Annotated in this window: 50 protein-coding genes and 1 riboswitch (2 of these 51 running past the window's edge); of the genes, 37 read left to right on the plus strand and 13 right to left on the minus strand. The window is 48.3% G+C overall.

What is annotated here, in order from left to right:
- Both C7R94_RS06830 and C7R94_RS06835 read left to right on the plus strand, forming a co-directional pair.
- Positions 1 to 48, plus strand: partial view of an ABC transporter substrate-binding protein gene (locus C7R94_RS06830; RefSeq protein ID WP_106779351.1) — the end only. Its footprint begins 1,281 nt before the window's first position; the window shows 48 of its 1,329 coding nt (coding positions 1,282-1,329); its start codon lies beyond the left edge, outside the window; the stop codon is at positions 46 to 48.
- Positions 49 to 77: 29 nt separating this feature from the next.
- Positions 78 to 797: a glycerophosphodiester phosphodiesterase gene (locus tag C7R94_RS06835; RefSeq protein ID WP_106779353.1), complete on the plus strand. Its 720-nt coding sequence runs from the start codon at positions 78 to 80 to the stop codon at positions 795 to 797.
- 62 nt (positions 798 to 859) lie between these two features.
- Here the strand turns inward: C7R94_RS06835 and C7R94_RS06840 are convergent, their stop codons facing one another.
- Positions 860 to 2,848, minus strand: coding sequence for a methyl-accepting chemotaxis protein (locus tag C7R94_RS06840; RefSeq protein ID WP_047069915.1), 1,989 nt, complete (start codon positions 2,846 to 2,848; stop codon positions 860 to 862).
- Between the two features lie 80 nt (positions 2,849 to 2,928).
- On the minus strand, positions 2,929 to 4,647 hold the full coding sequence (gene ggt / locus C7R94_RS06845) for a gamma-glutamyltransferase (protein WP_106779356.1): 1,719 nt from the start codon (positions 4,645 to 4,647) through the stop codon (positions 2,929 to 2,931).
- Between the two features lie 181 nt (positions 4,648 to 4,828).
- A riboswitch (cyclic di-GMP riboswitch) is annotated at positions 4,829 to 4,917 on the minus strand.
- 246 nt (positions 4,918 to 5,163) lie between these two features.
- On the opposite strand from ggt, the gene C7R94_RS06850 reads away from it, so the two are divergent.
- From C7R94_RS06850 to C7R94_RS06890, 9 genes are all read left to right on the plus strand, one after another.
- Complete coding sequence (locus C7R94_RS06850; RefSeq protein ID WP_106779358.1) at positions 5,164 to 5,781, plus strand: SET domain-containing protein; 618 nt, start codon at positions 5,164 to 5,166, stop codon at positions 5,779 to 5,781.
- 79 nt (positions 5,782 to 5,860) lie between these two features.
- A complete protein-coding gene (locus tag C7R94_RS06855) occupies positions 5,861 to 7,528 on the plus strand; it encodes a glutamine--tRNA ligase/YqeY domain fusion protein (RefSeq protein ID WP_106779361.1) in 1,668 nt (555 codons plus the stop codon).
- A gap of 120 nt (positions 7,529 to 7,648) precedes the next feature.
- Positions 7,649 to 8,986 (plus strand): APC family permease, encoded by a 1,338-nt coding sequence (locus tag C7R94_RS06860; RefSeq protein ID WP_106779363.1) that lies wholly within the window; start codon positions 7,649 to 7,651, stop codon positions 8,984 to 8,986.
- 260 nt (positions 8,987 to 9,246) lie between these two features.
- The gene (locus tag C7R94_RS06865; protein WP_233220491.1) at positions 9,247 to 9,624 is read left to right on the plus strand and encodes a hypothetical protein; all 378 of its coding nucleotides are present in this window, start codon (positions 9,247 to 9,249) and stop codon (positions 9,622 to 9,624) included.
- Between the two features lie 27 nt (positions 9,625 to 9,651).
- Entirely contained in the window at positions 9,652 to 10,257 is a 606-nt protein-coding gene (locus C7R94_RS06870) for a QueT transporter family protein (protein ID WP_106779365.1), read from the plus strand.
- A complete protein-coding gene (locus tag C7R94_RS06875; protein ID WP_106779367.1) occupies positions 10,254 to 11,096 on the plus strand; it encodes an energy-coupling factor ABC transporter ATP-binding protein in 843 nt (280 codons plus the stop codon). The genes C7R94_RS06870 and C7R94_RS06875 overlap by 4 nt, the downstream gene beginning before the upstream one ends.
- Positions 11,093 to 11,908 (plus strand): energy-coupling factor ABC transporter ATP-binding protein, encoded by an 816-nt coding sequence (locus C7R94_RS06880; RefSeq protein WP_106779370.1) that lies wholly within the window; start codon positions 11,093 to 11,095, stop codon positions 11,906 to 11,908. Before C7R94_RS06875 ends, C7R94_RS06880 begins: the two co-directional genes overlap by 4 nt.
- Before the next feature lies 1 nt (position 11,909).
- On the plus strand, positions 11,910 to 12,698 hold the full coding sequence (locus C7R94_RS06885; protein ID WP_106779372.1) for an energy-coupling factor transporter transmembrane component T: 789 nt from the start codon (positions 11,910 to 11,912) through the stop codon (positions 12,696 to 12,698).
- A 16-nt stretch (positions 12,699 to 12,714) separates the two neighbouring features.
- Entirely contained in the window at positions 12,715 to 13,563 is an 849-nt protein-coding gene (locus C7R94_RS06890) for an alpha/beta fold hydrolase (protein WP_106779374.1), read from the plus strand.
- Positions 13,564 to 13,603: 40 nt separating this feature from the next.
- On the opposite strand, the gene C7R94_RS06895 is transcribed toward C7R94_RS06890, so the two are convergent.
- Entirely contained in the window at positions 13,604 to 14,299 is a 696-nt protein-coding gene (locus C7R94_RS06895) for a hypothetical protein (protein ID WP_106779377.1), read from the minus strand.
- Positions 14,300 to 14,446: 147 nt separating this feature from the next.
- Between C7R94_RS06895 and C7R94_RS06900 the strand changes: the two genes are divergently transcribed.
- The 4 genes from C7R94_RS06900 to C7R94_RS06915 all read left to right on the plus strand — a co-directional run bounded on the left by C7R94_RS06900 (position 14,447) and on the right by C7R94_RS06915 (position 19,843).
- Positions 14,447 to 15,199 (plus strand): gluconate 2-dehydrogenase subunit 3 family protein, encoded by a 753-nt coding sequence (locus C7R94_RS06900; RefSeq protein WP_106779380.1) that lies wholly within the window; start codon positions 14,447 to 14,449, stop codon positions 15,197 to 15,199.
- 15 nt (positions 15,200 to 15,214) lie between these two features.
- Positions 15,215 to 16,936 carry a GMC family oxidoreductase gene (locus C7R94_RS06905; protein WP_106779383.1) on the plus strand — a complete coding sequence of 574 codons (1,722 nt, stop codon included), beginning with the start codon at positions 15,215 to 15,217 and terminating at the stop codon, positions 16,934 to 16,936.
- Positions 16,937 to 17,156: 220 nt separating this feature from the next.
- Entirely contained in the window at positions 17,157 to 18,362 is a 1,206-nt protein-coding gene (locus tag C7R94_RS06910) for a trans-sulfuration enzyme family protein (protein WP_106779385.1), read from the plus strand.
- 26 nt (positions 18,363 to 18,388) lie between these two features.
- The gene (locus C7R94_RS06915) at positions 18,389 to 19,843 is read left to right on the plus strand and encodes a sigma-54 interaction domain-containing protein (protein ID WP_106779387.1); all 1,455 of its coding nucleotides are present in this window, start codon (positions 18,389 to 18,391) and stop codon (positions 19,841 to 19,843) included.
- 65 nt (positions 19,844 to 19,908) lie between these two features.
- Here C7R94_RS06915 and C7R94_RS06920 read toward each other — a convergent pair whose 3' ends face one another.
- The gene (locus C7R94_RS06920) at positions 19,909 to 20,232 is read right to left on the minus strand and encodes an antibiotic biosynthesis monooxygenase family protein (protein ID WP_106779390.1); all 324 of its coding nucleotides are present in this window, start codon (positions 20,230 to 20,232) and stop codon (positions 19,909 to 19,911) included.
- 171 nt (positions 20,233 to 20,403) lie between these two features.
- Here C7R94_RS06920 and C7R94_RS30950 point away from each other — a divergent pair, with 171 nt between their 5' ends.
- Complete coding sequence (locus tag C7R94_RS30950; protein WP_106779392.1) at positions 20,404 to 20,772, plus strand: DUF6713 family protein; 369 nt, start codon at positions 20,404 to 20,406, stop codon at positions 20,770 to 20,772.
- A 126-nt stretch (positions 20,773 to 20,898) separates the two neighbouring features.
- Here C7R94_RS30950 and C7R94_RS06930 read toward each other — a convergent pair whose 3' ends face one another.
- A complete protein-coding gene (locus C7R94_RS06930) occupies positions 20,899 to 21,801 on the minus strand; it encodes an arylamine N-acetyltransferase (protein WP_106779394.1) in 903 nt (300 codons plus the stop codon).
- Between the two features lie 203 nt (positions 21,802 to 22,004).
- Positions 22,005 to 22,520 (minus strand): stalk domain-containing protein, encoded by a 516-nt coding sequence (locus C7R94_RS06935; protein ID WP_015893706.1) that lies wholly within the window; start codon positions 22,518 to 22,520, stop codon positions 22,005 to 22,007.
- Positions 22,521 to 22,743: 223 nt separating this feature from the next.
- On the opposite strand from C7R94_RS06935, the gene C7R94_RS06940 reads away from it, so the two are divergent.
- A complete protein-coding gene (locus C7R94_RS06940; protein WP_106779396.1) occupies positions 22,744 to 23,433 on the plus strand; it encodes a uracil-DNA glycosylase in 690 nt (229 codons plus the stop codon).
- Positions 23,434 to 23,511: 78 nt separating this feature from the next.
- Here the strand turns inward: C7R94_RS06940 and C7R94_RS06945 are convergent, their stop codons facing one another.
- Together C7R94_RS06945 and C7R94_RS06950 are read right to left on the minus strand one after the other, a co-directional pair.
- Positions 23,512 to 24,153, minus strand: a complete 642-nt coding sequence (locus tag C7R94_RS06945) for a thiamine diphosphokinase (protein ID WP_106779398.1) — start codon at positions 24,151 to 24,153, stop codon at positions 23,512 to 23,514.
- Between the two features lie 34 nt (positions 24,154 to 24,187).
- Entirely contained in the window at positions 24,188 to 24,598 is a 411-nt protein-coding gene (locus tag C7R94_RS06950; protein WP_106779401.1) for a 2Fe-2S iron-sulfur cluster binding domain-containing protein, read from the minus strand.
- A gap of 142 nt (positions 24,599 to 24,740) precedes the next feature.
- Between C7R94_RS06950 and C7R94_RS06955 the strand changes: the two genes are divergently transcribed.
- A complete protein-coding gene (locus C7R94_RS06955) occupies positions 24,741 to 25,649 on the plus strand; it encodes a GNAT family N-acetyltransferase (RefSeq protein WP_106779403.1) in 909 nt (302 codons plus the stop codon).
- Positions 25,650 to 25,665: 16 nt separating this feature from the next.
- Here the strand turns inward: C7R94_RS06955 and C7R94_RS06960 are convergent, their stop codons facing one another.
- The gene (locus tag C7R94_RS06960) at positions 25,666 to 26,472 is read right to left on the minus strand and encodes an Fpg/Nei family DNA glycosylase (protein ID WP_106779405.1); all 807 of its coding nucleotides are present in this window, start codon (positions 26,470 to 26,472) and stop codon (positions 25,666 to 25,668) included.
- Positions 26,473 to 26,677: 205 nt separating this feature from the next.
- Between C7R94_RS06960 and C7R94_RS06965 the strand changes: the two genes are divergently transcribed.
- Complete coding sequence (locus C7R94_RS06965; RefSeq protein WP_106779407.1) at positions 26,678 to 27,835, plus strand: THUMP domain-containing class I SAM-dependent RNA methyltransferase; 1,158 nt, start codon at positions 26,678 to 26,680, stop codon at positions 27,833 to 27,835.
- Positions 27,836 to 27,877: 42 nt separating this feature from the next.
- Positions 27,878 to 30,613 carry a DUF4855 domain-containing protein gene (locus C7R94_RS06970; protein WP_106779410.1) on the plus strand — a complete coding sequence of 912 codons (2,736 nt, stop codon included), beginning with the start codon at positions 27,878 to 27,880 and terminating at the stop codon, positions 30,611 to 30,613.
- 52 nt (positions 30,614 to 30,665) lie between these two features.
- On the opposite strand, the gene C7R94_RS06975 is transcribed toward C7R94_RS06970, so the two are convergent.
- Entirely contained in the window at positions 30,666 to 31,313 is a 648-nt protein-coding gene (locus C7R94_RS06975; protein ID WP_106779412.1) for a hypothetical protein, read from the minus strand.
- A 79-nt stretch (positions 31,314 to 31,392) separates the two neighbouring features.
- On the minus strand, positions 31,393 to 32,640 hold the full coding sequence (locus tag C7R94_RS06980; RefSeq protein ID WP_106779415.1) for an MDR family MFS transporter: 1,248 nt from the start codon (positions 32,638 to 32,640) through the stop codon (positions 31,393 to 31,395).
- 567 nt (positions 32,641 to 33,207) lie between these two features.
- Between C7R94_RS06980 and C7R94_RS06985 the strand changes: the two genes are divergently transcribed.
- The 7 genes from C7R94_RS06985 (at position 33,208) to C7R94_RS07015 (ending at position 42,417) form a co-directional block, all read left to right on the plus strand.
- Positions 33,208 to 34,320: an aminopeptidase gene (locus tag C7R94_RS06985; RefSeq protein ID WP_106779417.1), complete on the plus strand. Its 1,113-nt coding sequence runs from the start codon at positions 33,208 to 33,210 to the stop codon at positions 34,318 to 34,320.
- A 549-nt stretch (positions 34,321 to 34,869) separates the two neighbouring features.
- Positions 34,870 to 35,802 carry an RluA family pseudouridine synthase gene (locus tag C7R94_RS06990; RefSeq protein WP_106779629.1) on the plus strand — a complete coding sequence of 311 codons (933 nt, stop codon included), beginning with the start codon at positions 34,870 to 34,872 and terminating at the stop codon, positions 35,800 to 35,802.
- A gap of 125 nt (positions 35,803 to 35,927) precedes the next feature.
- Positions 35,928 to 36,551 (plus strand): YhbD family protein, encoded by a 624-nt coding sequence (locus C7R94_RS06995; RefSeq protein WP_106779420.1) that lies wholly within the window; start codon positions 35,928 to 35,930, stop codon positions 36,549 to 36,551.
- Positions 36,552 to 36,565: 14 nt separating this feature from the next.
- Positions 36,566 to 37,294 carry a bactofilin family protein gene (locus C7R94_RS07000; RefSeq protein WP_106779422.1) on the plus strand — a complete coding sequence of 243 codons (729 nt, stop codon included), beginning with the start codon at positions 36,566 to 36,568 and terminating at the stop codon, positions 37,292 to 37,294.
- 125 nt (positions 37,295 to 37,419) lie between these two features.
- Positions 37,420 to 38,046: a TetR/AcrR family transcriptional regulator gene (locus tag C7R94_RS07005; RefSeq protein WP_106779425.1), complete on the plus strand. Its 627-nt coding sequence runs from the start codon at positions 37,420 to 37,422 to the stop codon at positions 38,044 to 38,046.
- A gap of 31 nt (positions 38,047 to 38,077) precedes the next feature.
- Positions 38,078 to 39,310: an efflux RND transporter periplasmic adaptor subunit gene (locus C7R94_RS07010; RefSeq protein ID WP_106779427.1), complete on the plus strand. Its 1,233-nt coding sequence runs from the start codon at positions 38,078 to 38,080 to the stop codon at positions 39,308 to 39,310.
- On the plus strand, positions 39,307 to 42,417 hold the full coding sequence (locus C7R94_RS07015) for an efflux RND transporter permease subunit (RefSeq protein ID WP_106779430.1): 3,111 nt from the start codon (positions 39,307 to 39,309) through the stop codon (positions 42,415 to 42,417). The genes C7R94_RS07010 and C7R94_RS07015 overlap by 4 nt, the downstream gene beginning before the upstream one ends.
- A 58-nt stretch (positions 42,418 to 42,475) precedes the next feature.
- Here C7R94_RS07015 and C7R94_RS07020 read toward each other — a convergent pair whose 3' ends face one another.
- A complete protein-coding gene (locus C7R94_RS07020) occupies positions 42,476 to 43,327 on the minus strand; it encodes a CPBP family intramembrane glutamic endopeptidase (protein WP_106779432.1) in 852 nt (283 codons plus the stop codon).
- 198 nt (positions 43,328 to 43,525) lie between these two features.
- On the opposite strand from C7R94_RS07020, the gene C7R94_RS07025 reads away from it, so the two are divergent.
- From C7R94_RS07025 to C7R94_RS07065, 9 genes are all read left to right on the plus strand, one after another.
- Positions 43,526 to 44,821 carry an HD domain-containing protein gene (locus C7R94_RS07025; protein WP_047069872.1) on the plus strand — a complete coding sequence of 432 codons (1,296 nt, stop codon included), beginning with the start codon at positions 43,526 to 43,528 and terminating at the stop codon, positions 44,819 to 44,821.
- Positions 44,814 to 45,344, plus strand: coding sequence for a YwgA family protein (locus tag C7R94_RS07030; RefSeq protein ID WP_088909799.1), 531 nt, complete (start codon positions 44,814 to 44,816; stop codon positions 45,342 to 45,344). The genes C7R94_RS07025 and C7R94_RS07030 overlap by 8 nt, the downstream gene beginning before the upstream one ends.
- 183 nt (positions 45,345 to 45,527) lie before the next feature.
- Positions 45,528 to 45,917 (plus strand): thioredoxin family protein, encoded by a 390-nt coding sequence (locus C7R94_RS07035; RefSeq protein ID WP_106779434.1) that lies wholly within the window; start codon positions 45,528 to 45,530, stop codon positions 45,915 to 45,917.
- A gap of 36 nt (positions 45,918 to 45,953) precedes the next feature.
- Entirely contained in the window at positions 45,954 to 46,838 is an 885-nt protein-coding gene (locus C7R94_RS07040; protein ID WP_106779436.1) for an S-layer homology domain-containing protein, read from the plus strand.
- A 147-nt stretch (positions 46,839 to 46,985) separates the two neighbouring features.
- Positions 46,986 to 50,849 (plus strand): ABC transporter permease, encoded by a 3,864-nt coding sequence (locus C7R94_RS07045; protein ID WP_233220492.1) that lies wholly within the window; start codon positions 46,986 to 46,988, stop codon positions 50,847 to 50,849.
- 66 nt (positions 50,850 to 50,915) lie between these two features.
- Entirely contained in the window at positions 50,916 to 53,702 is a 2,787-nt protein-coding gene (locus tag C7R94_RS07050) for a lipase/acyltransferase domain-containing protein (RefSeq protein WP_106779440.1), read from the plus strand.
- Between the two features lie 26 nt (positions 53,703 to 53,728).
- A complete protein-coding gene (locus tag C7R94_RS07055; RefSeq protein WP_047069863.1) occupies positions 53,729 to 54,061 on the plus strand; it encodes a hypothetical protein in 333 nt (110 codons plus the stop codon).
- An 83-nt stretch (positions 54,062 to 54,144) separates the two neighbouring features.
- A complete protein-coding gene (locus tag C7R94_RS07060; RefSeq protein WP_106779442.1) occupies positions 54,145 to 54,642 on the plus strand; it encodes a YwhD family protein in 498 nt (165 codons plus the stop codon).
- Between the two features lie 239 nt (positions 54,643 to 54,881).
- Positions 54,882 to 55,139, plus strand: a complete 258-nt coding sequence (locus tag C7R94_RS07065) for a hypothetical protein (protein WP_106779444.1) — start codon at positions 54,882 to 54,884, stop codon at positions 55,137 to 55,139.
- Positions 55,140 to 55,189: 50 nt separating this feature from the next.
- Here the strand turns inward: C7R94_RS07065 and C7R94_RS07070 are convergent, their stop codons facing one another.
- A complete protein-coding gene (locus tag C7R94_RS07070) occupies positions 55,190 to 57,241 on the minus strand; it encodes a transglycosylase domain-containing protein (protein WP_106779447.1) in 2,052 nt (683 codons plus the stop codon).
- Between the two features lie 196 nt (positions 57,242 to 57,437).
- On the opposite strand from C7R94_RS07070, the gene speE reads away from it, so the two are divergent.
- Positions 57,438 to 57,671: the beginning of a polyamine aminopropyltransferase gene (gene speE, locus C7R94_RS07075; RefSeq protein ID WP_088911020.1), read on the plus strand. The gene runs 600 nt beyond the window's last position; only the first 234 of its 834 coding nucleotides appear in the window; it begins with the start codon at positions 57,438 to 57,440; its stop codon lies beyond the right edge, outside the window.

Consider the following 57,671-nt stretch of genomic DNA (forward strand, 5'->3'; position numbering starts at 1 on the left):
GCGATGCAGGCGGCAACGGAAAAAGGCAGCAAGCTTTTGAAAAAATAATAGAAAGAAATGATAGAGGAGCTGGCGAAATGAACATTTGTATGGCACATCGCGGGTGGTCAGGCAAAGCCCCGGAGAATACAATGACAGCGATTCGACTGGCTTTGGCAGAGCCAGCTATCAAAGCAATGGAAATTGATGTTCAACTGACCCGTGACGGTGTTCCGGTGCTGATTCATGACTTTACGCTGGAACGCACGACCAATGGCCGCGGTCTGGTCATGGACCATACTTTGGCAGAGCTGCGTGAGCTGGATGCAGGGAGCTGGTTTGACGACAAGTTTGTGGGCGAGCGCATCCCTACACTGGAGGAAGTGTTGATCGCAGTAAAAGGTCGCTGCACGCTAAATATTGAGCTGAAAGCAACAAGTGACATGTATCCTGGTATCGCAGAAAAGGTGCTCGCGCTTGTAGAAAAGCATGGAATGAAGCAAGAGGTGTACCTGACTTCATTTGACCATGATTTGATCCGTCACGTTCGCACGCTCGATCAAGAAGTGCAGACAGGCCTGATTGTATATGGTCGCCCTGTACTCATGCTGGAACAGATGGAGGCAGCGGGTGCTACGATCCTCTCCATGGGATATCCGTTTCTGAATCGTGAGCTAACAGTAGCCGCGATTGAAAAAGGCTTCAAAGTCATTGCATGGACGCTAGATGATCCGAAGCATATCCGCGAAGTCATTTCGTGGCATCCTCAGGTTCAAATTTGCACCAACCATCCTGACCGGATGTGGGAGTTTGTATAAGCGCAAACAGGAAAGAGCCGCCGGGCAACATGCAAGGCGGCTTTCCTTTTTTGCTGTTTGGACTATATCTTGAATTTGCTTACATGAGATTGCAGTTCTTCGGCTATTCTTGCCAAAGAAGTAGCTGATGAACTGACTTCTTCCATAGCTGCCAGCTGTTCTTCTGTGGCGGCCGACACGCTTTGTGTTCCGTCAGCAGAATTCTCCGCTACTTCTTCAATGACACTGACCAATTCTACTACCTGTTTGGTGCCAAAAGACATTTGCTCAGAATAAGCCTTTACTTCTTGAATTTGGCTTGCTACTTGCGTGACAGCATCTTGGATCTGTTCGAAGGACTTGCCTGCATTGTTAACGACAGTAAGTCCAGTGGCGACCTCTTTGGTGCCCTGTTCCATCGAAAGGACAGCCTGGTTTGATTCGAGCTGAATCGTCGTAATCAACAGTTTGATCTGTTGCGCGGATTGCGCGGACTGCTCAGCCAATTTGCGCACTTCGTCTGCTACAACGGCGAATCCGCGCCCCTGTTCACCAGCTCTCGCCGCTTCAATCGCTGCGTTAAGCGCTAACAGATTTGTTTGTTCAGCAATGGCGGTGATGACTTGTACGATTTGTCCGATTTCCTGCGAGCTGTTTCCTAATCGTTTGACGATATCGGCAATGTTGCCGACAGTGTTCTCGATCGATTGCATCTGGCTGATAACGACCTGAAGGGCTTGATTGCCTTCCACTGCAATTTGGGAAGCGCCCAAAGCTGATTCGGCAGCTTGCTGTGCATTTGTGGCAACCTGTTGAGCTCCTGTCGATACACCTTGAATTGCGGTGACACTTTCCTCTACACTCTTCACTTGCTTTTCCGCACCGTAAGCTACTTCCTGAATCGTTATGGCGATTTGCTCGGTAGCCTTGCTCGTATGGTCGGCGTTGACTGACAATTCCTCTGCTGAAGAAGCGAGGTCTGAAGCTGTATCATTAACTTGTTGAATAATCGTTCGCAGGTTGAGCACCATTGTGTTTACTGATTGGGATAGCTGTCCAACCTCATCCTTGGTTCGAATTTGCAAGGGCTGTACAGTCAGTTCACCCTCGGAAATGCGGTTAGCCACAGAGGCAACTGCCGCAATAGGGCGTGAGATTTGTCGGGAAACAGCGTATGCGATTGCGGTCACGACAGCAACAACAACGATGACAATGATCCTAACCATGGTGGTAACGGATGAAACCGCAGACGTTATGGATTCGACAGGGATATGCAGATACAAACCAAAGTTGGTCTTGGGAATGGGGGAATAGGTGACAACGTATTCCTTGCCATTGTCCGAGTAGCTGTATGAGCCCTTTTCCGTTTTTCCTGATTTCAGGATTTCCATCAATGGTTGCGGCAGAGCGGATTCCTCAAGCGGCTTTCCGATCAGATCCTGGGTAGGATGGTACTGAATTTGATCCTTGTTATCAACGAGAATCGGATAACCATCGTTTCCAACTTTCAAATCCTTGAGAAATGTTGCTGTGAAGTCATCTACATTGACGAGCCCGGTCAAGACACCGAGCTTCTCATTGTTTTTCGTTTTTACAGGGGAAGCGACGATGATAGAGCGATTGCCGGTTGTCTTCGCAACAAGAACATCGGAGAAGCTGGGCTTGTCCTGCATACCGTCTTTGAAGAATTGGCGCTCGCCAAGATTGATTCCAACGCTTTTCGGGAACGTATCAGCCGTTACTTTTCCATCGCTTGCGATAAACGTATTTCCGTCATACAGTTTCATTTCCTCGGTAAACTTGCGGATAAATTCGTTTTTTGCCGCTGCATCATCGGATTGAATATCCGAGGTGCGGGCTAAAATCTGAATTTCTGTCATACGCCGGTCCAGATATTGATCCATAGCTATGGCTGTACTGGAAGTAAGGTCAACATAGGATGATTTTTGTTTATCAATCAGAATGGATGAAAAGCTGTTCGTGATAAACAAAGAAACGGCAGTAAGTGGAATGACAGCCACGACGAGAAACCAAAGGATCATTTTGTTCCTAAGCTTGTTGAACAAAAACATAGGTTTTTCCACTCCTAATCCGTGATTGCAAAATAGAAACAGGTAGACTGCTGAGATTTACTCAGCAGTCTGACAAAATATTAGTATCCCATTGCTGCGCCTTCACCGCGAGGGTCAGCACCGCCAAATTTTACATTGGTTTGCGGGTCAATCAGGATTGCGCCGGACTGTCCCATCGCGTCGGTATAGGCTGCTTCCAGCTTTTCGACTGGATGCCCACGTTTTATTAACTCGTCCAGGACTTCTTGAGGGATGCGGCTTTCCACCTTGAGATTGTTGGAAGCAGATCCCCAGTTGCGTCCATGCAGCCATCTTGGCGCTTCGATTGCGTCTTGCACGCTGAAACCAAAGTCGACGATACGCGTGACGAGAGCGGCTTGCGTTTGCGGCTGTCCTTCTCCCCCTTGTGTTCCGTAGAGAAGATAAGGCTTGTCCCCTTTAAAGAGCATAGCCGGGTTAATTGTGTGGAAGGTACGTTTTCCTGGTTCCAAATGATTGATGTGTTTGGGATCCAAAGAGAAATAGCTTCCGCGGTTTTGCAAAAGGACGCCTGTATCTTTCGCTACGATGCCGGAACCCCAGTCAAAATAGTGACTTTGAATGATGGACACGGCATTTCCATCTTTGTCGACGATCCCGAACCAGGTTGTATCGCCTTTTGGATCAAGTGGTTCTACAGATTTGGCGGCTTGCTTCATATCAATGCGCGCAGCTAAATCTTTCCCGTGCTGCTTGGACAACAGCTCATCCACAGGGATATCCACAAAGGCAGGGTCAGTTAGCCATTTGTCGCGGTCAGCAAAAGCTTGTTTGGTTGCTTCTACAATCGTGTGATAGTAATCGGGTGTTCCTTCACCCATGCTCTTGAGGTCAAAGTTATTCAAAACATTAAGAATAGAGAGTGATGCCATGCCTTGAGAGTTCGGTGGAACGTTATACGCTTTGTATCCTCGGTAGTCTACCGTAATTGGATCTGCCCAAGTGGAGGTGTGCTTCTCAAAATCTTTCAACGTGAGCAATCCGCCGTTGGCTTGCATGTCTGCTACGATTTTTTTAGCAACTTCTCCTTTATAAAAACCGTCAGCGCCTTTTTTTGCAATGATTCGCAAAGTATTGGCAAGGTCCTTTTGTTTGAGAATTTCCCCTGCTGCATAAGGATCGCCGTTGGGCTTCAGGAATGTTTTACGGAATCCATCAAAACGTTGAAGATTCTTCAAGTCATTGTCAGTTGGATCTGTCGCGTATTTCGTCCAATATACTTGGTTGGGAGAGACTGGATATCCGTTCTCGGCGTATCCAATGGCAGGCTCCAGCAGTCTGCTCCATTGAAGCTTGCTGTTTCCCATTTTTTTGTGTGCGTAGTTGTACGCCTCCCACCAGCCGGAGACCACACCAGGGACAGTGTTTGCTGATTCATAACCGCGGGACGGGATTTTTTCGTAGCCCTTGCCTTTGTAATAGTCGATGGTTGCCTTTTCGCCTGCGCGACCACTGCCGTTCAGCGCCTTCAGCTCTTTTGTTTTGGCATTGTAGATGAGCCAGAAGTTATCTCCGCCAATGGTTGTGTAATGGGGATAGACAACAGCTAAGGTGGAAGCGGCTGTAATAGCAGCATCTACTGCATTTCCACCGTCTTCCAAAGTCTTCAGGGCCGCAGCCGTAGCCAGATAGTGAGGAGTCGTCACCATTGCGTTCGGTGACATCGATGTTGGACGGTTAGCAGCTTGTGCTCCAGAGAATGTTGATACCCCGATGACAGCAGTCAGCGCGACGGTCGAGAGTTTCTTCCAGAATGACATTCCTATGAAACCTCCTTCATGATGAATAATATAATGATTCATTAAACCGGCTATCCGCTGTTGCCTCACCTCCTTTAAAAGTTAAAAATACACAAACATACAAAAGTAGACAAAAATAGACATTGTGAGCGCAAAAAAAGACCAATGATATAGGATCATTGGTCTCGTCCTACATCAATACTTCGGTAGCTGGCAAGCGTGTCCGCTGTTGCGGAGGTAGCCCCTGTAGCTTTGCGTCGCCGGATTTCCCCGGGTATGCCGTTTCGATATCAATGGGTGAAGCATAAAATGACACAATACTGATTCTATCGTTGTGGGAAAATGTTCCTAAAACTCCGTTTGCCAATAATATAGACTATTTACCATTTGTGGTAAATAAGAAAAAATTTTTAATCCGGAAAAATAGCCAGGAATAGCATGGGGATGGTTGTTTTTCGCAGACATTCACACACCTCCTGGGGCAAAACTGCTTATGATGATAAAAAGGCACATTCGCCAAGGAGTGAAACAAAGACCATGATGCATCCCGATACAGAATTGCGCTATATCAACGATGAGATCGGGTACGGTGTGTTTGCGACAAGGTTTATCCCAAAAGGAACGATTGTATGGGCACAGGATGATTTGGACCAGGTATTGGACCCTGCGTTTGTGGAAAGACTTGACTCATTACGAAAACAGGACGTACAAAAATATTCGTTTAAGAACCAGCTCGGAAGGTACATTCTTTGTTGGGATAAGGCAAGGTACGTGAACCACAGCTTTCATGCGAATTGTGTGCCGACCATGTATGATATGGAATTGGCTGCACGGGATATTTTTCCGGGAGAAGAGCTGACAGATGATTATGGAACGTTAAATTTGGATGAACCTTTCGATTGTTTGCCCGAGTCCGACACGGACCGATCCCGCGTAATGCCCGATGACTTGCTTCGGTATTACCCGCGGTGGGATCGTATTGCAGCGGAAGCATTCCAACGCTTCAATCATGTTGAACAGCCTTTGCTGCATCTGATTTCCCCGAAGCATCTCGAAACGATTCGTGGGATCACGGAGCAGCGCTTAGCCATTGATTCTGTCATTCACCTGTATTGCAGGTCACAATGGCAAACGAGGCAGCAATGGGAGACGTGAGCGGGTCGGTCAACGACCCGATTTTGTTGAACTCTGGGTAGAGAATCAGTATTATGGAATGTAAAGGTGAAGTGAAAGGTTGATTTCATTGGAAAACAAGGTAGCGGCATCCAATTTTATCCGCAATATCATGATTGATGACTTGCAAGAGGGCAAAGTAAAGGAAATCATTACCCGCTTTCCCCCAGAACCGAACGGGTATCTTCATATTGGACATGCAAAAGCGATCTGCCTCAATTTTGAGCTGGCTCGAGAATTCTCTGGCAAGGCCAACCTGCGTTTTGACGATACCAACCCGGTGAAGGAAGACATCGAATACGTAGAGGCCATCAAAAGGGACGTTCAATGGCTTGGCTTCGAATGGGACGGGTTGTTTTTTGCATCTGATTACTTTGAAGAGATGTACAACCGTGCGGTGCTTTTGATTAAAAAAGGTCTGGCTTACGTAGACGATCTGTCTCCAGAAGAAATGCGTAAAATGCGTGGAACGTGGACAGAGCCAGGCACAGATAGTCCGTTCCGCAATCGGTCTGTGGAGGAAAACCTGGACCTGTTTGCACGTATGCGCCAAGGTGAATTCAAGGACGGGGAAAAGGTGCTGCGTGCGAAAATCGACATGGCTTCTCAGAACTTCAACATGCGTGATCCGGTTCTCTATCGGATCTCCCATGCAACGCATCACAACACGGGCGACAAATGGTGTATTTATCCGATGTACGACTTCGCTCATCCGTTGGAGGATGCTATTGAGGGCGTGACACACTCCTTGTGCTCACTGGAATTCGAAGATCATCGCCCGTTGTACGACTGGGTAGTACGCGAGTGCGAAATGGAGAAGGTACCGCACCAGTACGAATTTGCTCGCTTGAACCTGACGAACACCGTTATGAGTAAACGGAAGCTGAAACAGCTTGTCGATGAGAATGTAGTAGACGGCTGGGATGACCCGCGCATGCCAACCATCGCAGGCTTCCGTCGTCGCGGCTATACACCGGAAGCGATTCGTACATTCGCTCGTGAGGTAGGGGTAGCGCGCGCGAACAGCACCGTTGACGAGAAAATGCTGGAGTATTTCATCCGTGAAGACCTGAAGCTAAAGGCACCACGTACGATGGCTGTTTTGAATCCGTTGAAGGTCGTCATCACGAACTATCCGGAAGGACAAGTCGAGATGCTCGAAGCGGAGATTAATCCAGAGAACCCAGAGATGGGCAATCGTCAAATTCCGTTCTCCCGCGAAATCTACATTGAGCAGGACGACTTCATGGAAAACCCGCCGAGCAAGTACTTCCGCCTGTTCCCGGGAAATGAAGTGCGTCTGAAGCACGCGTACTTCATTAAATGCAATGACGTTGTGAAGGATGCAGACGGCAACGTGATCGAGATCCATTGCACGTATGATCCTGAGACGAAGAGCGGCAGCGGTTTTACAGGTCGTAAGGTAAAAGGTACAATTCACTGGGTGGATGCGACCAATGCCATTCCTGCTGAATTCCGTTTGTATGAGCCATTGATTATGGATGATGAAGACGCAGAGGGCACGTTCCTCGACAACGTTAACCCGAATTCGTTGGAAGTGCTGCAAGGCTATGTGGAGCCAAATATGAAAGAAACCAAGCCACAAGACAAGTATCAATTTTTCCGTCATGGCTATTTCAATGTCGATCCGAAGCATACGACAGAGGATAAGCTCGTATTCAACCGGATTGTATCGTTGAAGAGTTCCTTTGAACTGCCAAAAGCATAAGAAATACCATATAAATCAAGCGCTGCTGTGCATGGAGAACCCGTGTGCAGCGGCGCTTTTATCTTTCGTCATTATAAATCAGCGTGTATAATTATTCTGTTACATAAAGGGGGACAGGCAGTGAACGGGAGAGCAGAACTAACACGTAGTTTGAAGTTGCGGCATATTGTCGTAATTGGACTGGGCTACATGGCCCCGATGGCCGTTTTTGACACCTTTGGCATTGTTTCTGGAGAAACGGGGGGGCACGTTCCTGCTGCTTATGCAGTCACACTTCTTGCGATCCTGTTTACGGCGGCAAGCTACGGAAAGATGGTACGGCTATTCCCTACAGCAGGGACCGCGTACACGTATACACAACAAACGATCCATCCCTTTGCAGGATTTTTGGTAGGCTGGGCGTCATTGCTGGATTATTTGTTTTTACCGATGATTAACGCTTTGTTGACTGGGGTTTACCTATCATCTGTGTTTCCTGATGTGTCGACAGCGTGGTGGATTATTGGCTTCATTGTTTTGGTGACGGGGTTAAACGTATTTCGGGTGACGGTGACTGCATCCGTCAACTCGATTTTGGTGCTGTTTCAAGTCGTGGTCGTCGTGTTGTTTGCGGGATTGGCAATCCGTGGTCTAATGCAAGGTGACGGACTTGGTCAAGTATTCAATCTGCGTCCATTTCTGTCACCGGATATGTCTGTCATTGCACTGCTTTCCGGTGCGTCGATTCTTTGCTTTTCCTTCCTTGGCTTTGATGCAGTAACCACGCTAACGGAGGAAACCGTCGATGCGAAAAAGACGATTCCCCGCGGGATTATGCTCGTAGCACTCGCAGGAGGAGCGTTGTTTATTACGGCATCTTATTTCATGCAATCATTATTTCCTGATGTTTCGGTATTGTCTGATCCAGAAGCTGCCTCTGCGGAGATTGCTTTGTTTATCGGTGGGACGATCTTTCAAATGGTGTTTTTGGCGGCAGCGTTGTCTTCGACACTGGCATCCGGGCTCGTATCTGTCACGAGCGTAACCCGCTTGTTGTACGCAATGGGACGAGATGGATTTTTGCCGCGAAGCTGGTTCGGTTATGTACATCCAAAGCTGAGAACGCCTTTATTTAACGTCTTACTGGTCGGAGCGTTGATGCTGTTCGCTCTGTATTTGGATTTATTAACGGCAACTTCCTTTATTAACTTCGGTGCCCTGATCGCCTTTAGCTTTGTGAACATCAGCGTAATGGCGTACTATTTCCGCAAACAAAAGAACAAGCATGTCAAGGATTGGTGGGGCTTCGTGCTGTCTCCACTCATCGGGACCGCGTTCATCGCGTTTCTGTGGGTCAACCTGGAAGCAACGTCCATGATGCTCGGCTTGCTCTGGACCTTTGTCGGCCTGATCTATTTGTTGTATTTGGTGAAAGTCAAGAAAACCAACTTGGAAATGGTGAGGTTTGAGGAGCAGTAGCTGTAGTGGGGAAGAAGTGCATTTCCAGTCTGCGCTTCGGCCTACGCCCCGCAAGGGGGATTGACTGTCCGCTCCGGAATAAATGGCGGGAGCGCTTCAAACGTAGAAGTTTCGAGGAAGTTATTCATAAGTGAAGCTTAAATTCCCCGCCATTTATTCCGAAGCTAGGCTGGGCTCCAGAGGCGCTTGGACTGGAAATGCACTTCTTCTAACGTGGGATTTAAATAATATTTGAAAGTGAATTCAGGAGGGAGAGAACAATGATTCTCTCTCTTTTTTGTCTTTATCCTCCAGATTCACCCCAATTAAAGCAGGGGGAAAACAATCAGCTCGCAGAGGAAACAGGGGAAATAAGCGAAGATCTTAGGGACACCGACCGAGACGGAATGCAAAAAGCGAAACACGCCTTTAAGCGTCCACCTCTGAAACACATCCTGATTGGACCACTTTGGACGCGGTTTCGCTTTTTGCATGGAGTCGTGCGGTCAATCCCCCAGGGGGTGGCCCTAGAAGCTGAGCGTTTTCTCCTGTTTCCTCCCCACCACTACAGCCAGAACAAAGAAGTGTATTACCCACCCTCTTCTAGACGATCAAGTAAAGAGAGAGTAAACTGGCTAGAGGAATATTCCAAACATTAACGTTTGACACGAGGAGGGTTTATTCTGATGCTTTCGACTCTGTTCCGGCGGAAATGGACGACAGTAGATTACGTCCTGATTGTCGTCACTGCCGCGCTCTACGCTGTTGCCATTATTATGCTTGCCAATATCAAGCTTATTCCTTCTGTACCGATCCGTCCAGCCAATGCCCTTCAGCCCGTATTTGGCATGTTATTCGGCTTGCCGGGATGCATAGGCCTTGCCTTTGGAAATATGGTCAGTGATTTGTTAACCGGAAGCGCCCCGCCTCATGCGATCGCGGTCGGTTTCTTTTCTAATTTTATGGGGGGCTTTATCGGGTTGCTTGCTGTGAGTCACCCTGCACTGAAAACAAAGCGGAGCGTCCTTCAATATATCGTGTTTGTTGTCATAATCAGCTCGATTGTGGTAGCCTCCGCGATTTTGATTAACGTGGCGCTGGGTCTGACACCAAAAGAAGTGGCGGTCTGGTACATCCCAACCGTGTTCTTGAACCAAGCTATTTCAACGGCGATTCTGGGGCCAATCCTCTTGAAGCTGTTGTACCCATTCGTGAAGCGCTCTGGACTATACCGAGGCCGTCCCTTGCAGGAATTCAACTACCTCGGAAATGAAAGCAGGATTGCAAGGTGAAAACAGAACCATTGCTGCGAGTAAACGGAGTCTATTGGCACTATGAAGAGGGAGCAATGCCTGCGCTAGCGGACATTCATCTGGCGCTTTATCCAGGGGAAGTGGTCGGCGTTGTCGGGCCTGCTGCCGCAGGGAAAACGACACTGCTATTGACGATGTCAGGTCTGATTCCGTCTAACTACGGTGGACAGTTCGTGGGGAGTGTCGAGTCCAAAAGTGAGCAAGGCATCGTCTTTCAGGACCCAGAAACCCAGTTCATCGGGCTGACCGTCGAAGAGGAGCTTGCTTTCTCCCTTGAGAATGCCGGGTGGTCGGACGAGCGAATAGAGCGACGAATGGCAGATGTACTCGATCTGATCGGCTTGAACGGCTTTGCGAATCGTTCGCCTCTTGAGCTGTCGGGGGGAGAAAAGCAGAGGGTTGCGATTGCATCCGCTCTCTCCCACAATCCGCAGGTGCTCATTTTGGATGAGCCTACTTCCGAGCTGGACCCGGTGGGAGCGCGGGAGGTTTTCTCGCTTCTTTCACGGCTGAAGCAGGAAAAAGAAATGACGATTGTGGTATCGTCCCATGCGACGGAAGAGCTCGCGGCTTTTTGCGACCGAATGATTCTGATTGCCGAGGGGAAAATCGTATTGGACCAGCCGACTCGCCAATTTTTTGCCCAAGTGGACGTGTTGGACGAGCATGGCATATTGGTCCCGGATGTCATCCGACTCTATCACATGCTATGCCAGGAAGGCGCCATTTCGGCATCCACTACTGGTGTGCCTTTGACTGTTGAAGAGCTGGCACTCCACTACAAGGAAGGACAGCTCGTTCAGGAGGGAAGCCTGTGAGTGTCGTTATTGAATTCGATGAGGTCTGGTATGGCTATGAAAAGGAAAAGCCGGTGCTGCACGGCGTTTCGCTCCAACTAATACAGGGAGAATTCGTCGCCATCATCGGGGGAAATGGTTCTGGTAAAACGACGTTGGCCAAGCATTGTAACGGCCTGTACAAGCCGACGCAGGGTGCCGTCAAAGTGAATGGTCTCGATACCAAGACGATGAATGTTGCCCAACTATCGAGAATCGTGGCATATTGCTATCAAAATCCTGATCATCAAATCTTTCATTCGACCATAAAGGCGGAGGTAGCATTCGGGCCCAAAAACATGGGCTGGCCGCCTGAAAAAATAGAGCAAGCTGTCGCGGAGGCGTTGGCAGCAGTGGGGTTATCCGACAAAGGCGAAGAAGAGCCCCATTTTTCGAGCAAAGGCACGCGGCAAAAAATCGCGGTGGCTTCGATTTTGGCGATGAAGCCGCAAGTGATCGTGCTGGACGAACCTACGACGGGTCTCGATTATCGTGGCATGCAAGAAATGATGGAGCTGGTGCGGCAGTTGCACGCGGAAGGCCATACCATTATCGTCATCACGCATGATATGCGTCTGGTGGCGGAGTACGCCCAGCGAGTGATCGTTATGCATAAAGGAAAGCTGCTATGTGACGGGGACCCACAGCACGTATTTTCACAGCCGCAAGTATTAGCTGCTGCCCAAGTAGAAGCACCTGCCATGTATCGTTTCGGGAAAGCAGTGGATGTCCATAATCCGATTCCACTCACGCTGACAGCGATGAAAAAACAGCTGCTGGGGGAGGGGAAGTAAGATGAGGAATGCCCATCCGAGCTACGCGCTGCTTGTATTCGTTTTGCTGGGCCTGCTCCCTTTTTTATTCCAGGACCCCCGCGCGCTTATCATTCTGTTGGCGATAAACATCGCGCTGATTGCCAAGCTAGGCTGGGAGCGCTCCATGATGAAGGCGTATGTATTGGTTGGTGGAATCGGTTCGTGCTTTGCTGTGATTACGTGGCTGCCATTTACCAATGCAGGCACTCCGTACTGGAGCAGCACGATTCCGGTGATCCACTATCCCGTGCAAATTACGGATGTCGGTGTCTTATGGGCATTGGGAATGGGACTACGACTGGCAAATGTCGCGTTATTGTCGATGTACTATGTGTTTACAACTTCCCCCAGAGAAATAGCGATGGGACTTCGTGGGATTGGCGTTCCGTTTTCGGTCAGCTATTTGCTCTCACTTATTTTTCGTTTTATCCCCCTCGTCAAAAATGATTTGGCGATCATTCGAGAAGCGCAGATGGTACGAGGGATGTCGACAAGCGAAGGGAATGTTCCGGAACGCATCAGGAAGTACAGCTATTTACTCGTACCGCTCATCTTCAACTCACTCAAGCGTGTGCAACTGATCGCGAATGCACTGGATGCCAAAGGCTTTCGCATGCGTAACAGTCAGCATCGGTTTTACCGCAGCAAACGGTGGAAAAAGACGGAAATAATCACACTAATGGCTGGTGCATGTATCGTCGCCGCACTATTTTATATCGCCAGGTTACATCCCGATCATATTGGCGTGCTGATTCCGGGGCGTATTTAGTAAGGAGGCAAGCAAAATGAACGAAGCATTGTTCTCGCAGGTCAATCGATTGCAGGTAGAAGGGGGCACGCTGGAGTACGGCGTCACAGGAAAGCCAGATGCACCTGCCCTGCTGCTTTTGCATGGCATTCGCAACACCAAGCTGCTGTTTGCGCCCATCTTGTCAGCATTGGCAGAGGAATATCGGGTGATTGCGGTAGATATCCGCGGTCACGGGAATTCTGTGAGCCAGGGTTCCTTTTCGTTTGAGGGGATCGTAACAGATTTGATTCAACTCATGGAGAAAGAACAGCTCGAACAAGTAACGATTGTTGCAGCGTCCTTTTCTGCTGTGCCTGCCCAGATGCTAGCGATTCGCGAGCCCAAGCGCGTAGCTTCGCTCATATTGCTGGATGGAGGCTACTATTCCTTGGGAGAAGTGCCCGGGTTCAATAGGGAGAAGGTTGTCGAGAGGCTGGCTACCACGCGGTTTTCTTCCGTAGAGGAAGCAGAAAGGCAATTCGCAGAGCGGTATGGTACGAGAGTGATGCCAGAGGGCTGGATGCAAGAGGAGCTTGTGAAAAAGGAAGACGGAAGCTACGGTTACCGTTTGCCGAGGGAGGCGTTCTCGGCCTATTTCCAAGAGTACAGCGTTCATTGCCAACCGGAACTGTTCCAACAGCTGACATGCCCCGTGCTTTTACTACTGGCTGATGACGGCTTGTTGTCAAAAGAAGAGCAGCAGTTTCATCGTCAGGCAGTTGCTACCTATCAGGGAATGGTGAAGCAGGCCAAGGTGAAAATGATACCGAAAGCACAGCATTTGCTGATGGTGACGCATCCGCAAGAGATCGTGAACGAAATCCATGATTTTTTATCGAAATAAGGGAAGGGACAAGCGAGTTGGCTTGTCCCTTTTTCTTTGTTTACCGCTTCGCTTCACGAATGAGCACGTTCAACTGTTCTGCCATGGCTTGCTGATTTTTTTGCTCCCTCATGTGCTTTTTCACCGTTTCTAGCGCTTTGATGCCTTTTTTCGAGTTCACGACCTTCACAGGTGTATCCGTTCCGTAGATACGCTCGATTTGGGTGCGAGCTTGTGCGAATGTGTTCTGATGATCGCTCGTACCCAATGTCCCTGCCGTTCCGCTCCCCGATTTTGTATGGGAAGGATCATGCCCGCGACTGGAGCTACCGGAGTAATTGCTGATGAGATGAGACTGCATCGGGTCCATTTGATTGATCGATTGGGCATTGGCAGTAGAAGGGGCCAAGTAGATGGCATCATTCACAATCAACGCCTGGACGCCGTGTACGCCCGCTGCCTTCAGTTGGGCTTCCAGCTTTGTAGAAGGACCTCCGGTGTGCAGGTGTGAGCTGCCCATGGAGCTGTATAGGGCATTGCCCATCCCGCTATACGTATGGCCTTGCGAATTTGTTGTGAATTTTTTGTCGCGGTCCACGCTGGGAATAACCGTTGCGTCATCTGGATTTGGTGTCAATGACTGAGTACGTGCTGGCGGTTGTGGTGTCGGAGCCGGGGCCGCTTGATTCACACAGGCTGTCAAAAGAAGGACAGCTCCTAATCCTGCGGTTCCTACCCATGTATGGAAGTGCTTCATCACGATCCCTCCAAGTCTTCCTGCTTAGATAAGATTATCCTTTGTTCTCTGCATGAAGTTATGAGTGGAGCATGCTGGAAAAATTTTTGTTAACCACGATTATCTTTTGGAAAAAATGCACAAAACAAAGGGAGGAAATCACTGGAGGTGGTCATTTTGGCAGAAGCAAACAACACGAATGAGCGGCCAGTATCCCGAAGGAACTTTTTGAAAAACTCCGGGCTGGTGCTCGGCAGTTTGGTCGTAGGGGGAGTGGCAGGGAGCTTGCTCCGCAGACCGGAAGCTCCGCCGCAACCGGGAGCAGCACCGCCCCCTTCCGCCGATTACAATCAGGCGCTCATGTTTTTTACGCCTGAGCAATTCAAGGTGGTGGATGCCGCTTGTGAGCGTATTTTTCCTGAGGATGAGCTGGGTCCGGGGGCGAAGGCACTTGGTGCAGCTTATTTCATTGACCACCAGCTAGCGGGTGATTGGGGCTTTAATGCTCGAGAATACATGCAAGCGCCCTTTTATCCGGGTGAGATTACACAGGGCTATCAAGGCAGGTTGAAACGAAGGGAAATATTCGATATCGGTCTTCAAGAGATGAACAACTACAGTAACAGTACCCATGGAAAACGGTTTTATGAACTCCCGCCGGAACAGCAGGACGCTGTCTTAAAGGCTTTTGAAACCGATGAAGTAAAACTGACGACCATTTCAGCGAGCACTTTTTTCAATATGCTGCGGGCCAGTACGATCGAAGGCGTTTATGCAGACCCTCTGTACGGAGGAAATAAAAATATGGATGGCTGGAAAATGAAGAATTTCCCAGGTAATCAGATGACGTATACACAGCTGATCGATAAGCCTGAGTTTGTGAAGATGGCTCCCTTAAGCTTGCGGGATCATCAACATTGAGGGAGGACGGTACATATGGCCAAAAAGTTGCCCAAGGTTGACGTCGTGATCGTGGGGGTGGGCTGGGGTGGAGGCATTATTGCTTCTGAGCTAACCAAGCAAGGTCTGACAGTAGTAGGGCTAGAGCGAGGCAAGGAGCGCAAAACCGAAGACTACTTCATGGTACACGACGAATTGCGTTACGCTCTTCGTTACGAGCTGATGCAAGATTTGTCCAAGGAAACGATCACGTTCCGCAGTAAAATGAACGTTCGCGCGCTTCCCATGCGGTCATACGGTTCCTTTTTGCTCGGGACAGGACTGGGCGGAGCTGGTGTCCACTGGAACGGACAGACCTTCCGCTTCCTGCCGTATGATTTTGAAATCCGCAGCAAGACGATTGAAAGGTATGGCGCAAAGAAAATTCCAGAGGGGATGACGATCCAGGATTGGGGCATTACGTACGATCAACTGGAGCCGTACTTCGATAAGTTTGAAAAGATGGCGGGAATCGCAGGCGAGGAGAATCCGTTGGGGGGAAAACGCTCCAGTCCGTATCCGATCCCTCCGATGCGTACTACACCAAGCATGCAATTATTTGCGGATGCGGCGAAAAAGAAAAACCTGCATCCATACATCCTTCCCTCAGCAAATCTCTCGCAAGCGTATACCAATCCAGACGGGGTGGCACGGGCGGCTTGTCAATATTGCGGCTTCTGTGAAAGGTTTGGCTGTGAGTACGGAGCAAAAGCCGATCCAGTGGTGACGGTGATTCCGGTAGCCAAGAAGACAGGGAAGTTTGAAATTCGCACGCATTCCCATGTCCGCAGAATATTACATACAGGGAACAAGGCGACAGGTGTCTTGTATACGGATGTCACGACAGGGGAGGAATTCGAACAGCCCGCTGATATTGTGGTGATGACCAGCTATGTATTCAACAACACGCGCATCTTGCTCATGTCCAAGCTGGGTAGACCGTATGATCCAGCAACGGGAAAAGGCGTGATCGGTAAAAACTACGCCTACCAGGTCATGAGAGGAGGCGCAGTCGGCTTCTTCGACGACAGGGAGTTTAACAATTATGCTGGCGCAGGATCGTTGGGAATGTGTTTGGATGACTACAACGGTGATAACTTCGATCACTCCGATCTGAAATTTATCCATGGGGCGAATATCTCTGTCACACAAACCGGCTACCGACCAATCGGCACGAACAAGGTACCGCCGGGGACGCCTAGCTGGGGCAAGGAGTTCAAGGCTGCGTCGGTTAAATATACGAATCGCTTCATATCGGTAGGCGCCCAAGGGGCTTCGATGCCATTTCGACAGCATTTCCTTGATCTGGACCCTACGTACAAGGACGCGTTTGGTGATCCGTTGATCCGCATTACATATGATTTCGTCGATCAGGACAGAGAGCTGGCGGCTTTTTGCGCAGATAAGTGCGCGGAAATTGTAAAAGAAATGGGAGCGAACGAGAAGCTAGAAATCAACCGCAAGCTCGGCCCCTACGATATCACACCATACCAATCGACCCATAATACAGGCGGTGTCATCATGGGTGCTTCACCTGACACTTCGGCAGTCAACAACTATTTGCAGATGTGGGATGCGGAAAACGTATTTGTCGTCGGGGCTTCCTCCTTTGCGCATAATAGCGGCTACAATCCGACAGGAACGATGGGTGCTCTCTCCTATCGAGCAGCAGAGGGCATTTTGAAGTACAGGAAAAGCGGGGGCGGCATGCTCGTATAAGCTGCTTTTCTAATCCTGCAAAACATAATTGCAACTATGCGAAAAGCCGTTGGGGCAACTAACGGCTTTTTCGCGTGCATCTGAAAAAGTTGATTTTCATATTTGCGAATGTCTATGAGCGCAAAACAGCATAAAGCCTTGAAATGATGCGGTTTCTCACCTTGGCATGCTCCTTGCTATAGCATTTGGTAACAGCACAAACCAAAGGGAGAGACAATCAATGACGACAAACAAGTGGAAGATGGACACCTCCATTATTCATACCGCACAAACGCCTTGCCAAAAAACAGGAGCAGTCGTATCCGCAGTGGTGCCTGCCGTGGCCTACGCCTTTCCAGATGCAGACTCCGCAGCGGCATGCGTAGCGGGCGAGCGGGAAGGAACGTACTACGGAAGATATGGCAACCCTACCATCACCACTTTAGAGCAAAAAATCGCCGCATTGGAAAATGGAGAAGCTGCCTTGGGCGTAAGCAGTGGGATGGCTGCCATTTCGGGGGCTTTGCTTGCCTTTTTGAAGCAGGGGGATCATGTGGTGTGTACGCGGGATGTGTACGGTGGGAGCTATAAGTTTCTTACGACCATGGCCCCGCGTTATGGCATTGCGACGGACTTTGTCGATTGCACCGATTTGCAGGCAGTCGAGAGAGCATTTTTGCCAAACACAAAAGTCCTGTACATCGAAACGCCATCGAACCCGTGCCTGACTGTTTTAGATATCTCGGCGTTGTCACGTTTGGCGCACGCATTTGGCATTGTGGTAATCGTCGACAACACCTTCTTAACGCCGTATTTGCAGCGGCCGCTTGAGCTGGGGGCGGATGTCGTCGTGCATAGCGCCACCAAATATTTGAACGGACATGGCGATGTCATCGCGGGCTTCATCGTCGGGAAGCAGGAGCATATCCAATTCATGCGCAAAAACGTTATGGGGGACTTGGGACAAAATTTGAATGCTTGGGATGCGTTCTTAATCCTGCGTGGGCTGAAGACACTCGGCTTGCGCGTCAGACAGCATGGGCAAAACGCACAGGCAGTGGCGGAGTTTTTGGCGCAGCACCCGGCAATCTCACACGTCTACTATCCTGGTCTGCCTTCTCATCCGCAGCATGAGCTGGCTAAACGGCAAATGGCTGGAATGGGCGGGATTGTTTCCTTCGAAGTAAAGGGCGGCTACGAGGCAGCCAAATCTTTCATTAACGCTCTGCACTTGGCTATGATATCGTTTAGTTTAGGAGATCCCGAGACACTGGTACAGCACCCTGCCTCGATGACGCATTCCTCGATTCCTGCCTCTGAGCGGATCAAGTTCAACATTACGGACGGTCTGATTCGCTTATCGACTGGCTTGGAGGATGTGGAGGATATCATCGCAGATTTGGAGCAGGCGCTGGCTAGTCTGCCAATGGCGGCGAGCAGGGGTTAAAGGAACGTGAAATTGGAGGATTGGGCATGACAGAGTTTTCCCGGATCGAGGAATTCATTCAATCGTACGCCGACAATATTTCCAAGGTACTGGGACTCGATGTCACTATCCTGGATGAACAAGGGATACGTGTGAGCGGAACCGGCTACTATCAGGATCTGATTGGATTGCCTGCGCCGGAGGGATCGTTTTTCCGCATGATCCTGCAAACCGGACAGCCGGGAATGATTTTTGACATGAAAAAGAACGAGTCGGAGTGTGGCAATTGCAAGTTTTTGCAGCAATGCCGGGAGCTGGCGACGATTGGATTTCCGGTGCACAAACGGGAGAAGACAGTAGGGGTCATCGGAATTATCGGCTTTTCCCCTGAACAAAAGGAAAAAATGCTGCACCATTCGGAAAAATGGATGCCGTTTTTGCAGCACACGAGCTCCTTGATAGAGCACAAGCTGCTAGAGCTGGATGCAGAACGGGAGAAGAGCTGCAACATTCAAGAGGAAATGCCGCAGGCTTCGGTTCATCCGGTGTATTTTGCCCAACTGATTGGTGCAGAAACAGGCTTGCGTGATGTGATTGCCAAAGCGAAAAAAGTGACGAACAGCATTTCCACTGTTTTGATCCGGGGAGAGAGCGGAACAGGCAAGGAGCTGTTGGCCAAAGCCATTCACTGCGAGAGTGCGCGCAGCAGACAGCCGTTTGTGGCAGTCAATTGCGCGGCGATTCCTGAGACCTTGCTAGAAAGCGAATTGTTCGGGTACGAAGGCGGCGCATTCACAGGCTCCAGACGCGAAGGGAAGCCGGGGAAATTTGAATTGGCCCACAAGGGAACGATTTTTCTGGATGAAGTAGGCGATATTCCGTTGTCCCTCCAGCCCAAGCTGCTGCGCGTCCTTCAGGAAAAAACAGTAGATCGGGTAGGCGGCGTTAAAACGCTGGGTGTCGATGTGCGTGTCATTGCGGCCACACACAGAGATTTGGAGAGCATGGTCAGGGAAGGGACGTTTCGCGAGGATTTGTATTATCGACTCAACGTCATCCCCCTGCGGTTAAAGCCGTTGCGTGAACGTACGGAGGATATCGCGCTTTACTTGCAGCACTTCCTGTATCGGTACGGGACGTTGCTGCAAAAAGGCAGACTGGAGCTCGAAGCTCAACTCGTCCAACGACTACAAGCATACGAATGGCCGGGGAATATTCGTCAGCTCGAAAATGCCGTCGAGTATATGGTCAACATGGCAGAAGGGCAAGTCATCGGCAACGAGGAGCTTCCTGAGTATTTGCTGTTCGAGGATGAGCCGACGACAGTAAGCAGCGATTTGGGACTGGAAAAGCTGGTGGCAGAATACGAACGCTCCATTCTCCAGCGCTATTTGAACGCAGGCAAGTATGGACAGGACAAAGCCGCGATTGCCAATGAGCTGCAAATCAGCTTGTCGACCTTGTACCGGAAGATGGAAAAGTACGGATTGGAAAAAGGATAGTGGAAAATAAAAAACCAGTCTGGATTGATCGGAGTTTTCCGAGGTCCGGGCTGGTTTGTTTGTATTTACGAAGGCTGCGGTTCTTTTTTCGCTTTCAGCTCGTAATGGGCGGTTTTGCCGCTAATGTACCACTCAGGGGTTTCCTCTTCACGCGCTTGGCGGTGACCTGCCAGATGAACATCACTCAGCTCCCACTGCTTCCACGCCTCTTTTGATTCCCAACGGATCATGACGACCACTTCTTCTTCACCTTTGCGTGGCTTCTGTACCAGCACGCTCAAATCTACAAAGCCAGGAGCCTTCTCAACTGCACCAGGCTCGCTAAAGCCTTGTACGATTTTGTCAGAATGCCCTTCCTGGACTACGTATGTTTTTATCTCCATCATCATGAAGTGCGACACTCCTTATATCCCATTTTCTTACTTTTTCATATTATTGAGAAATATTATCATTGTCAACCAGATATTAGCAAATGGCAGGGCGATTGAGATGTAGACTGTGAAATAATGTGTTAGACATGGTTGTAACATAGAGTAATAAAATTGTAGGGGGGTTTTTAAATGCCTGATCTCTTGCTTGTGTTATTCTTGATAAACTTATCTTTATTTCTATTGCACGAAATGGATGCGATAAGACGTTCTGAGTGGAGATTGTTTATCGTGCTAAAGGATATGGAGGATTCTAAAGCTTATAAAGTATTCACATTTATTCACCTTCCACTTTACACAATAATACTCTATTTACTTTTTAGTAAATATCAGACAGTTACTTTTTGGGTCCTAGATTTATTTTTTATCATACATGCAATCCTGCACCTATTTTTTGAAAAGCACCCCCGTAATGGATTTAAAAATACATTTTCCAGAACAATTATTTATCCAATGGGAATCCTAGCGGCTATTCATTTAATATTACTATTTAATAACTGAGTACCAATACTATCAAAGACAAAGATGTTTGATTCGATAGTAATATTAAAACTCATGTGATAATGAACTGAGGCAGTCTAGGACTTTATTTTCTCGTCCAAGGCTGCCGATTGTATTTTAAACAAGTCAGTCTAATGCTGAATTTTCTTTGAGCACGAGAGCTTCGTTTTCAAGTGGAACTTCTTCTTTCTTGGGGGCAGCGAAAATATCAATACCGCGTTCGAGCAGGATTTCTACCGCTTCGCGAACAGGGAGAAGTGGCAGTTGCATTTCATCGGCTACGGCAGCTTCTATATCAGAGACAGTGTGGAGGGCTGTTATCTGGTTTGTGCCATCCGAATAGCCGAGCTGGAGGGTATTGTTTTTGAGTACCACAAAGCGATCTTGCTCCAGCTGAAAACGATGAATGTGAAGTCGATTCAAAAAGAAGGCGTCTGGTAAAAACGAGGAGCGGATGACTTCCGTCAAGTCGGACAGTTCTTTTCGTTCATTCGGATGAAAATCCCACGGAGGAATTGCCACTTTTCCGTTTTCATACCGCGTAAAGCGATAGTGTTCAGGATGATCGGGACTTTTGGTTAAATCCATCGAAACAGTGCCAAAACCTCTGGCGTGGTTCCCGCTCTCCAGAAAATGAATCGGCTCAAAGATAGGAGCAGTAGCGCCTGTATCTACATAGACAGGTGTTTCTCCAGTATCGGGACCATCGATCAGGATAGCAGCATGCCCTCCGCCTGGCAGGACCAGATTACCGGAAAATCCAAGTGCACGAAGCAGTGCGAGAAAGCTGTGATTATTTGTTATGCATGTGCCGCCGAAGTGAAGACTGATTGCGTTTTGTACATATTCTTCCGGGGAAGGTATAGCATGTTTTCCAGCACGGAAGAAAAGCAGCTTGCTTACATTTTCATAAGGGAAAGTCTGCAGATGCGCACGGCAGAGCTGGCTGAGATAAGAGAGGCTAGGGGACTTGCGGTCTAGCTGTAGACGTTGAAGGTATAAACTCGCCCAGTTTGGTAAGATAGACATAAACAAGTTCACTCCTTATATAAAATAATTAGTAAATAAAAATGTTTATTAAATGGCTGTAGAGAGATCGTATCACATAGGACAAGTGGTAATCAATCTAAATTTTCCCATGAAAACAAAAAGGCACCGGAAGGATATCCTCCGGTGCTAGCGGGTCCCTAGTCCGCTGTCTTTTTCGTACGAATAAATAAGTGCAGAAGAAATTATAACAACGACTTAATTTCCCCGGTGTTCGGGTTCACTACGAACCAGCCATACGTACTGGTGTAGCTGTCGCCAGATTGGAAGTTGTTCACGACCGTTTGGTACACTTGAATGACATAGTGTCCTTTTTCGTCGTCGTGAGCGTACTCGACTACATGTGTCGGCGAGAGTTTGCCAGCGAATTTCTTTTTCACCAGCTCGATCGCTTCCATTTTGGAGTACATTTTTGCTGATGGAATTTTACCGATGAAAATCGATTTGGTTCTCGCGTCGTAAATGACCGGTTTGTTTAGGTTCTCTGCTACGAAGCGGATTGGCACATAGACAGAGTTTTTGTACATGATGCCTTGTACGTCGCTGTTTGGTGATTTCGGCAAGCCGTCAAAGTAGTAGGTGAACGGTGTTTTCATTCCTTCTTCCGCGTCTGGAAAAGCAGGTGCTGCGATGGCAATTCCGGAAAAGAGCACCGAACCTACAACAATGCCCCCCAAAAATGACTTGATGTCCCATTTCATGATGTGAAACCCTCTCCCTTTCTCTTTTCTCTAAATCTTCCCAGCCATCATTATGTCAAAGATCATAGGAGAAAAGCTATCAAACGAGGGTACTAGGAAACAAAGACTAGGAATCATGAGAAAGATAGGACTAAATCAGAATAGTCCTAGTTCTCGAATCAGTGGTTCAGTGATTGGAAGGTTTGTGGTAAGGTAGAAAAAAACAGCGGACAAGGTGAGGAACATGGCTACCATATTGCAAAATGACTGGGCCCCCGTATTGGCCGATGAATTTGAGAAGCCCTATTATGTAAAGCTTCGTCAAACGTTGAAGGAAGAGTATCAGACGCAGACAATCTACCCAGATATGTATCATATATTCACAGCGCTGCACCTGACTGAATATCAGAATGCAAAGGTTGTGATTTTGGGGCAGGACCCGTATCACGGACCGGGACAAGCACATGGATTGAGCTTTTCGGTCAGGCCGGGAATCAAGCCGCCGCCGTCTCTGGTCAACATTTACAAAGAGCTGAAAAGCGATGTCGGTTTTGAAATTCCCCAGCATGGTTATCTGAACCATTGGGCGAAGCAAGGCGTCATGATGCTGAACACCGTTCTGACGGTTCGTCAGGGCACTCCGAATTCGCATAAGGACATTGGGTGGGAGACGTTTACGGATCGCATTATTCATTTGTTGAATGAACGGGAGACTCCACTCGTTTTCATCCTGTGGGGTAAGCATGCGCAGGAGAAGGCGGCATTCATTGATCGAAGCAAGCATTTCGTCATCGCCTCCCCGCATCCGAGCCCATTTTCGGCGAATCGCGGCTTTTTTGGCAGCCGTCCTTTTTCGCGGACCAATGAGTTTTTGCGTTCGCACGGGCTTCAAGAGATTGATTGGCAGTTGCCGATGCATGTAGAAGAAGAGTAGTCTTTATTTGTGCAGGTAAAAGGAAAAGGATCTCCATTGTTTTGCATCATGCAAGGGAGATCCTTTTTTTTCTAGAGATTAGTCTTTGCTTTTGACGACGAGCAGCTTGCCTGTTTGAATCGTGATTGTTCCAGTCTGTTCCGTTAGCAGATTGCTGATGCCAAGCGTGTCACCAATTCGCAAGGTTGCGTCCTTCAACGGATAGAGGAATCCGGTTAAGGTAATCCCTGTGACTTCTGGTGTAAAGGGCAGCAGGGAGATATGATCAAAATGATCCTGCTCTATCGTACTCTGGCGGTCAATCAGACGGATTTCATTGGTCTCATCGAGGATGCGGCAGTTGGTGCCCGTCTGCAACGCTTTGTTCAGCAAGTGTACGTTTGCCAGCATATGGTCAAAACGAGAGCCAAGCACACCGAGCAGCACAATTTCCTCGGGCTGTTGCTCGATTGCCCAAGTAAGGGCCATCTCTGTATCGGTCAAATCTTTCATGACGGGATCGCAGGAGGAGACGTGCATACTGTGGTGTTCAATTTCTGCCATTTCCTCGGAACTGACTGAATCAAAGTCACCGATCGACAATTTTGGCACAAGACCGTTGCGAACGAGGAACAAGGCACCTCTGTCAACACCGACGAGCCAATCATTTTCGCGTATCTCTTGGATCGCCCAGTTGCCCAGATTGCCTCCAGCGAATAGTAGGATGCGTGTAGGATTCATGCTACGGCCACCTTTTTTCTATTAAAAATATCCTCTATGTAGGAATCGAAGAACGAAATGTGCTTTGACAAGCGAGGCGATAGCCTGTAGCGAGTTTTTCTCCCAGCTTTGCTTTTTCCTGTCCGCTTGGGGTGTCGAGTAATGATGCACCAGCTACGATCTGTACACTGCACTTGCCGCAATGCCCTTGTTGGCATTTGTAAGCGATAGGTTGATCTTGCGTGAGCGCAGCTTGCAATAGTGTCTCGGAGGGAGTATACCGGACTGGCATCGTTTGAGAGTGTTGTTTCACCTGTACGAGCTTCTGCTCTGTTTGGGGGCGAGCCGGGCTCCTATCTGTTTTCTTCAACGACGTATGCGTATGCACGGGAACGGGAGCTGGAGTCGACATCTGTACGTTAGATCGTCCAGGAATGAGCGAGCCGACCGTAAGCTGTTTGCGCATAGGAACCTCCCGAGAAAGTGATTTTTTAATTTTACCATGTTAGGCGTGTGGGTGACAAAGCTGGAGAAAGCGTTTGTAGATGATTGAATTTTTAGATTTTATCGATTAAAATAATTTTATCAAAGACCAGGAAGGTGATACCATGATTACCATCAAACGGATGAGCGACTGTACCTTTGCAGAAGTGACCAAAGCGTGGAACCGAGGATTTGAAGGCTATTTTATCGAGTTTACGATGACAGAAGAAATGCTTGTCCAGCGACTGGGGGGCGAGGGCTACGTGCTGTCCCTGTCTGTGGTTGCTTTTGACGGCACAGAGCCGATTGGCTTAGTGGCCAGCGGGATGAGGACCGTTGCAGGGAAAAAAGTCGCGTGGAATGGTGGTACGGGTGTCGCCACAAAATATCGTCGACAAGGAGTAGGGAAGCAACTGATTGAGGCGACATTGGATCTGTACAGAGAAGCTGGGGTGGAAGTAGCTACCTTGGAGGCATTGAGCCAAAATACCAAAGCGATTGCCTTGTATGAGCAAAAAGGCTATGACGTTGTAGATCGTCTGTTGTTTTTACAGCAGAGTGGACCACTGGAGGAGAATGCCTTTCAGACAAATGTACAGGCTGATTATCGGGTTCGGCGGATTTTGGCCCAGGAAGCCGCCATGCTGCCGTTTTACGTGACCGATGTCCCTTGGCAAAATTACTGGCTGAACTTGCGAGATGCGCAGGCTGTGCTCGTAGAAGACAGAGAGGGGCAGGCGGTCGGCTATGCGATGTACAAGTGTGCGGTAAACGAAGAAGGCAAAGTAAGTGGGATCGTGCTGCGTCAATGTGTAGCGCAGCCAGAGCATCCTAATGCACCAGACATTTTGAAAACCGCACTCGCGCATGTGTATGGGCCGCTTACACACGATTGCCGCCGGTCTACATTTAATTTGCGTGCGGCTGATACCTTGCTTGTTGATATACTGCAAGCGGCAGGATTCAGTGCTTCCGAGACAGAGCAGGTGTTTATGATCAAGCAGATGGAAGCTGCACAGACCCCTGTCGTTTAGGGAGTAAAGGCGTCTGTCAATGCTGGCAGTTCGTGCAGGCGAATACTTTGCGGGAGGAGAGCTCGCTCTTTTCAATAGGCTGTCCACAGCGCGGGCAAGGCTCTCCGCCGCGATCATACACCTGACAACGCTCATCGAAGCCGCCTGTCAGGGAATCGCCTTGAAAAAGCGGCTGCATGTAACCGCCGAATCGAATCGCTTCTTTGAGCACGGTTTGCATAGAATGATACAGTCGTTTTTGTTCCTCGAGGGAAAGTGTCGGGATCGTCCGGGTAGGCAGGATGGCGGCATGAAAGCAGATTTCGTCCGCATAGCAGTTGCCGATGCCCGCCAGCCAATGCTGATTGACTAATGCTGTTTTGAGAACACCTCGTTTGTCAGCGAGCAGCTCCGTAAATCGGGTAAGGGTAAACAACGAGTCCAATGGCTCGGGTCCAAGCGGAGCCAGCCTTTCGTCGATCTGAACGTTCGTGAGTAAATGCAGATAGCCCAAACGGAGGCCGTGAAAATATAAAATGCGCTCTCCAAAGGCAAGAGTCACTTGGGCGGTTCTCTTCAGCTTGTCTTCGGCAGAGCCCAGGTATAGAAAACCACCGAGCATCAGATGAAGCAGCAGGACATGTCCACTTTCCAGATGGAAGAGAAGATGCTTGCCGCGTCTGTCGACGAGTGTCAGGCGATTATTTTGCAAAAGACGAGCAAATTCCGCAGGCGGCAGATTAATCGTTTTTTCCCGCTGAACGTGTGTGGCTGTAATCGTTTCGCCTTCGATTTTCTCCTGCAACAGTCGGCGATAGGTCTCCATCTCAGGTAATTCTGGCACGCTGACTCCCTCCCGTACGCAAAGTTTTTCGTAGGATTTCCCATATGGATGATTCGCATGCCGCACCTGTCACTGTTTTTCGGTGATGGGTCTTTTGAATTTAGACAAGATTACCAACGCTATTAGGAAATGGGGTAATATAATATGTAAGGTAGTAGGATGAGGGCATGACCCGAAGGATTAATGGACGGACAGGAGATTACATATGCAAAAAGTAGAATTAATCGCTACGGCGACTTTTGGTTTGGAATCAGTAGTAGCAGAAGAGGTAAAGGCGCTCGGATACGGTCCGGTACAGGTGGAAAACGGCAAGGTAACGTTCACCGCAGATATTTCTGCGATTCCCCGCACAAATTTGTGGTTACGAACTGCCGACCGCGTGCGTCTAAAGATAGGGGAGTTCAAAGCGACTACGTTTGACGAGCTGTTTGAAAAGACAAAGGCACTCCCGTGGGCCGATTGGATCACAGAGGACGGGACGTTTCCTGTGGAAGGAAAATCGGTCAAATCTACCTTGTTCAGTGTGCCAGATTGCCAAGCGATCGTGAAAAAAGCAGTGGTAGAAAGTCTGAAAAAGACCTACAAGCGCGAGTGGTTCGATGAGCAAGGGCCGCTGTACAAGATCGAGGTGGCACTTCTCAAAGATGTGGCGACGCTGACGATTGATACGTCAGGACCGGGCCTGCACAAGCGCGGGTACCGGGAATTGATCGGACAAGCGCCACTGAAGGAAACCATGGCTGCGGCGATGATTATGCTGTCTCGTTGGAAGCCTGATCGGGTATTCATGGACCCATTCTGTGGATCGGGTACACTTCCGATTGAGGCGGCGTTGATCGGACAAAACATTGCTCCGGGGATGAACCGGGAATTCGTTTCTGAGACGTGGCCTGTCATTCCGAAAACAGCTTGGCGTGAAGCTCGCGCAGAGACCCATGATTTGGCGCGCTATGATCAAAAGCTGGAGATTATCGGGACGGATATGGATGATGAGATCCTGAAAATTGCCCGCCGCAACGCGACGGAGGCTGGTGTAGATGACCTGATTCATTTTCAGCGCATGGATGTGCGGGATGTGCGAACCAAGCGCAAGTACGGCTACTTGATTTGCAACCCACCTTATGGGGAGCGCTTGGGAGAATGGAAGCAGGTTGCCAAGATGTATGGCGAAATGGGGAAAACCTTTGCTGCCATGGATACGTGGTCTTTCTACATTATTACGTCCGACGAACAGTTTGAGGAGCACTTTGGTCGTACAGCAAGCAAAAAGCGCAAGCTCTACAACGGAAATATCAAAGTAGATTACTATCAGTTTTTCGGACCTAGACCGCCGCGCGGACCAATGGTTACCCCGACCGAATAAACATAAAGATGGGGCATGGGCATAATTGGAGGAGAAAATGCAATGAGCAAGAAACAATTCGGGAGCAGAATGCTGGCTGCGCTATTGGCAGCGACTACATTACTGGTCCAAAGCACACCGCTGACTCATGCTGCGACAGAGCCAGAGAAACCGGCGGTGGAGAGTGGGAAGCCAGCAGAAGAGACTAAAAAGCTGGAAGATCAGTTCAAAAAACAAGAAGAAGCGCATACGGGGTTTGCGGATTTGGGCAACAGCTACGCTAGTAAAGCCGTAAACAGACTTGCAGCCCTTCATATGATCAGTGGTCAGGGAGAAAACCGCTTCAACCCGCAAAACACGATTTCTCGACAGGATATTGCGGTGCTTTTGACAAAAGTAATCGGTCTCCAACCAACAGAAATCGAGGATGCCGCTTTTGAGGATGTACCATTGGAAAGTCCTTATGCACCGTACGTTTATGGGCTCACTGAGGTGGGTGTGATGAACGGCAGAAGTGAGCACACCATGGGTGCTCTAGACCCGCTTACACGACAAGAGCTAGCTGTCATGCTGTCTCGCTTGATGAAAGAGGGATCTGTGATAAAAGTGGCAGGTCAGACTCCTGTTACTTACAGCGATGAAGAGGAAATCGCAGACTACGCCAAAACAGCTGTGGAAGAAGTGACGAATCAGCGTTGGATGCAAGGTGCAGGCGGCAAGTTTAATCCGACAGGAACCGTCACGCGTGCGGAGGCAGCTGTGATCGCTGAGCGTGTCTTGGATGCACGCTACCAGCAAGCAGAGCAGGTGAAATACAAGGTAGATGTAGAGCGGCTGAGTTTGGCTGCTGGCACGAGCCAACGCTTGAAGGTAAGCAGTATTAGCGGAGATGAGCTGCCATTTACACCTATTTTCGCTTTTGATCGTCCTGAGCTGGGAACCATTTTGGCTGACGGAACCTTTGTTGCTGGTCCTACAGCAGGAAAAGGAAATCTCACGGTGACAGTCGGCTACCAAACGACAACAATTCCGGTTGAGATCAAGGATGCTGGTAAGCCAGCTGGCGAAAAGGCAGAGGACACATCAAAGACTGCACCGGTGACTTCCTCTACTGACTCGGCAACGAAAGTCGATGAAAGCAAGGCGCCAGTAGAGGGAGAAAAGCCAGACGCAGACAAAGGAACAACAGAAACGGATGCAACGAAGCCTGCTAATCCAAAGGAAGAAGCGAAGGAGCCAGCAAAGAAGGAAGAACTGGTCAATATCGGGCCCGGCAGTTATACATCAGTGACTACTTTTGGAGCGCCAGACTCGTATTTCCAAGAGCTGGAGAAGCAGTATCCGGGTCCTGTAGGTGGACTTGTTACGCCAACAGAAGACTGGACGGGATACCATCGTCAGTTTGGGCGCAAGGTGACCGTTGAGCTCGACGAGGCGAAACCATTGGAGAGAGTTGCGCTGACGTTTAAGCAGCAGAAGACCTCGGGCATCACGATGCCAGAATACATGGAAGTCGAGGTATCTCGCGACGGAAAAGTGTGGTCGTATGCGGGAAGAGCCGTTCACGATGTTTCGGCCAAAGAGGACAAGCTCGTAACGCGCACATTGAGCGTGACCTTGCCGGACGTCAACACCCGCTATGTCCGGGTATCCTTCCCGGTGAAAGTATTTACGTTCGCTCGTCAGCTGGAGGTATGGGCGAAATCCGATAGCGAGTGGAACAATGGCGCTGTTTTGCTGCCGCCACCAAACCCGGCGAAGCTGGAAGAAGCCAAACAAGCAGGACGTCGTGTGGAAAATATGCTGCTCGCTTATACCGGAGAGCATGGCGAACTCGGGACATGGACCAAAGAGGATTTCCTCCCGATGGTTGGCTACCGCACTGTAGATGGTTATATGCGTGACCAGATGTTTGACACGATTCTGTTCCTGCCGTATCAGACCATTCCTGCTACGAAGGAAAGCTGGACAAAATACATGAATGATTTGTTCGGCTCGAACAAGCAGCTCGACGCTCTCAACCAGGCAATGCGGGAGTACAATCGCCTGCGCGGAACGCTGTATTCAACACCAACGCAGGAAAATGTCGTGTTGGCTCTGCCATATCCGAATGCTAGTCAGACCAATTTTGGTCAGCTGGATGAAAAAAAACCATCCCTCTCCTTCAACCCTGCGGGAATCGGGGAAGAGCAAGCGTATCAGAACCGCAAAGCTGCGTTGGAATGGTACTTCCAGGAGCTCATGAAGCGCTGGAACAAGGAAGGGTACGCCTATCTGAAGCTGGAAGGAATCTATTGGTTCCATGAGCTGGTGGAGGATAGCGCGCCGAAAGAGCGCCAGCTGATTCGCGACATGGGAAGCATGGTGCATGACGAGGCGTTGCGCTACTATTGGATTCCGTATTTCGGTTCACCGGGAGTGTCTGAGTGGAAATCCCTTTATTTCGATAAGGCTTTCCTGCAGCCGAGCTATTACAGCGACAAGCCGGTAGGAATTGACCGTATTCAAGGGGTACTGGAGGTCGTCAACAAGTACAACATGGACATCGAGATCGAAGGCGACTGGAAGATGTACAACGATCCGAAGTTCTATCAGACCTATTACAATCAGCTAGTTGCCACCCACAAGCTGGGGATGGATAAAAACAACGTACACGCTTACTACTTCGGCTCCAAGACATTGCTAGAGTCTGTCAAGAGCACGGACCCTGTCAAACGCGCCATCTATGATGACACGTACAAATGGATGCGCGGTCGTTTTGACAGAACAGAATTTTTCGAGGGCAGCGAGATGCCGTAGTGAATGGAAAAGAGTCTGTTTCCCGCTTTGAGGGGAGACAGACTCTTTTTTTCTAATGCGGATAGGCAGACTCTCGCCCAATCGTTTTTCTATAGATCTCCACCAGTTCCTCCACGATCATTTCTTTCGTCGCATATAGAGGGGGACTTGGATGGTAGTAATCGATTCCTTTGGGGCAGGGCTTGCCAAAAGTCGGTATTCCTGCTGCTGCGATCCGTTGTTTCCACAGTTTCTTGAGCGAAGAAAAATGCTGCCACGAATGGTGGTGGGAAAGCCCCCAACCGAGCAGGAGCCACGGATGCTTTTGCAGTTCCTTCGTAGATACGAGCTGAGCCTCAAGCGTCGTCTCTTTCTCTTTAATCAATTGCTCAAAATGAGAGATGGCACTTACGGCAGCGGTGTTTTGTACGGAAAAAAGGTTGTAAATATAAAATCTCCCTGCCAATGGCCGCTTTCCATGAATCTTCTCTACTAGCCGGATCAATTGCCGCATCGTGGGATCTATCGTGGTTTGACCCATAACACTGTGGTGGGATGCAGGTCTTTCACGAAAGAGCTTTGCGCTGCCAGGATTCAGTAAAAGACAGCTCCCTAGAGAATGATGACCCTCTGAATTCGGTCCCCATTGAAGATAGGTAGAAGCCCGGTAGACGACTCCTCTGTGTTCTTTAAAGGTAGCAAAGGCATTCGGCTGGTTCATGACGATCCCCTCCTGGTCAAGCTATCTATGACCCATTTATATGAGAGGAAGGGATTTGGTAGAACGGACATGCTCTACTCTAGCTACTTTTGCTAGCTTCTTTGGCACCGATCATGCGGAACAAAATGATATACAGATAAGCACTGACTAAGGTTAAGCCCAGGATGACACCGAATACGCCAACAGGAGCGAGCCATTGGGATAGACCGATCGTCAGGGGAGCGATGAAGCGACCAATCGAGAACTGGAGTGAAGAAGCTCCCATGTACTGACCGCGTGCGTCCTCCGGCGAGTATTTACTGATGAAGCTCTGGGCCACTGGTGTGCGCATCAGCTCGCCGAATGTCAAAATCGCCATACAGCCGAACAGGAGCCAAATATTCGTCGTAAAGGCCATCAAGAATAGACCGACACCGAATAGGATGGAGGAGATGAGGAGGCTGTTGCGATCACTCCAGTTTTCGAACCAGCGTGTGACTGGCAGTGTAAACAGAACCACCAAAAAACCATTTAAGGCCATGAGCCAGCCAAATGCGCTGGTTCCCCCAATAGAATAAGTCCAATTGCCCCACGAGAATAATGGTTGCTGCATAACATGCTCTTTGACATACAACGCCATGTAAATATCCAACTGCATGAACCCAATAGCGATCAAAATCCCTGCCCCAATGTACAGGGCAAATGCTTTGTCTCGGAAAATAATGGCGTAACTGTTGAATTGCTGAATCAGGGAAAAACGCTCCTTTGCCTTCTCCTGACGAACGTGTTTAGGCAGCGTTTCTTTGATCAGAAAAAAGACGGTAATCGCAAAAAGCAACTCAACGATGGTACAGAACATCAACAGCTGCGGGCGATAATGAACAAAAAAGACAGAACCCAATACGGGACCCGCTACCACCCCGATGTTCATTGCTGTGTAAAAGGTGGCAAAGACAATTCTGCGATCTTCTTCTGTGGTCAAATCAGCCACCATGGCGGAGCTGGCAGGCCAGTAGAGAGCCCCGGCGATCCCGATCCCGATGAAGGCAATATAGTCGATCCAAGGAGACGGAGAGAACGCAAACAGCGCGAACATCACCGTCGATGTACAGAGCGAGAGCAGCATGGTGAATCTGCGCCCTACCCGGTCAGCCAGATATCCGCCAAACAGATTGGACAGCATCCCGAGCAGCGGCGGCACCATCAACAGAAGACCCGCTACATCCTTCCCGAACGTATCGCTAAAGTAAATCGCCATAAACGGAAAGTACATCCAAAAGAAGGTGTGTGTAATCAATTCTCCAAAGAGACGTACCTTCAAATTAAGATCCCACGAACGCCAAATCATGACACGAATTCCTCCATTCATTTCGGCAGGTGCCTGACCTCGATTCTCTTCTTGGAAAAATTCCACGTAAAAAAGCACAAACGGGGTAGAGACACTGCTCTTCCGCTTGCGCTTTATCAAACGATACAAGGGTGGCGGGAAATAACCAGTTCAACGGAGTACAAAAGAGAGACGGTTACCTACCTATGGTTTTAGGTACAGTAAACCGACTGTTCACCCGAGAACATGGCCCGCAATTCATATCGGGAAAAAGACGGAAGCGGTTCAGGCATCCTGCAGCTTCTAGCTTTTGATAGGGTTGTAAGAGGCAGTGCCCCTTAAGAGAGGCCCCACCTAAGCGAAGATAACTACAGAAAACACCATGAACTCAGCACTCCCGTCTTTCAAATTTTTTACATAGGTAAACTCTTGTTGATTAGAATACTCGAAAGAGTCGAATTTATGCAAGATAATTTTTTAGTTTTTTTCGAATAGTACCAAGAACATCGATAATTGAAAAAGGGGCTTTCATTCGGTAAAATATTTTTTACAACAACCAAATCATGCTAGGAATGTGGGGGATATCGCATGCGGGATGCACGCATCGTCAAGCTGGCTACAAATTTGCTGAGCCATTCTGTACGCCTGAAGGAAAAAGAAAGCTTGCTGATTGAAGTTCGTGGCGAGGGTCACGATTTGGCGAAGGAATTGGTTAGGCAGGCGTACGACTTGGGAGCTTATCCGTTCGTACGGATTATTGACCCGTCTATCCAACGTGAGCTGATGCTCGGTGCAAGTGCAGAGCGTGCGACTCATTTGGCGAAATGGGAAGAGCCAATGTACAAAGATTTGGATACATATATCGTCATCAATGGTCCATCCAACGACAGTGAGATGGCCGATGTTCCGGTAGAGCGTCGTCGTGCGCATCAAAGTGCGATGCAAGAATTGCATGATTACCTAACCAACAATGTACGCTGGACACTGCTCAACTACCCGACCACGGCTTTGGCGCAAAATGCCAACATGTCTACCGTCGCTTTTGAAGATTTTTATTTTGACGTATGCTCCGTTGACTATAAAAAGATGCACGAAGCCTTTTTGCCTTTGCAGCAATTGATGGATCGCACGGACAAGGTGCGTCTGGTTGGACCGGGAACGGATCTTCAATTCTCGATCAAGGATATTCCGAGTGTCATCTGCTCCGGGCTGCGCAATATTCCAGACGGTGAGATTTTTACAGCACCTGTGCGCGACTCCGTGAATGGAACCATTACGTACAACACCGCAACAAGCTACATGGGCACGAAATTCGAAAATGTATGTCTGAAGTTTGTAGACGGAAAAATCGTCGAGGCGACTTCTAACAACACTGAAAGACTCAACCAAATTTTCGATACGGACGAAGGTGCGCGCTATATTGGGGAATTTGCGATTGGCGTACATCCGTACATCCTGCATCCAATGAATGATATCTTGTTCGATGAGAAAATTGCCGGCAGCTTCCACTTCACACCAGGTCGTGCATACGACACCGCAGATAACGGCAACCGCAGCCAAATTCACTGGGATATGGTAAACATCCAGCGTCCCGAGTACGGCGGGGGAGAAATCTGGTTTGATGATGTGCTGATTCGCAAAGACGGTTTGTTCGTTTTGCCAGAGCTGCAAGGACTCAATCCAGAAAATTTAAAAGGGTAAGTCGGTACAACAGGGCCATCATGCTTAGCATGGTGGCTTTTTTGTTTTTTAACGTAGCTATCGGTGAGGGAAGAAGCGCATTTCCAGTCTACGCTTCGGCCTACGCCCCGCAAGGGGGATTGACTGTTCGCTCCGAAATAAATGGCGGGAGCGCTTCAAATGTTGAAGTTTCGAGGAAGAATTTCCATGAGTGAAGCTGAAAACCCCCGTCATTTTTTCCTACGCTGAGTTGGGCTCCAGAGGCGCTTGGACTGGAAATACGCTTCTTCCTACGTTGTTTTTGGTTACCTACATGAAATACTAGAACTCCTCTGAGTAACAAACAAAACGCTCTAAAAGCAAGAAGTAATCACAAGCTGTACAAGCACTGTCACATGTCTGGAAGGAGACCGCCCGAACGAAGAGAGGATACAGGCGACTGGAAGACATGTGGCAGGGCTTCCCCCGACCACAACAGTTGGAGGACAACCGTCTTTGAGCAGTACAGACGAGCATCTCTGGCATCCTTTTGCTACAATAAGAAAAAAGCATGGAACAGAGGGATTAGACGTGAGCCGCAAAGATTGGATCGAATACATCGTCAGTGAACAAGACACGGGAATGAACGTGGAACAAATCGTCCGGCAAAAGCTTAACGTGTCGGGTCGTATGATGCAGCGGCTGACGAGAAGTAAAGGGATTTTGCTCAATCGCAAGCAGCCCTTCCTGCAAAGACAAGTAAAGGCAGGGGATACAATCGCTGTTCGTGTCATCGAGAGACAAGAGCAAGCGCCTAGGCAGCCCCAGCACGCTACGAAGCCTGAGGGACCGATCACACCTATGCCCTCTATCGAAATTTTGTACGAAGACGATCATCTTTTGATTGCAAACAAACCGGCAGGCATGATGGTGCACCCGATTAAACAGGAGACTGACACATTGGTACATGCACTCGCTGCCGTACTGGCGGCACGTGGTGAGCAGACGAGCGTACATCCTGTGCATCGGTTGGATAAAGATACATCAGGAGCTATTCTCGTAGCCAAGAGCAGCTATGGTCATCAATTGGCTGACAGGCTGCTGCGCGAAGGGGGCATTCACCGCGAGTATCTTGCGGTTGCCAGTGGGGTGCTATCAGAGGGAGCTGGAACGATTGATGCGCCAATCGGCCGAGATGCGCGTCATCCTACGAAGCGCCGTGTCGTGGAGAGTGGCGATCCTGCCATCACGCACTACGAGGTAGAACAGACTTCTGAGGGAATGACGCTCGCTCGTGTCTGGCTGGAAACGGGTCGTACCCATCAAATTCGCGTTCACTTTGCCCACCTTGGACACCCGCTTGCTGGCGATACGATGTACGGGGGAGCGAGAGGTTTGTTACGCCGACAGGCTCTGCATGCTTCGAAATTATCCTTTTTACATCCGCTTCTCGAAAAAGAGATTGTGGTCGAGGCACCGATACCATTAGATATGAAACGCTTGATGCAAGCAGAGTTTTCATAAGAACGGACAGAAGGACTTCTATGACAGAAGTCCTTTTTTATGTGCAAAAGTTCTCCGAGTGTCAAACAATCTGTAGTTGAATAACGTAACAGTGTTATGTTACATTGTTTTTGGAGGTGCTTCACTTGGAAACAAATGTAATCTCGAAGAAGGACCTGCTGGAGCTTACTGGCATTTCGTACGGACAATTGTACCGATGGAAACGAAAGAACTTGATTCCGGAGGAGTGGTTCATTCGCCGAGCAACTTTTACAGGGCAAGAAACCTTTTTCCCGCGGGAACAGATTTTGGCTCGTATCGACAAAATCCTGAACATGAAAGACGACTTATCGCTGGATGAACTGGCGGACATGTTTTCGCCAAGTATGAGTGAAATTTCGTTGACCGCAGATGAATTATTGGCACGAAACATTGTTTCGACTACTTCTTTAGAAGTGTTTAACGTTTTTCTCGGGAGCTTACGGACCTTTACCTTCCAGCAGGCATTATACGCCTATGTGTTAGAAAAGCTTTTGGCCGCAGGAGACTTGAGTGTAGATGAAGGCGGCGGATTGCTGCAGGTACTGGCTAGCCACTATCCCAAATTCGAAGGGAAGCCTTGTGAGCTGATCTTTATGCGCAAGATGGGGATTTCCACGTTCGTGTTGGTGTCTGGCTCTACGGAAATGTATTTTGATAGCGGTGTAAAGGTAGTGAAGCGGCTCGATCTAGCCAATTGCATCGAGGAATTAAAAGGAAAATATTTGTAGGGGGAGACCATACCATGCAGAACGAGAATAAGAACAAGCTAGATTTGATCTTTCATGGGGCAGTGAATGCTACGGGTGGCGTGTACAACAAAGTAGATGTGCAAGGTTACGGCAAGATTAATGGCGACGTAGAGTGCGAGTCGCTTCATTGTGCGGGACATGTCAGTATCACGGGAGATCTCATTGGTTCTTCGGCAAGAGTAGAAGGCAACGCGTCGATTAAAGGCAAAGTGAAAATGGATAAGTTATCTGTATACGGTCAGCTTGATGTTGCGGATGATTTGAATTTTACGAGTCTAAAAGTCGGTGGCAATGTCAAAGTACAGGGCAATATGGCAGGAGAGGATGTAAAGATTCACGGATCATTGAAAACAGCAGGGGATTGTGAAGCCGAAGTGTTCCGGGCAAACGGTGCGTTTAATATCGGGGGGCTTCTGAATGCAGGGCGAATTGAGGTAATTCTGCATGGTAGCTGCGAGGCAAAAGAAATGGGCGGAGAGCATATCGAGGTGCGCCGAACTGGGTATAGCACTTTGGGCAAGCTGTTGAAGCATTTTCTCAACAATACCTTGTCCGTAGAGACGATTGAAGGTGACGAGATCTATCTGGAAAACACAAAGGCCAAGGTCGTTCGCGGCAACAAGATCGAGATTGGGCCAGACTGCGAAATTGACCTGGTCGAATACAGCACAGAATGCAAGCAGGACCCGAGCTCACAGATTAAGACGCTGACACAACGATAAGGCTGACAAGGAAAAATGAACATTCCAAACTGCATGCAAGTATTTACATGCATGCAGTCTCTTTATATAATGAGTTTGGAAAAAAATAAATGCAAGTAATTACTTGCTTGGTACGGAGGTGCGTTATGGATCACCCAGATATAGAACAGAAGCTGGGGGGGAGAGGCGAAGAGGAACAGGAAACCCGTGAGCGAATTTTATTGGCCGCACGTCAGCTAATGGCACAGAAGGGATACAAGGGAGCGACTACACGCAAGATTTCTGAGCTTGCAGGGGTTAATGAGGTGACGGTATTTCGTCACTTCAAGAACAAGGTAGGCATCTTGACAGAGCTCCTGAAAGAAATCATGGATGTCCGGGAGCAGCTGGAGCAAGGGTTGCAAGGCGAGTTTGCTGATCTCAAGGGAATGCTGGTCAGCTACGCACGTACGTATTACGGCTTATTGGTCGAGCGCAAAGAAATTTTCATGATCTGCATGATTGAAGCGGATAACCACCCGGAAGTCGTGCAGATGTTCAGCAGCCTGCCAATGACCGCAGTCAAGGTATTGTCCAATAAGCTCCTAGCGTTTCAGGAACAAGGGCATTTGCCAAAGGCGGACCCGTTCACGGCAGCTCTTATGTTCGTCTCCACTTTCTTCTACGCCTTTATGGCGAAGTATCGGGTCAATCTCGATCTCGAAATGGTAGAAGAAGAGCTTTTTGAAAATGCTTCTGAAATCTTGCTACAAGGCATCAGAGGACTCAAATAAACAGCATAGCTACATAGGGGCGGAGGAAGTCATGAAGAGAAGATGGCTTGTACCTGTAATGATGATCGGACTATTGGCAACAACGGCTTGCAGCGAACAACAGCCTGCTTCGGCACCCCAGAAGGAAGTGAAGCATGTCGTTGTTGCACCAGTGAAGAAGGAGCAGGCTGTTACCGTTACAGAGTTGTCTGGTACGCTGGCTCCTTTGGAGGAAGCACTCGTCTCTTTTGAAGTAGGCGGTCGTATTGTGGAGATGAACCGAAAAGAAGGAGACACGGTCAAAGCGGGAGATGTGCTTGCCCGTGTGAACGCAACAGATTACTCGCTCCAGGTTGCTTCTTCCAGCGCTGCCGTGCAGCAGAGTGCGGCAAATCTTAGCAAGGTAAACAATGGCGCGAGAGAGCAAGAAGTGACGCAGGCGCGTTTGCTTGTGGAGAAGGCAACAGTAGGACTACAAAAGATGCAGGATGATTTCAATCGGATTGAAAAGCTCTACCAGCAAAACGCCATTTCCAAAAGCGAGTATGAAAGTGCACAAAATGGACTGACGATTGCACAAAAGGATTTGCAAAATGCACAGCAGTCTTATTCACTGGTTACGCAAGGGGCTCGTGTGGAAGACAAACAGTTAACGCAGGCTGTATACAATCAGACGGTTATCGCCAAAGAAGTGGCAGCCAATACACTTGCCAAAACGCAGCTTCGTTCACCGATTAACGGGACGATCATCGCCAAGCTCTCGTCTGCGGGCAATTTGGTCGGTTCAGGTACCCCTGTTTATCAAGTCGGCAACATCGACACATTAAAAGTCGTATTGCCCGTTCCTGACCGTGAGATTTCTGCATGGAAAGTAGGCGAGACGATCTCCTTAGACCTGTATGGACAAAAACGGGATGGCAAAGTGGCAAAAATATTTCCTGCCACGAACCAAAATACCGGAACGATTGGCGTAGAGGTCCAAATCGCCAACCAAGCTCGTGACTGGTTTGCTGGTCAGGTGGTGAAAGCGACCAAAACGGTAACGGGGCAGGAAGGTGTCTACGTACCAGTAGAAGCCGTCATCAGCAGAGGAAAAGATGACGCGCATGTCTTCGTCAATGCAGGCGGCAAGGCTGTCAAAACAAGCGTAGCCATCGGGCAGATTGTAAGTGACAAGCTCGAGATCAAGAGCGGACTAAAGGAAGGAGACCAACTGATCGTCAAAGGGGTGGACCGTTTGTTTGACGGTGACCCAATCGAGGCGGCAGGAGGTACACAACCGTGATCAAGTACATCGTACAAAAGCGCAAAATTACGCTCCTTTTTTTCAGCATGATTGTACTTGTAGGCTCCCTCAGCTTTTTTCAGCTGCCCAAGCAAGAGATGCCGGATATTATCGTGAACATGGCGACGATCACGACGGTATATCCAGGAGCTTCGCCGGAAAAGGTCGAGCAGGCTGTTACGAAAAAGCTGGAAGAAAAAATCAATGAATTGCAGGGACTTAACTATATATCATCCTCATCTTCCCTCGGAGTATCTTTTATCATGGTGGAAGCAAAGAGTGACGTAGACCCGAAGCAAAAATGGGATGAATTGCGGAAGAAGGTAAAGGACGCAGAGGCTGATCTGCCAGCCGATGCGAAACAACCAATCATCAATGATGATTTGAACCGTACGTTTGTCCAATCGTTTGCGGTCACCGCTGACACGCGTGAGGAATTGTACAGCATGCGTACCATGCTGAAATCGTGGAAGGAACAGCTGCGCACCATTCCAAACGTAGCGGATGTACTGGTGGAAGGTCTACCGGAGCAGGAAGTCCACATCGAGGTTGATACGCAAAAGCTGAGCCAGTACGGGATCACGTGGAGTCAGGTAATGATGGCTGTCAAAAAGGAAAATGAAAAAATCCCGCTTGGCGACCTGACCACAGAAAAACGGACCTACCAGCTCAAGCTGGCGGAAAATACAGATGTCGAAGAACTGAACAAGGTCATTATCTCTCGTTCAAAAGAGGGCTTCCCGATCTATCTGAAGGACATCGGATCGGTCAAAATGACGACGGAGACAGTGAAAACAACCTCGTATTTCAATGGAAAGCCTTCGATCACGATCAGCGTCAATGCAGAGACGGGAAGTGATGTGCCGTCCTTGCAGAAGCGCGTAGACGAGATGATGGTGACTCTGGATAAAACACTTCCGGCAGGGGCTGAGAGACACTCGATCTACAGTCAAAATGAACGCGTGGATGAGCTTTTTAGCGACCTGACCCGGGAAATGATGATTGCCATCATCGCAGTTTTGGTTGTATGTGCGCTCGGATTGAACCTGATCACATCGTTGGTAGTAGCGATGGCGATCCCGATTTCCTTAGCTGTGGGGCTTATGTTCCTGCCAGCTCTCGGGATTTCTCTCAACATGATCTCGATCGTTTCCTTGATCATTGTGCTCGGGATCTTGGTCGATGACGCCGTGGTGGTCAATGACAATATCGAGCGTCGACTGTCTGTCCTGGGGGAAAAACCGATAGCTGCAGCGGTTAATGGTGCCAAGGAAGTATCGATTTCGATCACGACCGCTACGCTGGCTACGATTGCGTCGTTTGCTCCTTTGATGTTTCTTAGTGGAAACGTCGGACAGTTCATTCGTCCGGTTCCCGTCATTATTTCGATGACGATGCTGGCGTCGATGGTCATGTCGCTGACGATCATCCCGATCTTTCGCCAATGGTATGAGCAACGTAGAAAGGCCGGCGTCGAAGGGTATCGCAAGCCCGCTGGACTGTTGGGGAAACAATTGTTGCAGCTGACCAAGTGGTACGCGAGCAAGTTCATGCCGAAAATTTTGAAGCGTCCGCTTTTGGCAGGAATGATTGGCGTGTTGATTGGAACGGCAGCATATGGATTGATACCGCTCACTCCGGTGGAATTGTTCCCGAACGATGATCGCCCGCAGTTTCTCATCGATATCCGTCTCCCTGTGGGCAACAGTCTGGAAGAAACAGACCGAGTGGTGCGTGGGACGGCAGACTGGGTGTTGAAGCAGCCTGGCATCGAGTCAGTATCTGCATACGCGGGAGGCAGTGCACCGAAAATGTTCGGTGGAGATACAGCTGCCGGAAGCGGCATTACCGTCGGACAGCTAGTGGTTCGTTATAATGAAAAAGAGACCCATCTCGAGAACCTGCTGGAGCCATGGGCGGAGGAATTCAAAAAGCTGTATCCGGAAGCGAGTATCCTTCTGAAACAGCTGGAGGCAGGTCCCCCGGTCGGAAAACCAGTTGTGATTCGTTTGTATGGAGAGGATATTGAGACGCTGCGCTCTCTTTCTGCACAAGCAAAAGAAAAAGTTGCCGGATTAGAGGGAACGTACAATGTCCAAGACGATTTTGGGGTAGAACGCTACACCTTGGAATTTGTCGTCAATAAAGAGCTGATGGAGCAAAAGCTCGTCAACTACACCGACTTGTCCACGACATTGCGTCTGGTGAGCGAAGGCATTACCGTCAGTGAGTTTGATACGGGCTCAGACCTGATAGATATGAAGCTGTTCTTGCAAAAAGGCGGGGAAGACCCTGCATTGCTGTTCCAACGACTCAGCATCGCCAATGCGCGTGGAGAGCTGATTCCATTGTCACAGCTCGCGGAAGTAAAACCGACTTTCAGTACACAGACGATCCCGCATCGCGATTTGTCGCGGAGCGTGACAGTTACCAGTGATCTGAAAGGGAGAACGGCGACAGAAGTAATGGCAGAGATCAAGCCAATGCTCGATAGCATGTCCTTGCCTGAAGGATACCGCTATGAGATTGGCGGCGAGACTTCCGAGCAGACTGATATTTTTATCGACATGGGGAAACTCTCAATTCTTGTCGTTTTCCTGATCCTGATTTTGATCGCGATGCAATTCTATTCCTTGACGATACCTGTACTGGTTACCAGTACGATTTACCTCGCTGTATCGGGGAGCTTGATCGGCTTGTTCGTGACCCAGACACCACTTGGCTTTATGACAATGATGGGGATTATTGCGTTGGCGGGTATCGTGGTGCGTAACGGGATCGTTTTGATCGAGTTCATCGAGGAGGCACGTCATACAGGCATGGAGCTGAAGCAGGCGGTTATTTCTGCGTGTGAGGCACGACTGCGACCAATTCTATTGACCTCGCTTACAGCCATTGCAGGTATGATGCCGCTAGCTATTTCGGGTGACGTTTTGTTCAAACCGCTTGCGGTCACCATTATTTCCGGCTTGGCGTTCTCGACACTTTTGACCTTGATCGTCGTACCGTCCTTTTATACGGTTCTGACGCAGCACAAGATCAAAAAGCTGGCGAAAAAAGCCGCGAAGCGCCCGGATTTGTATGGGCCTGAGGCAGAGACATTATAAGGCATGCAACAGCGGCAAACTCTCCGATTCATTTCTTTCGGGAGTTTGTCGCTGTTTTTTAGTAAGCGTTTCTTGCTTTTCGCCAGCCGATAATGAAAAGAGCAAGGACCAGTATGAGAAAAACGAGTACACATAAAGCCCAAATCGACTGTAGCAGCATGCTTTGGTTGACCAGCCAGGGAATCTCCTCCAAAGGCATGTTTTTCATTTTGGGGAGAGAAGGGATGATCATCGCGTCTGCATAAATGTGCAGGACGATCGGAGCTAACAATCCCCAGCGAAGTGCTGCCCATGCCCACAAAACACCAATGAGAAACGACTCAAAAAGAGCTCCTAGACCATGCCCAGGTACGTGATAGTAGGCGAAAATCATCGAAGGAATGAGTAGATACATCCACCTCGCACCAGCGGGCAGGTCTGTGTTCCTTCGATAGATGAGTGTTAGCAAGAGAAACGGAATGCCTCGAAAGACGAGCTCCTCCCACAAAGGATTATGCCAGGTGGCAAACACAAGCAGATTCGCTTTGCCAGCGAGTGACTGTGCACCGATCGGCTGCGTGCTATACCATCCGCTAATCGCCTGAAAGGCGGCTCCAGCCGCTTTTGCCAATAAGAGACCGACAAGGATGAACAGAAATGCTTGTCCTAATTTTTTCTTTCGTACAAGCCATAAGATTCCGCAAGCGTAAATCAGCGAGATAACAGCAAAAATGAGCCAGCCAGGAAGCGGGACTGCGACCTTCCAATCGGTTTTCGGCCAAAATAGCAGAGATACGGAAACAGTTTGTCCTAAAAAACCTGAGGAGAGAAATTGTCCCCAGGAGGCGAACAGGGGTAGAAAGAGCATCATCATCAATAAAAGGAGTAAAAGCGGGTTTTTGGTCATGTAGCGAAATGTATTTGTCCACACTTACGAAAACCTCTCAATCCAACCATTTTTTTCTATATAATCCTACATGCTTTTTACTCGGTCCAGATGGAAATGGCATTCTTCAGATTTTTGTAAGAGTTTGATTAAGCAAGAAATGGTATCGGACGTATGATATGATAGAATCAAAATTCACTGTCAGTAATAGATAGAAAGCAGTACAGGAAGGGAGTGTCCAGGATGCAACAGCCCCAGCTTCTTCATGAAGAAAAGGTATTCAAAGACCCTGTTCACCGCTACGTCCACGTGCGGGACAAATTCATTTGGGATTTGATCAACTCGGCAGAATTCCAACGTTTGCGCAGAGTCAAGCAACTGGGCACCAGCTTTTTTACGTTTCACGGTGGAGAGCATAGCCGCTTTAACCACTCGCTTGGCGTGTACGAACTGATGCGCAGAATTTTGGAGACGTTCGAAGGCCGTATTCAGTTGACGTACGAGGAAAAGCTGCTGTGTCTATGTGCGGCTTTGCTCCACGATGTGGGCCACGGTCCGTTTTCCCATTCGTTTGAAAAGGTGTTCAAGTATCACCACGAGGATTGGACGCGCGCTATTTTGCTTGGAGATACGCAAATAAACCGCATACTTCGTCGGTTTGATGATAGCTTCCCGAAGAAATTGGCAGAAGTGATTAATAAGACATATGACAATAAACTGATCGTAAGCCTCATCTCCAGCCAGCTGGATGCCGATCGGATGGATTACCTGCTGCGTGATGCCTACTATACGGGCGTCAATTACGGCAATTTCGAGATTGAGCGTATCTTGCGTGTCATGCGGCCGCAGGAGGATGGCATTGTCTTTAAATTCAGCGGGATGCATGCTGTCGAAGACTACATCATGTCTCGCTATCAAATGTACTGGCAGGTCTATTTCCATCCCGTGACACGAAGTGCGGAAGTAATCTTGTGCAAAATTTTTCAACGGGCGAAGCTCTTGTTCTCCCAAGGCTATCCGTTCATGCAGGAGCCTGTTATGCTCTTGCCTTTCTTGCAGGAAAAGGTAGAGCTCGCTGACTATTTGGCGCTTGATGAGTCCATTATTCTTTTCTATATGCAGCTCTGGCGCAGAGAGCAAGACCCTGTGTTGAAAGATTTGTGCGCCCGTTTTTTGGACAGGAATCTCTTTAAATACGTCGAATATAATCCGAGGGATTTCCGCTTGCTGTCTGAACTAAAAGAACTATTTCAATCTGCCGGAATTGATCCGATGTATTATTTGGAGGTAGACACAACCTCCGATCTTCCGTATGATTTTTACCGTGCCGGAGAAGAAGAGGAGCGCATTCCGATTATGCTCCAAATGCCTTCAGGCGAACTTGTCGAGCTGTCACAGAAGTCAGAAATTGTACAGGCCATTAGCGGAAAGCGGCGCTTTGATTACAAGCTGTACTTTCCATTGGATAAAGTCATGGACTTGCCGGGGGATCTCTCCCGTAAGATTCGAGAACGTCTGGGAGTGATGGAGGATGCTTAATCGTCACGCCAAGATCATACGCCTGATTGAGATAGTCGGCGAAGTGAGCGGGCGAAAAAAATTGCAAAAGATGGTGTACATAGGAAAACATCTGGAGATGGATTTCGATGAGCGCTACGAGTTTCACATGTACGGTCCATATTCGGAAGAACTGACGCTCAGAGTAGATGAGCTGTGCAACATGGGACTTCTGGATGAGCAAATGGAGAGTAAAGGTGCTATTCATATGTATCGTTACTCTTTGAACGAAACCGGTCATGATTTTCTCAAGTTTCATGAGGTTGACTTCGGTAGTGGAGAACGCGCAATTTTGCGCATGAACGAGGAAAATTCCCGTTTTCTCGAGCTGGTTTCTACGATTCTGTATTTCAGCCACCTGCCTTATGAGGAAATGAAGGGCAAAATCTTTACGTTTAAGAGCAAGCAGCGCTACACGGAGGAAGAGATTCAAAAAGGGCAGGCGTTTATTGAAGAGCTGCGTGCGCTGATGAAGGAAGACGGCGACAGTTCACTTATGCAATAAGGAACAACATACAAGGACAAGCACGGCGTACGAACTTGCAAGAGTTGTGGTACGTCTTTTTTTTATGCATGTCAGCCAGTCCAATGGGGCTGGCTTTTTTTGTCTCAGCTCTGGGCTGCATAATACGGGCATCGTTCTTTGACAAGTGCATAAGTATGAAACATTTTGCTTAGCGAAAGGGAGATGGACGTGAGTAGAAGCAAGCAATGGTGGCTGTGGATCGCGCTCGGTGTTGTTATGCTTGCCGTTGGTATAAGTGCGTGGGGTACAGCCAGTGCACATGAAGTAAGAGTGGTGTACGTCTATAGTGATAGCTGCGTGTATTGTACGGAGTTCGGCCCGATATTTGAGAGAGTCGTGAAGGAGTATCCACCGGAAATGATCCAACGACTGGATATCCATGAGCAGAAAGAGCTGGAAGAAGCGTCGCGCCTCGGGGCAGAGGCAACCCCCACTGTTTTTGTCGTCGAACAAGGTAAGGTGGTCGACAAGCTGGAAGGGGCGGTACCCGAGAATACGTTGCGAAGCTTTTTGCAAAGGAACCTAAATCAGACTCTTTCTAAAAATGGATAATATAGGTAAAATATCCGGTAAAGAGGGGGTCATTCCATGAACAAGCGTGCAATGATGTCATACCTACTAGCAATTATCCTTGCAATGGCAGGGTTTACTGGAGAAGCGGACAGTCCTGCCGTACAAGCTGCTGCGCCAGCGAAGGATTACGCTTCCCATACAGCAAAGGCAGCCATTGATTTCGGTGTACAGAAGAAATACTTATGGCTGGATAGCAAGGGGAACTTTTATCCGAATAGTCAAATCACGCAAGGGCAGTTCATCGCGAGTTTAGTAGCCATTCGTGGATTGATGGAGGTAGCACCAGTACCACAGCTCCCGGAAGGGCACTGGGCGAAGATGAGCTATGAGAAGGCGCAGAAGGCGGGGATATTGGCGGGGGTCAAGATTGATCCGAACAGACTGATGACGAAGGAAGAAACGGCAGCGCTGGTGTATGCCGCATGGAAGCCGATTCGGGGTGAGAAAAATCCGAATTTAACCAATACCGGGGCTCTTATCACGTGGGGATGGATGAAGCCAGCACCTAGTGGTCAGCCTAAATTTCGTGAGGATTTGCCTGTGACAAGAGGGGAAGCGGCCGAGATTTTGCGTTATTTGTGGAAGGATAAGTGGCAGCTTGAGCAAGGGGCGAAGTATGCGGATGAGTTTCATAAGAGCTTGAAGGTTGTGAATGGGAAGATTAGTGGGAAGGTGCCTAAGGGTGATAGTGATTTTATGATTAAAGCAATGTTTATTACGAAACAAGATGAGTTAGAAGGATTCTTAAACAACGAATCTTTTAACTTTCCATTAACTAATATAAGTTCTTTGACTTTCAGTGTAATTAACACTAATGACTCAACTGATGCAGGAATATACTGGTATACAAAACTACCTAATCTAGAGCAAATAAATAACACCCGAAAATTTCATCAATAAAGCAAAAAGGGTGGGGAATGAATGCAGATCTTTCTAACAAGGCACAGAAAATTCACTATTTCTGTGCTTGTCTTTTGTCTTTTGTTTAGTTTCTTAACTACTCATTCGAACTTTGCAAATGCTTCACCAAATTATCATAAGATTAAAGTGGCAACTGTAGATTCAAATAAAGAGCTAGCGCCAAAAGGAGAATTCTATGTTCTTCAGATCGCAGGTATAGACGGACAACTTGGTGCAACTGTTTCTCAAATCGAAGTAGATAGAATAATAGATAGTAATAAGGTTCTAGGTTTTGCGGATATACACAAAAAAGCAGACCGAGGATGGTATTTTGTAGATGACAGCGAAGCGGCTTACTGGATAAATAAGTTCGGTGGAAATTCAAACTATATCCTCGGTGGAACTGCCAATGTGTATAGTAAAACTGTCTCCAGTAATGAGGTGCCAAATTTCGTACCCTACCAAGCCTACAACCTCGCAGAACTAGCCACCGCCTCAGGCGGCGCAGGCTACACCAAAGGAGACAACCTCGTCCCAGACGGCAAAGGCGGGTACATCTCTGTAGGCCACTTCCGAACCACCCCACAACCCAGCGGCAGCATAACCACCAACAAAACCAAATACAACCTCAACGAAACAGTTGAGATTCATGCAAATGCCACGGACTTTTCTTACTATGACCGCGGCATTTTTGTATGGTCTTTAAGCGTGGTCAACAAGACAACAGGACGTGGATACAAGAGCATCTTGTCTAATCAAAAATTCAACGATCCAAGCACAGCCGTTCCCACGGTAAACGAGACAAGCAGTCCCCCAGGCTACAAGTGGAGCTATAAAAATACCGAATATAAGCCTACCGAGCCAGGCGTGTATGAAGTATCACTAACTATCACTGACCTGCATCAAAGAAGCCGCCAAGGATCAAGCAGCATAAACGTTTCGACACCTTACACGGCACAATTCACAGTGGGTGATGTAACCCCGCCGGAAAAACCTGATCCCGAAAAGCCTGACCCAGGTCCAGCCTGTTCAATCGGATCAACAAAAACCAAACTGAACATTCAAGTCGTTGGCGACAAGGATATTAAAGACCACAATTCTGTTGCAAGCGGTGGTTCTGATATCGCTGTCGAAAAAAATGCCGATATCACTCTCTATGCCAATAAACCAGGTAAATTCACAATGAATGGTTATGACATGAAGCCTGGAGCGAATGGCAACAGGAAAGTCGGAACAGGAAGCATCGGTAGCTCTGGACGGGTAAAGGTCGTCTACATCAGTGATGATGGAACAGAGTGCTGGGAGAAATATTTTAGAGTGGAGTCGCCAGATGGTGAAGACTCATGCCCCATCGTTACGCTGGCGGCGTCCTCAGTCAGAAACGGCCAAACCATTGAGATTATGCCGTTCGATACGCTTACGTTCCGAGCCAAATACACAACCAAATACGGAGATAGCTCGGAGGCATCGCTCAAGTGGGATGTATCCCTTCCAAACGGAAAAATCTATACCTTGCCAGTCAAGGAAAATGACAATGGCAGATGGGGACCCTATGACTCCTCCAGTTTAAAGCTTCCATACGAAAATGTTCATAACCCGTACCATTTTCCATTCGAGCGAGGAAAAACGTACAAACTGAAGCTAAACTTTGATGGGACAAAGTGGAGAGAACGACCTGAATGCAATTGGGAAATAACGATCGTCGTAAAAGATGCTTCCTGCTCCATCGTTGATCAAAAAAAGGTTTCATTTTTGGTACATAGCGAACCACCTCTGCCATTTTCTCCTGAAGGGGAAAGCATGAATGGATCAGTCAGCTCAGGATTTACATTAAAAGACCCTGTATACATCAAGTACTTTACGGAGGCTGGAGATCAATACGATACCAATCTATCGTTTTCTTCAAAGGTATCTGGCACTTGGTATTGGAAGAGTCCCGAAGGAAAAACAGCGTTAACCGACAAGCTTGCTGCGGACGAGTCATTCAGGCTCATGTTGCCGGCAAATGTAGATGTTGGCGATGAAATCGTGCTGCTGTTCGAGTCCGAAACGGGCTGCACTGGTGAGGTGCGATTCACCATTGAATCTGACCAAAAATGCTGGGATATTCTAGCGTCAGTAGAAATCGATCGAAACAACCAAAAGTGGAGCAAGGATATTCAACGTGGTGAAACCATTGAAATAGCAGCAGATGGGATTCCAGACAAGTATCGGTTTCGGATGTTTTTGTCGGATGATAGTCACTTTTCGATGAGATGGTTTGATCCCGCGTCAGGCTCCTGGGAAAGAAAGCGAAACGGAAAGGCACTCGATAGTTCAAACACCTCCACAAATAGCCACTGGGTGTATTTCCCGAAGGACGAAAATGGGCTTCTTTTAGAAGGGCTGTACAAGGTGCAATTTTATTCAACCCAGAGTGACGGCTGCGACGGTCATTTTTTTGTGCAAATCGGCAAAGGCGCTCCAAAACCGGAAGGAGAGAATTTGCTTATTGTGAAATCGAGCTTTCAAATTGATCCGAAGAGCCCTCAAGCCTCTGGAACCGACGCGACGATTACATTCAACGTGAAGAATGCCGGGAAATTAACGCATGATACGAAATTGGCTGTTCGCTGGGCGAGCTCAGAAAAGGAAACACGCTTGGACGTGAATGAATTCAAGCCGGGTGAGGTGCGTAAGATTACGGTTCCGACGAAGTATCCGCAAAAATCCGAGGATTTTATTGCCCATATCAACCCTGCGAAATCCATGCCGGAAAACGAGACGATCTGGACGGACAATCGTGCGGTCTGGCCAGTGAAAATTGTCGGTGGAGAAGTTCCTGAACCGCCTGGTGGTGGAGGCGATTTTGATGGCGGTGAAATTGGTTTAGAGATTTATGACAGTGATGGTCGACAGCTACAAAAACTGCCGCTGCATGCAGATGGCGTGTGGGAACGTGAGCCTGCTACGATTCGCGTGATCATTGATCAGTCGAAAATAAACGAAGGCTTCCAAAAAACAGAACAGGAGATCAATCAGAAGATAGCGGAATTCAAAGCACAATTGGAGAGTTCAGTCAGCGGGGACAATACCAAAAACGTCACTGTCATTGCGAATCCGGGGTGGATTTCGAATGCCAAGAGCATGGCGGTTTATACACCACCACAGCTTGATCTGAAGCTGACAGGCCCCGGAGCGCCGATGCAATGGCAGGTAAGCAGTGCATCTACAGGCACAGAGGTCGTATACACAGGAACCACTGTCCCCACGCAGACGACTTGGCGCCAAGTGCTCCAATCGCAAAAGTATAAAGCAGAAATCAACGGCTTTGTCATCGTGATGGATTATCAGATCGATTTTGAACTGTCCTACGAGAGCTGTGCTGTGAACGACGAAGATGAAGAGGAGTGTGAACCACAGAACATATCCAAAACGATGAAAGGACGCTACACCATTACGGTAAAAGGGGGAGAGCGCTCCTTTGAAGTATTTGAGCCAAATGCAACAGGCTCTATTCGCCATACAGCCGAATGGACAGCGTATCATGCCAGGGATCGGTATATAAACAGCCAGCCAAATGATTACTACGCGGGAGAGCGCATCTTGACACAAGTGGAGTTGCAGGATCGACACCGTCATCCTGTGAGCAACCAGTTTCCTGTCGTGACATCTGCCCGGGCGTGGATTTCAGAAACTGGCTTGCGCCAAACGCCGTTACAGTCGTTGTTAGCCTTGCAACAAGCGACTCCCCAGCTCTGGAGAGGACCCTCCTATTCCGCTTCCAAGCTAGGAGCTCGTGAAGTGGGAGTAGATACGCCTTTGATGGGGGATAAACAGCATGGCTTCCAAAAGGATGCGAGCTACGCAGTCTATTACTCCGTTTCCTTTCGTTTTGACGTGAACAAGGGCTTTCCCTATCAAAATAAAGCTTTAGGGCAAGGGCACGAACTTAAAGATTATCAGCTACCCTTTCGTATCATTGCAAATGCATGGGAACGACAAGGAATCCGCAACCATACGACTCAGTAAAAATATTTGCACCCCCTCTCTTTCTTTTTCTACAGTAAAGCTAGAAAAAGGATGAGGGGGATTTTTGTGGGAATAATCACGCGGCGCTTGCTATGTGTACTTCTCCTATTCGCTTTATGCTTGGGAAATACAGTGGAACAGGGCTGGGCAAAAGAACGGGAGATATTCGTAGAGGAGGCGTGGGCATGGATCGACGAGGGAGAGGTGCGTTTTCAGGCACAATTATCGGGTGCTCCGGATAAAGTAGAGCTGTCTGTTAATCAGGATAGCGACAGCAAAACTCGTTCTTTTCATGAGGAGTCTCAGATTTCCCTCGCTGTAATGCCTATGGATGGTAGCCCTATCCAGATCAAGATGTTCATAGATGATTCAGAGGAGCCGTTACGTAGCTGGGAGCTATCGTTGCCTGAACACATAGAGCCGACCGTAGAAAAAATAAAAATGAAAAAGGCGCCTTGGGATGAAATGGCTGCCGATCAGAAAGAGCCGTTAGAGTTGGTCGAGCGAGAGATCGAAGACCCAAACGAAGCCCCGCCAGAAGAGGCAGAACAAAAACAGGAGCAGGATGCCACCGATGAAGAGCTTTCGCGGCTGGCAGAGGAATTTTATGCGCATTTTTCAGGCGAGAATAAGCCAGGAGAAGCGGAACTGCGCAATAGAGAAGCTCGCTTTGAGGTAGAACCGAATGATACCTTGGGCAGCAAATCGGACTGGCTATTTGATGGAAAGGACAGCCATGGAAAGATTAGCAGCAAGGATGATATTGATTTTTGGAAAATCAGAGGAACAACAAATGGGCAGATGAGTATATCCCTCACAGATATTCCGGCAAACGAAGATTACGATTTCTATGTGTATGATGAGGAGGAACAGGAGCTTGCCCGTTCAGAGCGGCATGGAAATGAGCCTGAATTAATCGAGGGACTGGCACTGGAAAAAGACAAATGGTACTACATCAAGGTCGTTGGAAAGCAGGGCTCGTTTTCGAAAGATTACTACTACCGCTTGCGAGCTGATTTCTCCGCGGATCAAGGAGGGGGCAAGGCAGATGAATACGAGCCGAACGACACAATGGAAAAGGCCTACGAGCTGGATGCATATAAACGAAATATCGTAGGAAATCTTCATTCAAAGACAGATGTGGATTTTTACAGCATATCCTTTACGCTCTCCTCTACTGTGGAGGTCTCCCTCAAGGATATCCCTGTTGGAATGGATATGGACGTATTTCTGCTCGACGAGGCTGGAAAAGTAGTTGCCAGATCCGAGAAAGCGAAGAACTCGGATGAACATATTACCTTCAATGCCTATCCTGGAACCTACAAAGTCAAGGTCATGGCCAGCAAACGCTCGGGATTTACCGCTAACTCGTACAGTCTTTATATAGGAGACAGAACAATTCCGGTTATCTTAATCCCAGGAGTGGGTGGATCGCGCTTGGAAGTGGAGCAGAATGGAAAGAGGTCGGAAATATGGTTGGGACTTGGCGATAGTCTCATTGGTATTAATGATCCCAAACACCGCCGGCTACTTTCTTTGGAGCCGATCAAGCCAAATAGTGTAGATGTACAGCCAGTCGTACGTGATGCGACGATCCATCCAGAAAAAGATGATTTTTACGCCATCGAGTATCTTTCCTATGCACCGTTTTTAAAAGAACTTACCGAACAGTATTACAGCATGGTGAAGGAACTGGAGAAGGCGGGATATAAAAAGCACCGTACCTTATTTGCACTGCCGTACGATTGGCGGTACAGCAGCACCAAAAATGCCAAACTTCTAAAAGAGAAAATCGACGCTGCACTGAAGGCAAGTGGGGCAAATCAGGTGCATTTGGTGGCACATAGCATGGGTGGGCTCTTGGTAAAAGAAACACTTCTATCCAATGTGTCTTACCAGCGCAAAGTGAATCGTGTCGTGTATATGGGCACACCATTCCTTGGCTCTCCACGGGCATATCAGGCTCTTAAGCACGGATACAATTTTTCGATTCCTTGGCTGGATGAGGAGACAGGGAAAGTGATCTCCTCTTATGCACCTGCCGTTTACGAACTGCTGCCCTCTAAAAAATATTTTGAAACGGTTGGCTTCCTGAAAAGGAGTAACATTCAGTACTACACCTATGATGAATTTTTAAAGGACAAAAATATTCGCCTCGACTATGCGCCGCTCGTCAAACATGGCGGCACGATGCATGAAAAGTGGGATAACAAAACGATCAATGTTCCACAGTATTCCATCGTGGGTACAGGCCAAGTAACACTGCTCGGTTACTTTTATGATTCTTTTTATAATGAATGGTCTCCGATTCTCGATCCTGGCGTTGGGGATGGTACCGTTCCCTATATGAGTGCCAATTACGCCCAGAAGGATATGAAAAAACGATACTACGTGAAAGGCGAACACGCCAAACTGCCGACCATACCAGAAGTCATCGACCAAGTAACGAGATTGCTACAGGGAGATGAGGAATTACAACCAGGGTTGCGCAATGCTCCGGCTCAAAATTCGGACTACCTGTATTACATCATTGCACAAGATGACAAGAGCTTTCCTGAAGTGACGATACACAAATCCGGCCAGACCTTTACACTCGACGCCAATAAAAAAGAAGTACGGGAAGACCTGTCTATTGAATATCACGATCGAATCGTTGTCATCCATGTTCGAGATGGTGAAGACTTGGAATTCCAGCCGCCTGTAGCTGTAGAGGGAGAGGAACCGGCGCGCTTTCTGATTAAACGCTTCTCTTCAGATGATTCGGAGCGTTACAAAGAAACAGGCAGACGTTACGTGCTTGATGAGCGTGGACTGGCTGAGGTAGAAGAATCTACGGATTCCAATGATGTGTAGTCATCAAAAGCAAAGGATGTAAGACAATGGATGATAATTGGATTGTCTGGTTCATACTCGGTCCTTTCGTATTCTCATTGATGTTTGCGGGGCCTTTGATCGGTTTGCTCATCGCTGCCTTCATTCGCTTCACGCTAGGCTTTCGAGGCTGGTTGATCTTTCTAAGTGTTCTTTTTATCAGCTTTGTGTACTACCTGTTTATTGTTCCCTCTGACACGATGTTAGGCGAACTGTTAGTCATGAAGGTTGCCATGGCGGTGCATACAGCCGTCGTAACGATCCTGATTATGTGGGGCATCGAAAAAATCATCCAGCTCGTAAACAAAAAACGAAACACCCAAAAACCTATGGATAAATAACTGGGCACATAGGCAAATTGCGTCATCGCACGTTTTTCGAGTAGAATAACAGGAAGGAGAATGATTGTCTGGAGGTTATTTAAATGGATATTTTTGATAATAAAAAAGGCGGCTTTACCATCATGAGTGGAAAAACCGATGTACACGGAGGTTTTGGTCAAGGTGTACTCGACTTGAATGCTGTGTCTTCTGTCATTATCGATGGGGACGAAGCGTACATTGACATGGGTGCCTTGCATGCCAAAAGTTCTGTAGAAAAGGGCATCAAATGGACGACAAATAAAGAAGAAGTACCAAATGGAAAGCCTTATTGGCTCGTTTGGGTAACAGTCGATCGCAATGAAGCTGGTCCTTACTATGCAGGGGCAACTGCGTGCTACATGGAAATCGATCGGGAAGCGCGTCGGGGCTACAAAATTTTGGCAGATCACGTGAATCGCATGGATTACTCTATGAAGAGACGTATTATGCTGTCCGATCTATCCGAGAAGGAAAAAGCCGCTCTGAAAAAGCTTTTGATTGAAAATAACGCGGCTATGTATGAGAATTCCACCGAGGAATTAAAGCAAAGTTTGTCCTAAAGTTGGAAAATCGTGAACGGTCTGTGAACAAATCGTGAAATCAATTGTTCAGACAATTGAAGTCAGGTAAACTTATTTCCATATTGTGTACATGTACACTTGGTCAACAAACAGGGAAAGAGCCGTCACTCTTTCCCTGTTTGTCTTATATAATTGTCATCGTTCATCATAGTTTTTGGGAAATCGCGGAACACTAATGGGGATTGAACCAAACTGTTTGACGGAAGGGGCGGTACCCATTGGAAGAAGATCTCCGTGGTAATGAACAATCGCATGATCATTTTGTGAGGCACGGTGGCGTCCATTTCCGCACACACGTGACTCCGACCGAGATAAACAACTTTGTGCGCAAGCTCCCTGCCGGAAAAAGGGACAGCTTGTTTGAAGTATTGGAACAGCTTGATCATGCTGGTCTGATTACGATCGTCAACGACCATGTTTTTGCCGATGGAGATGGAGTCGTAGGCGGCGGGGACAATCAGAGCCCGTTAGGTTAATAGGCACACACAAAAAGGACGTACTCGATAAGAGAAACGTCCTTTTTTCTTTATTGATTCGGTTTCCACCAACTGCCCATGCGCTGCCAAAAGGTCGAAGAATCTGGCGGCTTTAAAGGTGTCGGTGTCTCATTTGTCGGGATGTGATCCGTGCAGTAATCTTGAGGCTCTGTTCCGCTTGCGAAATAAAAGAGCTGTGGATTCGGACAATGCTCGGTCGCCAGTTTTCCAGAAGCGGGGTCGATATAGACAGAAACAACACCAGCTGGCATGTCAAAGAGTGCAGGGGGCTGACCTTTCAGCGCACTTTCCATGAACTGAGCCCAGATTTTTTTGGACAGATAGCCTTCCTTTACATCATCGACCGTTTGATTTTTGTCGTAACCTACCCATACGGTCGAAACCAGCTGAGGAGTGAATCCGCTCAGCCAGGCGTCATAATCCGTTGATCCTGTTTTTCCTGCTACCGGTCGGTTCATTTCGCCAGCTACGCGATATCCTGTACCGCCTTGTTCGAATACGCTTTGCATCATATTCACTAAGAGAGCAGACGCGACAGGATCGGCTACCTGTGTTTTCTCTGGTTTTTCTTCGACCAAAATGTTGCCCTCGCTGTCCTCGATGGAGGTAATTGCAATCGGCTTCACTGCTTGTCCCTTGTTGACGATTGCTGCATAAGCTGCGTTTAACTCCAAGGGAGAGACAGGTGAAGTTCCTAGTGCCAGAGAGGGAACGGCTTGCATCGAGCTGGTGATACCTAATTGCTTTGCCTGATCAACCACTTTTTCCGGCCCGAGAAAATCAATGGTCTTGACGGCGTAAATGTTGTCGGAGGTTTTGATTGCTTCACGCATATTGATCAGTGCGTTTGCATATTTTCCGCCAAAATTGCCGGGAATGTACTGCTTATTGTTATCGTAGGTAAAAACGGTCGGTTCGCTTTTCATCAACGTGAGCGGTGTATAGCCGTTTTGCAAGGCTGACAAATACATGATCGGCTTGAAGGAGGAACCGGGCTGCCGCTTGCTAAGCACGCGATTGTACTGGCTCACCTTGTAGTCACGTCCACCTACCATTGCTTTGATATAGCCAGTAGCAGGGTCCATGGCGACAAGGGCCACCTGCAAATTCGGATTATTCTTCGGTAAAACGGAGGCGACTATATCCTCGGCCTTTTTTTGTACGACTGGATCAAGGGTTGTATGGATTTTCAGACCGCCATGAATAAATTTTTCTTCGTCAATGCCATATTTGCTTTTTACCAAAGTAGCGATGTAATCGCGGAAATAAGGAGCTGGCTCGGTTACATTCTCGTTTGCTCGCTGTTTCAGCTTGATTGGTTCCGCGTAGGCTTGCTCTACTTCCTTCGATGTCAGCAGATTGTCGCGCTCCATCGCATTCAAAATGAGCTTTTGTCTGGCTTTGGCACGTTCTAAATCGACAAATGGTGAATAATAAGTAGGACCCTTGGGAATGCCAGCCAGCATGGCGCTCTCTGCAACCGTCAAATCTTTGGCGTCCTTGCCGAAATAGGTTTGGGCAGCGGCTTGTACACCATAGGCTGAATGACCGTAATAAATCTGATTCACGTACATTTCTAATATTTCATCCTTGCTGTAATTCAGTTCTAGCTGAATCGCAAGAAGGGCTTCTTTGATTTTTCGCTCCCATGTCTTGTCCAAGCTGAGGTACAAATTTCTTGCCAATTGTTGGGTGATCGTGCTGGCACCCTGACGCATGTCCATATTAATGACATCGACATAAGCGGCCATGGCCAATCGTTTCCAATCAAAGCCAAAATGCTCGCGGAACGAACGGTCCTCGATCGCGATGGTTGCATCAAGCAATGCGGGTGAAATCTCTGCAAGTGGCACAGAAATCCGGTTCTCGCCACGGTGCATCGTATCCAAAATCTCTCCATTGGAAGCGTAAATCGTCGTGGTTTGCTTCACAAACGTTTCCGGGAGTGGTTGTGAGCGTAAGTACAAAATGAGCAGCAAGATGGCAAAAGAGAAACATAATAGGCTGAGAATGGTAAATTTTACAAATTTCTTAGCCCAACGCAAATAGCGCAGCAATGGGGCTTCGCGAATGACTTCCATGTGTGCTTCTCCTCCTTTCTGCGGTTGAATCAATAAAATAGGACATACTACGTTACTAGTAGTATGTGTCGCTTGCAAGCTGGTTAAACTTTCCTTGCTAGAAAAATATCTTGCAATTTGGAAGACAGCTACTATAATTTTCTTGTTATATTGTATTTTCATGCGGTTAATTGAAGGAGGTTACATAGCCATGAACATGGAATTGTGGTACACCGAAAAACAGACGGAAAATCACGGGATAACAACGAAAATTACAGAAACCCTATACAGTGAGAAATCCGAGTTTCAACAAATCGACGTAATTAATACGAAGCAGTTTGGTCGCATGTTAGTGCTCGACGGCATGGTTATGACTACCGATGTCGATGAGTTTGTCTACCATGAAATGATTTCTCATATCGCGCTGAATACGCATCCAAACCCGAAAAAG

Source organism: Brevibacillus sp. NRRL NRS-603 (assembly GCF_003013445.1).
GTDB classification, from domain to species: Bacteria; Bacillota; Bacilli; order Brevibacillales; family Brevibacillaceae; genus Brevibacillus; species Brevibacillus formosus.

Excerpts from the sequence above, each read along its gene's own strand:
- C7R94_RS06835 (WP_106779353.1), top strand. The coding sequence starts at position 78 with ATGAACATTTGTATGGCACATCGCGGGTGGTCAGGCAAAGCCCCGGAG.
- C7R94_RS06840 (WP_047069915.1), bottom strand. The coding sequence starts at position 2,848 with ATGTTTTTGTTCAACAAGCTTAGGAACAAAATGATCCTTTGGTTTCTC.
- ggt (WP_106779356.1), bottom strand. The coding sequence starts at position 4,647 with ATGTCATTCTGGAAGAAACTCTCGACCGTCGCGCTGACTGCTGTCATC.
- C7R94_RS06850 (WP_106779358.1), top strand. The coding sequence starts at position 5,164 with ATGATGCATCCCGATACAGAATTGCGCTATATCAACGATGAGATCGGG.
- C7R94_RS06865 (WP_233220491.1), top strand. The coding sequence starts at position 9,247 with ATGATTCTCTCTCTTTTTTGTCTTTATCCTCCAGATTCACCCCAATTA.
- C7R94_RS06870 (WP_106779365.1), top strand. The coding sequence starts at position 9,652 with ATGCTTTCGACTCTGTTCCGGCGGAAATGGACGACAGTAGATTACGTC.
- C7R94_RS06885 (WP_106779372.1), top strand. The coding sequence starts at position 11,910 with ATGAGGAATGCCCATCCGAGCTACGCGCTGCTTGTATTCGTTTTGCTG.
- C7R94_RS06890 (WP_106779374.1), top strand. The coding sequence starts at position 12,715 with ATGAACGAAGCATTGTTCTCGCAGGTCAATCGATTGCAGGTAGAAGGG.
- C7R94_RS06895 (WP_106779377.1), bottom strand. The coding sequence starts at position 14,299 with ATGAAGCACTTCCATACATGGGTAGGAACCGCAGGATTAGGAGCTGTC.
- C7R94_RS06905 (WP_106779383.1), top strand. The coding sequence starts at position 15,215 with ATGGCCAAAAAGTTGCCCAAGGTTGACGTCGTGATCGTGGGGGTGGGC.
- C7R94_RS06910 (WP_106779385.1), top strand. The coding sequence starts at position 17,157 with ATGACGACAAACAAGTGGAAGATGGACACCTCCATTATTCATACCGCA.
- C7R94_RS06915 (WP_106779387.1), top strand. The coding sequence starts at position 18,389 with ATGACAGAGTTTTCCCGGATCGAGGAATTCATTCAATCGTACGCCGAC.
- C7R94_RS06920 (WP_106779390.1), bottom strand. The coding sequence starts at position 20,232 with ATGATGATGGAGATAAAAACATACGTAGTCCAGGAAGGGCATTCTGAC.
- C7R94_RS30950 (WP_106779392.1), top strand. The coding sequence starts at position 20,404 with ATGCCTGATCTCTTGCTTGTGTTATTCTTGATAAACTTATCTTTATTT.
- C7R94_RS06930 (WP_106779394.1), bottom strand. The coding sequence starts at position 21,801 with ATGTCTATCTTACCAAACTGGGCGAGTTTATACCTTCAACGTCTACAG.
- C7R94_RS06935 (WP_015893706.1), bottom strand. The coding sequence starts at position 22,520 with ATGAAATGGGACATCAAGTCATTTTTGGGGGGCATTGTTGTAGGTTCG.
- C7R94_RS06940 (WP_106779396.1), top strand. The coding sequence starts at position 22,744 with ATGGCTACCATATTGCAAAATGACTGGGCCCCCGTATTGGCCGATGAA.
- C7R94_RS06945 (WP_106779398.1), bottom strand. The coding sequence starts at position 24,153 with ATGAATCCTACACGCATCCTACTATTCGCTGGAGGCAATCTGGGCAAC.
- C7R94_RS06950 (WP_106779401.1), bottom strand. The coding sequence starts at position 24,598 with ATGCGCAAACAGCTTACGGTCGGCTCGCTCATTCCTGGACGATCTAAC.
- C7R94_RS06955 (WP_106779403.1), top strand. The coding sequence starts at position 24,741 with ATGATTACCATCAAACGGATGAGCGACTGTACCTTTGCAGAAGTGACC.
- C7R94_RS06965 (WP_106779407.1), top strand. The coding sequence starts at position 26,678 with ATGCAAAAAGTAGAATTAATCGCTACGGCGACTTTTGGTTTGGAATCA.
- C7R94_RS06970 (WP_106779410.1), top strand. The coding sequence starts at position 27,878 with ATGAGCAAGAAACAATTCGGGAGCAGAATGCTGGCTGCGCTATTGGCA.
- C7R94_RS06975 (WP_106779412.1), bottom strand. The coding sequence starts at position 31,313 with ATGAACCAGCCGAATGCCTTTGCTACCTTTAAAGAACACAGAGGAGTC.
- C7R94_RS06980 (WP_106779415.1), bottom strand. The coding sequence starts at position 32,640 with ATGATTTGGCGTTCGTGGGATCTTAATTTGAAGGTACGTCTCTTTGGA.
- C7R94_RS06985 (WP_106779417.1), top strand. The coding sequence starts at position 33,208 with ATGCGGGATGCACGCATCGTCAAGCTGGCTACAAATTTGCTGAGCCAT.
- C7R94_RS07000 (WP_106779422.1), top strand. The coding sequence starts at position 36,566 with ATGCAGAACGAGAATAAGAACAAGCTAGATTTGATCTTTCATGGGGCA.
- C7R94_RS07005 (WP_106779425.1), top strand. The coding sequence starts at position 37,420 with ATGGATCACCCAGATATAGAACAGAAGCTGGGGGGGAGAGGCGAAGAG.
- C7R94_RS07010 (WP_106779427.1), top strand. The coding sequence starts at position 38,078 with ATGAAGAGAAGATGGCTTGTACCTGTAATGATGATCGGACTATTGGCA.
- C7R94_RS07025 (WP_047069872.1), top strand. The coding sequence starts at position 43,526 with ATGCAACAGCCCCAGCTTCTTCATGAAGAAAAGGTATTCAAAGACCCT.
- C7R94_RS07030 (WP_088909799.1), top strand. The coding sequence starts at position 44,814 with ATGCTTAATCGTCACGCCAAGATCATACGCCTGATTGAGATAGTCGGC.
- C7R94_RS07035 (WP_106779434.1), top strand. The coding sequence starts at position 45,528 with ATGGACGTGAGTAGAAGCAAGCAATGGTGGCTGTGGATCGCGCTCGGT.
- C7R94_RS07040 (WP_106779436.1), top strand. The coding sequence starts at position 45,954 with ATGAACAAGCGTGCAATGATGTCATACCTACTAGCAATTATCCTTGCA.
- C7R94_RS07055 (WP_047069863.1), top strand. The coding sequence starts at position 53,729 with ATGGATGATAATTGGATTGTCTGGTTCATACTCGGTCCTTTCGTATTC.
- C7R94_RS07060 (WP_106779442.1), top strand. The coding sequence starts at position 54,145 with ATGGATATTTTTGATAATAAAAAAGGCGGCTTTACCATCATGAGTGGA.
- C7R94_RS07070 (WP_106779447.1), bottom strand. The coding sequence starts at position 57,241 with ATGGAAGTCATTCGCGAAGCCCCATTGCTGCGCTATTTGCGTTGGGCT.